Here is a 56,729-nt window from a genome sequence, read left to right as displayed (position 1 = left end):
CCAGCGCCTGTTGCTGAACCTAAAGTTGAATTTACTCCAGCACCATCTCAAACTTCAGCAAGTCATGATCCACTAGTGCAATCATTCCCTGATTTGCAACAACTGGATGAAGCACAGCTCAATTTGGAACTGGCTGAACAATATGTTGAACTGGGCGCCTACGAATCTGCCCGTGAATTGTTAAAAAACACCTCAGCATTCAATCCAGAGCAACAACAACGTTCAGAAATTTTACTGAATAAAATAGCTTCCTGAATTTGATCAGTCTAATATAAGCAGTCTCTAAGACTGCTTTTTTTATGATGAAAAAAATCGCTTTAATCTATATGGGTGGAACTTTTGGCTGTATTGGCGAACCGTTAATGCCAATGCCAGAACAGGACTTTTTACCACTACTTGGCAAGGTGATCCCACCACATTTACAGGTCGAATGCTTCGCTGCACCCAGTATTAAAGACAGCAGTGCCTGTACTGCAACCGATTGGCTCAAACTGGTCCAACAAATCCAGCAACTACAACTGAATGGCTTCCAGCATTTTGTGATTATTCACGGTACGGATACGCTCAGTTATGCTGCTGCAACACTGGCACGATTCTTAGGCCATTCTTGCCATGCGATTATTACCGGCAGCCAATATCCATTACTGAATATTGAAGGCAATGACACACGCGAGTTTACTGATGCTATCGGTAACTTATATCTGGCTCTAGAGCAGGTATTGAGTTTAGCAAGCGGTGTTTATCTGGCCTTTCATCAACAAATTTTCCATGCCCAAACCACGCTAAAAGCACATACAACTGAGCTGGATGCATTTGTCGGGATCAAGGCAGAGCAAAGTTGCAAGACCACGGCTGATCCTTTTGTCATCCACAATGAGCATATCGAAAAAGCAGCACAGCTGAGCATGCTCAATCTGATGTTACAGCCGATTGCAAAAGAGCAGCTCATTATGCAGTTAAAAAATCTTGTGGCTGCTCCACCTGACTTTCTGGTTTTACAAGGTTTCGGAACAGGCAATATTGCCGTCAATGATGAAATTCTTGCGTTATTTGACGCTTTTTATCAGAAGCAATGTCTGCCAATTATTAGTACACAGGTCACCTTCGGACAGTTGGATCAGCGTTATGCAATCAGCTCATGGATTCAATCTGCCAAAGTTTTGGTCAATGATTGCCATAGCCATGCCGATTTATATGCAAAAGCCCTGCAAATGTATTTAAAATACCCGACCCACGAACAATGGTTCGAACATTGGCATCAACACTAATATTGAGGTTAGAACATGCAACGTTATGCAATTGGTATTGAATTTTGCGGTACTCAATACCGTGGTTGGCAAACCCAACAGGCTGGCGTGATCACTGTTCAGGAAACCGTAGAAAAAGTGCTAAGTACCATTGCCAATGAACCCATCGTGTTACATGGCGCGGGTCGTACCGATGCAGGGGTGCATGCAACCAATATGGTGGCGCATTTTGATACAGAAGCGATCCGTCCAGAACTTGGCTGGATCCGTGGTGCCAACAGTCAACTTCCCAAAGATATTTCCATTCAGTGGATTAAATGCATGGATGAAAATTTCCATGCCCGTTTTAAGGCAGTAGCGCGTCGTTATCGTTATGTGGTGTATAACGCCCCTACTCGCCCTGCGTTGCTATACAAGCAAGTCACGCATCTCTATCAAACGCTTGATGTTCAGAAAATGATTGCGGCTGCATCCAAGTTTGAAGGAACGCATAATTTCGAAACCTTCCGTGCTGCGGCGTGTCAGTCGAATCAACCTGTGCGTCATGTAAAACATTGCCGCTTGTTTGAGCATGGCCGTTATTTAGTTTTAGATATTCAGGCAGATGGTTTCTTACATCACATGGTACGCAACATCATGGGTTGCCTGCTTGAAATCGGTCAAGGCATGTATGACATCGACCATATCGATACCATGTTTGCAGCAGAAGACCGTACCGCTGCCGGTATTACCGCCCCTTCCGATGGTCTCTATTTTATTCAGGCCTATTATCCAGATGAGTTTGAATTACCAAAGATGCCATTAGGGCCTCAATGGTTAAACCTACCTGAATAATGCAATGCACTAAGCACATAAAAAAGCCTGATCGATTTGATCAGGCTTTTTTCATTTTAGACAGTTTAACGCTGTTTACGCTTACGATATTCAACAGGCGTTTCATTGGTCCAGCGCTTAAAAGCACGATAAAAAGTACTTGGCTCAGAAAAACCGGTTAAATACACAATACGTTCTACACTCTCACTGGTATTCGCCAAAAGTTTTTTCGCCAGACGACAACGATAGTCTGAAAGAATTTGCTGGAAGCTGGTATTGGCTTCACTCAGTTGCGTTCTTAAACGACGCGGTGTGATATTCAATTGTGCAGCCACCGTTTCCAGTGTCGTTTCACCACTTTCTAGAGTTGAACCTATCGCACGGCGCACTTCACCGACCAAATCGTATCGCGCAAGTTCCTGTAATTTCTCAATCGCCAGTTGCTCGTGCAATTGCAGTAATTCTGGCTCAGCTTGCCACAATGGATAGTCCAGTACCGCAGCATCAAAATAAAGACGAGTTTCTTTTTGTCCTAAGCTGACCGGACAACCATAAACTCTGAAATATTCATCATCAGCAGCGCCTTCACTGAAATTAAAATCAATGTAGATCGGCTCAAACTGCCCTTCGGTAATAAATTTAAAGAAACGTAAAATGCCAGACATGGCACATTCAGAAAAATGGCGATTGACCAAATTATCCGACCAGAACTGTTCACCATTGGTCAAATAGCAACGACCATCTTCAATAATCAACTTGGCATCAAAAGCATCACTAATCAGACGCTGGTAAGCCAAAGCGCGCTTTAAGCCTTCACCAAAAGTTTCACTACTGATAAATAAGTGTTCAATGACTTGCCCACGGTATAAAGGCAAATGCTCGCCGAGATGTAATCCAATATCTGGATCTTTACTCACGTCCTGTGCCGCAATCCAGAAGGCATTTTGTGCACTCAGTGGCGTTCTCGCATTGGTATCAACCTGATTTAGCGCCACGCCGGCTTTTGTTAAAATCTCTTCGGTTGGTAATCCTGCTTTACGAATTGCCTGATAACCAAAGCGCAATACAACTGATGCATCTGTTAGCTGACCCACGCAGTGCCCTTCCCTGTAGATACGTTATTATGACAATGAACAACAATTTTAGATTAACGTTGATTGACCAAACTGACAACAATATTCTGCTTATTTTGTTAAAAAAAATCCCAAATTGTCCGACAGTTTCTTTCGGTTAATATCTGACAGCCTTACCGCGACTTGATCTTGTAAATTTTAAATAAATTGACTATAATTTGCGCCTTCCCAATTTGATCATCAGGTAGGCTATGGCCAATAAAGAGGAACTCATTGAGTTCGAAGGCGTTGTCACCGAAACGCTTCCTAATACGATGTTCCGTGTACGTTTAGAAAACGGTCACGAAGTTATTGCTCACATTTCTGGTAAAATGCGTAAACACTATATTCGTATTTTGACAGGTGACAGTGTAAAAGTTGAAATGACACCTTATGATTTAACCAAGGGTCGTATCACTTATCGTGCACGCTAAGTCAGATTAGTGAATGCAAAAAAGCCACATCTTTATGTGGCTTTTTTTATTTCAACAGGCCAGAAGCAGAACTTATTCACTTAAGCGTGTAGTTTTACACGCACCCGCTTCACACTCACGTAAGCGCTCTTGTAGCCAGTTGTTACGGTCTTGAGTCATGCTCAAACGACATTGAATATTCGCCGTGCTTTGCAGGTCTTCACTACACTCAACATCGCGATAACGGATCCACGCCAACTGGGATTTCTTTAAAATTTTTTCTTGTGTTTCATTCAGGTATTTGCGTAATAGTTGATAGTTTTTATTTAAATCAGTATCCGCACTCACATAGACTTTATTGGTACAGTAAACATCATCATAACCATTACGTGTCTTATCACAATTATCCGCATAACTTAGTGTCGCCATCACACTACACATCAATCCGAATATTAACCTGTGCATCAAACTTTCCACATCTCTTAACTCTCGGGCTCATCTAAGCATATTTTGCTTCTCTTTAGTATTACCCAAAAGTAGACAAGTTTGTACGTTTTTGTCTTTGTTTGTCTATATCGTTAGAATAGAGAGATGGGCTAAAAATTAAGGAAAATAAAATGGCAAATTATAAAATATATCTGGCTGCTTTCATTTTAGGTTTACAAGGATGCACAACCGCAGGATGGCGATCTGTACAACTGCAAGACTATTTACAGCCTTATGTGGGCCAATCCGCTGACCAGATCCAGCAAAACCTGAACTTACGAAGTTTAGGCTTCCAGACCTTAAAACAGCCTCAGAGAAGCAAAGAGAGTTTAGTTTTTACTGTCCTTCGTCCGATTAATATTCCAGTTCCGATTGCACAGGCTTATGGAGATCCGAGCTCACCAACCAGTGGCTCAGTACGATTAGGATCGATCTCAACCAGCCAGCAATCTTATGATGTGAATTTCTATTGTCATATCATCTTCGAACTGGATCAGCAGCAAATCGCCCGCGCCATACGTTATGAAGGCAAAGCTTGCTAATTCTCCAATAAAAAACGCAGCAATTGCTGCGTTTTTGCTTTCAATACAGATTAGTTCAGCGCAGAAACAACCGCCTCACCCATCGCATCTGTACCCACTTTGGTCATACCTTCAGACATAATGTCGGCAGTACGTAAACCTTGATCCAGAACCTGACCTACAGCATCTTCAATCGCTTTGGCAGCCGCTTCTTCACGGAAGGTATAACGTAGCATCATCGCAACTGACAGCACGGTCGCCAATGGATTGGCAATATTCTGTCCTGCGATATCAGGTGCAGAACCATGACATGGTTCATACATGCCTTTGCCATTTTCATCTAAAGAAGCCGAAGGCAACATGCCAATTGAACCAGTCAACATCGCTGCTTCGTCAGACAGGATATCGCCAAACAGATTACCTGTTACGATGACATCAAATTGCTTTGGTGCACGCACCAGTTGCATCGCTGCATTATCAACATACATATGTGATAACTGAATATTTGAATATTGAGCTTGCTGTAAATCAGTCACCGTTTGCTTCCACAACTCAGTCACTTCAAGTACGTTGGCTTTATCGACCGAACATACTTTTCCACCGCGTAATCCCGCCAGTTCAAAAGCAACCTTAGCAATACGTTTGATTTCGCTTTCTGAGTAAACATCGGTGTTATAACCCTGTTTCTCGCCATTTTCCAGTTCACGAATACCACGCGGCTGACCAAAATAAATCCCGCCTGTTAATTCACGAACGATGAGAATATCCAGACCCGCTACAATTTCTGGCTTCAAACTAGAAGCATCAGCCAATTGCGGATACAAAATTGCTGGACGAAGATTAGCGAATAAATTTAATTCACTACGGATTTTCAACAAACCACGTTCTGGACGAATTGAGCGCTCAATGCTATCCCATTTAGGACCACCCACAGCACCAAGTAGAATGGCGTCGGCTTTTTTTGCTTGTTCACTGGTCACAGCTGGATAAGGTTCGCCATGCGCATCAATTGCTGAACCACCGAGTAAACCATGTTCCCATGTCAAACCTAGATTAAATTTATGATTGACCTTGGTTAAAACCTGTTCCGCTGCAGCTACGATTTCAGGACCAATGCCATCACCCGCTAAAATTAAAATATGTTTAGACATCTACTTTTCCAGTTTTCATATAAGCAGTTTTGACACTGCGAGCCGATTAAACCTTTTTCTCAACAAACTCGCCTAAACCTGTACTGACATCAAAAGGACGGCAGAAACGGCGAATAGTATGTTGCTCTTGCTGTAAATCTACACATAGCGGATCAGGTACAGAAACCTTGAGTAAGCTGCCTGATGAGCGATGTGTTCTGTCTCGATACATTTTAAAGGTATAGCGCACATGCGGTTTAAACGCATGAATGACATGGAAAGTTTCTGCACGATCTGGAGAAATAGGATAGAAACGAATGACAACTTCATATTGCTTGGCAGGTACGCTTAAATAGACCTGCTGCTTTCGGCTGAATACCGAACCATGTAATCGAACAATCCCCCGTCCCATTGCCTGCTGGCTGATCCGGTGGGTCTTTGCATCGATTACCGCAATATCCCCGATTCGTTCAAACTCACAATTCTCAACGCCTGAACAATATAAAGTCGTGTTGTCCGCCTTACTTTCCAGCATGTTCTGTGCAATACGAACCTGATCAACCACGTTCGGTGCATTTTGACACGCGGTTAAAGTCGTACCAACACATAGACACAGTAAAATACTGCGAGCGAGTCTTCTTCTCATTATTCAAGCCCAGTCCTCATGCCTTGTTAACATGTAAGCAAAAAATTATTCGCTAGCATGTTAACAAGAGTTCAATGTCTGCGCTATGGCTATGTTAAAAATGTCCAAGACGAAGTGTAATTTCGTCCACTCAAATTAAGCCTGAATGTCCTGAAAGACCCAAGGACGTGCCTGTTTTGCTTTGGCTTCATAGGCACGAATATCGTCTGCAACCTGTAAAGTTAAGCCGATATCATCCAAGCCATTCAATAAACAATGTTTACGGAATGGATCAACTTCAAATTTAAATGCTTCACCTGTCGGCGTACGAACTTCCTGAGCATCCAAATCAATGGTTAACTGATAACCTTCATTTTCGGCACATTCTTTAAATAACTGATCCACAATCTGTTCAGACAAGATCACAGGCAACATGCCATTTTTAAAACAGTTATTAAAGAAAATATCGGCAAAGCTTGGTGCAATCACGGTACGGAAACCATATTCACTCAATGCCCACGGCGCATGCTCACGGCTTGAGCCACAACCAAAATTGGTACGTGCCAATAAAATACTAGAACCTTCATAACGCGGCTTATTTAAAACGAAATCAGGATTTTTTGGACGTTTGCTAATGTCCTGCCCCAAATAACCTTCATCCAAATAGCGCAACTCATCAAATAAATTGTCGCCAAAACCAGTACGTTTAATCGATTTCAAAAACTGTTTTGGAATAATCAAATCGGTATCAACATTGGCACGATCTAAAGGTGCAACAATACCTTGCTCTACAGTGTATTTTTTCATGATTCTGCTCCCTTAGAATGAACGAACATCAACAAAATGGCCTGCAATTGCTGCCGCAGCTGCCATCGCTGGACTCACCAAATGGGTACGTCCGCCATTGCCCTGACGACCTTCAAAATTACGGTTTGAAGTCGAGGCACAATGCTCACCAGGTTGTAATTTATCGGCATTCATCGCCAAGCACATTGAACAACCTGGTTCACGCCATTCAAAGCCCGCTTCCAAGAAAATCTGATCCAAACCTTCCTGTTCCGCCTGCTGTTTCACCAAACCAGAACCCGGAACGATCATGGCCTGCTTGATACTCGCAGCCACTTTACGACCTTTTACCACGTCGGCAGCTGCACGGATATCTTCAATACGTGAATTGGTACATGAACCAATAAATACGCGATCTAACTGAATATCAGCCAAGGCCTGTCCAGCTGTTAAACCCATATATTGATAAGCACGGGTCCAGTCATTGCGTTGCACGTCATCTTTAGCTTGCTCTAAAGTCGGCACGGCTTGTGTCACCGGAATCACCATTTCTGGCGAGGTGCCCCAAGACACTTGCGGTTCAATCTCGGCACCATTCAATACCACAACCGCATCAAATACCGCATCATCGTCTGAATGTAAGGTATTCCAGTATTCAACCGCCTGATCCCACTGTTCACCGGTTGGCGCATAGTTACGATCTTTGACATAGGCAATGGTCTTGTCATCAACAGCCACCATTCCCACACGGGCACCGGCTTCAATCGCCATATTACATACCGTCATACGGCCTTCGATTGACATATCACGGAACACTTGCCCACCAAACTCGATGGCATAGCCTGTACCACCCGCAGTACCAATTTTGCCGATAATCGCCAAGACCACATCTTTAGAGGTTACGCCCTTGCCCAATACACCATCGACACGTACCAACATGTTTTTCGATTTCTTCTGTACCAAACATTGCGTTGCCAATACATGTTCAACTTCTGAAGTCCCAATACCATGTGCCAAGCAACCAAAGGCACCATGCGTTGCAGTATGCGAGTCACCACACACCACAGTCATACCCGGTAAAGTTAAACCCTGCTCTGGCCCAACAACATGCGCGATGCCTTGGCGAATGTCATTAATACCAAACTCAACGATATTAAATGTTTTACAGTTATCGTCTAAAGTCTGAACCTGAATACGAGAAGTATCATCTTCAATCCCAGCAATCCCCTGTTCACGCTCTTTTTTAGAAGTCGGTACGTTATGGTCAGGGGTTGCGACATTGGCACTTAAACGCCACGGTTGACGACCAGCAAGTTGTAAGCCTTCAAATGCCTGAGGGCTGGTCACTTCATGCAATAAATGACGATCAATATAAATAAGGCTAGAACCATCATCGCGTTGTTTTACTAAATGGTCGTCCCATAATTTGTCGTACAAAGTTTTGCCTGCCATGTCGTCGCTCTCCATCGTGCTTGCCATCGGACTGGGTATTTTTTATCTTGAATTGATTATAGCAATGCTTTTACATAAATCTAATTTATCATTTTTATAAATTAACAAACTTTTTGGAATGATAAATTTTCTTCTCGGCTCATCTTTGTGCTTTCAAATGAAAAGCATGCGAAATCAATCTGATCCTGCCTGATCTTAACTTTAATGTCATTTTTTTTAATCATATTTAAGTGAATGTTCATTCTATTTATAAAAACTATCGTCATAAATTGAAATTTCTTTTTTACATTTCAAATGATAATGATTATTATTTAATTAAATAGAGATTCTGTAGGGTGAAGCCGATGTCAAATATTCAACAATTCGTAATGAATAATAGTAGGACTTTGAAAAAAACCTTGAGTTATTACATCATGCATATTAGTGTGGCGATGCTCGTTGCATATATCATTACAGGCAATTGGATCATGGCGGCAACCTTAAGTTTGATTGAGCCAACAGTACAAGCCTTTGCTTTTTTCTTTCATGAAAAAGTCTGGAATTATTTCTAATTCAAAAAATTGCACATAAAACCAATTTAAAATCTCTCCCGGATAAGCGTGTATGAACCTCGCAGCTTTTGAAGCATTTGTAAAAGTGATGGAAACTGGTTCAATTTCTATTGCAGCAGAACAATTATTTATTACCCAGCCTGCAGTGACCAAACGGATTCATAGCTTGGAAGACTACTTTGGCGTCAAGCTATTTGAATCCGCAGGTCGTGGCATTCAACCGACTCATGCAGCACATTCTCTATTGCCCAAAGTCCAAACCTGGCTGAATAAACTGGGTGAGATTCATCATACCCTGAGTCATGAACAGGCACAGGTACAAGGTCGTCTCAAGATTGGTACCAGTCACCATATCGGTTTACATCATCTGGCTGAGCCACTTAAAAATTTTGTTCAGCATTTTCCTCAAGTCACCTTAGATGTCCATTTTGTCGATTCTGAACAGGCGCATGAACAGGTATTGGCAGGCGAACTAGAACTGGCCTTTTTAACCTTACCTCCAGTCGGAGATGATCGGCTCAACTATGTCACCATCTGGAATGATCCGTTGGTATTTGTTACCGCGCCCTTCCATCCCTTGGCACAGCAAACTCAGCTTAAGCTCGAAGACCTGATAGCTTATCCAAGCTTATTACCAGCAGCACAAACCTATACCAGTCAGATTACTTTGGCAGAATTTGAAAAGAATAATCTCAAGCCAAAAATCACCATGAGTAACAATCCGTTAGAATCCATCCGCATGTTGGTATCGATTGGTTTAGGCTGGTCTGTTTTACCCAAAACACTGGTCAATCAGGATTTAAAACAGCTAGATCTACAGCTGGATATGCAACGTCAACTTGGTATGGTCTGGCATCCAGCTCGCATCCAGTCTAAAGCGGCTGAGGAGCTGATTCGGATGATGCAGGTAGGATAAATAATCCATCCTTTGCTGTATAAACATTGGTACGATAAAAAACCTCCACTTATGGGAGGTTTTTTATATTCTTCAAAATAGACAGGGATATAGAGACTTTAGATTGACCAGTCCTGAATTTCCCAAGCTTGCTCTTGCGCCAGTTTTTCTAAACGGTCATCTGGATTGACTGCAATCGCATGGGTCGCATATTCCAGCAAGAAACGGTCATTGATCGAATCTGAATAAGCCCAAGATTCATCTACGGTTCGTCCAGCCAGCCATTGATCCAGACGTGCCAGCTTACCTTTTTGATAACATGGAATTCCTGTGACCTTGCCCGTGTATTTACCATCAACAACTTCAGCACTGGTGGCAATAATTTCTGTAATACCAAACTCACGGAAAATCGGCGCGGTAATAAAATCACTGGTCGCGGTAATCCCCACAATGGCATGCCCGAGATCCTGATGCTTTTTAATCGCATCAAATCCTTTCGGGCGCATTTGTGAACGAATGACTTTTTGCATAAACAACTGATGTAATTCAGTTAAATAGTGATTATCGTGCTTGGTGAGAAATTCAAAAACAAATTCATTATAGGCAATCGGATCCAGTTGCCCTGCTTTATAGTCTTCGTAAAATTTGTCGTTCATTTGACGATGATGAACAGGATCAACCAAAGCTTCACTGACCAAAAACTCGCCCCATGAATGGTCAGAATCGGTATTTAACAGGGTATGATCTAAATCAAACAAAGCCAATTTCATATAAATGCTCATTTAAATGCAAATTAAAGAAAAAAAACGTAAATCTATTTCCGTAAGTCACTAAAAATTCGTTAAGATCATAGCAATTTAAACATTTTACTTTGACCTTTTTCGAGTTGGACATGGAAGATAGTCTGTCCCCGAGATCAAAGTCAACGATATAGATAAAATTTAGGTAGCCAAATGATCGACTCAGAAGGTTTCCGACCCAACGTCGGGATCATTTTGGCAAACGATGACGGACAGGTTTTATGGGCAAAACGCATTGGTCACAATGCATGGCAATTTCCACAAGGAGGGATCCAATTTGGTGAAACCCCTGAACAGGCACTTTTTCGTGAACTGAGAGAAGAAGTCGGTTTATTGCCCGAACACGTCCAGATTATAGCGCAAACAAAAGGTTGGCTGCGTTATCGTTTGCCACATCGGTACATTCGGTCAGATTCAGATCCGGTATGTATTGGACAAAAGCAAAAATGGTTTTTACTGAAGTTAACGGCCTCGCCTCATCATATTCAGTTAAACCTGTCAGACCCACCCGAGTTCGATGAATGGCAATGGGTGAGTTACTGGTACCCATTGGGTCAAGTGGTCAACTTCAAGCGTGATGTTTACCGTAAAGCCATGATGGAATTATGTTTACAACTACCTCAGCGTTAATTGTCATAGAATCATCATTTTAAGCAATGATTTTTGGCAAGAGAGCTGTTATAACTAGGCCTATAACGATTCAATAAACTGGAGTAAACATCCATGTCAAACATGCAACTCGACACCCTTAGACGCATTGTGCAAGAAATTAATGCGTCCGTCAGTTTGCATGATTCTTTGGACATTATGGTCAATCATGTGGCTGAAGCCATGCATGTGGATGTCTGCTCGATTTATTTACTGGACGAACGTAATCGCCGTTATGTGCTGATGGCATCGAAAGGTCTTAAACCTGAAGCCGTCGGCAATGTCTCGTTAAATATCGGTGAAGGTCTGGTTGGTTTAGTCGGGCAACGCGAGGAGATCGTGAACCTCGACAATGCGCCGAAGCATGACCGCTTTGCTTATTTACCTGAAACAGGCGAAGAGCTATTTAACTCGTTCCTTGGCGTGCCTGTGATGTATCGTCGTAAAGTAATGGGCGTACTTGTGGTTCAAAATAAAGAATCGCAAGACTTTAGCGAAGCCGCAGAATCCTTTTTAGTGACGCTATGTGCACAACTTTCAGGTGTCATCGCACATGCACATGCGGTCGGCAATATTGATGTGTTCCGCAAGCCAACCACTGGCTCAACTTACAAAACATTCCAAGGTGTTTCAGGTGCAGGCGGTATCGCACTGGGTCGTGCCATCGTGCTCTACCCGCCTGCCGATCTTGCTGCCATTCCAGATCGTGAAGCAGAAGATATCAGCGAAGAACTGGATTTACTGGATCAAGCCATTGCTTCGGTTCGTCAGGAAATTCAGTCCTTAGATGAAAAAATGCAAGATTCCCTCATGTCGGAAGAACGGGCGTTATTTAGCGTGTTCTTACGAATGCTGGATGAAAATGCCTTACCTAGTGAAATTAAAGACCATATTCGTGTAGGAAGCTGGGCCCAAGGTGCAGTGCGTAAAGTGATCGACAAACATGTTGCGCTGTTTGCGCAAATGGAAGATGACTACCTGCGTGAACGCGTTTCTGATCTCAAAGATCTGGGCCGTCGAATTCTAGCCTGCCTGCAAGAAGCGGATTCAAGCCATCGTGAGCTCAGCCCTGACAGCATTCTGATTGGTGAAGAAATCAGTACCGCTGCTCTAGTGGAATTGCCTGTTGATAATATTGCCGCAATCGTCACCTCGGAAGGTGCTGCCAACTCACATATGGTGATTGTGGCGCGTGCATTAGGTATTCCAACAGTGGTCGGTGTTACAGAGTTGCCAATCACTACTCTAGATGACATTGAAATGATTGTCGACGCTTATCAAGGTCGTGTCTTTGTCAATCCACCACGTCGCTTACGCCAACGTTATAAAGAAGTTCAGAAAGAAGAAGAACAGATCGCTAAAGATTTAAAGCAATACGAAACCAAAGATGCGATTACACCTGATGGCATTTCTATTCCGTTATTCGTCAATACAGGTTTAATGATTGATGTGGTGCGTGGTGTTCAGCGCGGTGCCAAAGGTGTAGGTTTATACCGTAGCGAGATTCCCTTCATGCTACGTGAGCGCTTCCCTGGCGAAGAAGAACAACGCGCCATCTATCGCCAACAGCTTAGCCATTTTGCCAATAAACCAGTGATTATGCGTACCCTTGATATTGGTGCGGATAAAGACTTGCCCTACTTCAGTATTGAAGAAGAAAACTCAGCGCTAGGCTGGCGTGGACTGCGTTTTACGCTGGATCATCCTGAAATTTTCTCTGCACAAATCCGTGCCATGCTCAAAGCCAGCATTGGCCTGAATAATCTGCATATCCTGCTGCCGATGGTAACCAGTGTCAGCGAAGTAGAAGAAGTGCTGTACCTGCTTGAGCGTGACTGGGTTGCAGTACAGGAAGAAGAACAGGTCAAGATTACCAAGCCTAAAATCGGGATTATGGTCGAGGTGCCGAGTGTGCTACTGCAAATTGATGAGTTTGCCGAACTAGTCGATTTCTTCTCGGTAGGTTCCAACGATTTAACCCAGTACTTGTTGGCAGTTGACCGTAATAATCCACATGTTGCCAACGTGTATTCACATTTCCACCCATCGATTTTACGGGCCTTGAAACGTCTGGCAGAAGATTGCCATAAACACCAAAAACCTGTCAGTGTGTGTGGTGAAATGGCGGGCGATCCATTGTCTGCGATTCTGTTAATGGCCATGGGCTTCAATACGCTATCAATGAGTTCTAGTAATATTTTGCGTGTACGCAAAGCAATCTGCCATGTGCCAATGAGCGACGCCAAAAAACTGCTTGAAGATGTGCTGCAAATGAACAATCCGCTGGTGATTAAAAGCTGGCTTGAACATTATTTCAGAACCCACGGTCTTGCCGACATGGTGAAATCGAACCGTCTGGTCAGTGTATAAAATACCATTCACACAATCATAAAAAGAGCGCCCCTTTAAAAGTGGCGCTTTTTTTATAGCTAGATTTTTTATTTTAAATAAACCTGTTGCTTTCCTTGACCAAGATTCACCTTCGGAAATTGGCGGTCGTAATCAATCACAATGGCATCTTTAGCCCTTAGATTGTTGCTATCAGATTGCCAAGTCACATAATAACTAATCTCAGCATCATCACGGACTTGCGTTTGAATCAACTGACGATGCCCTGCGGGCACATTAAACTCAACACTAAACGGCACTTGTGATACCTGCACTTTCTTTTGCTGAATTAAAGTCGCTGGCACATCAGCTATGCGACTTTCTACTGCATATAAACTGACTGTACCTTGCTGTGGCTGAACGGCATGGTTGCCTGTCCCCACAAACTCAACCGTCAAAGCGGTGGCTTGGTTGGCCTTATGTTCAGAAGTCTGCGACATGGAGGTACAACCTGTTAGTAAAGTTAAAGATAAACCAAGGCTCGTTACTATTTTTTTCATTGTTTTTATCTCATCATGAAAGAGCTCAAACATAGCATGCCTTGAATTAAAATCATGATGACTTACATATTTTCAACCTAATCTCTTATCTCAGACCTCTTAATGAGATATTGCTCTTAAGGATGAATGCTCAAATATTGATGAATAATTAAACTATTTGTGCAATTGAATGCTGCTTTACACAACTGCAACAGGCCAATCCCCCTATTTCCGCACCAGCCATCATCATCTTTCATTTCTTCGTTCAGCGATTTTCATGTAGTTGAATGGTTGAGCAAAATTACAATAAAACTTTTATTTTTCATGAGTTTTTTGATTTTTTTAACAATTTTTATATCCAAAAATGCTCAGCTCAAGTTTAAGATTTAGACAGCTTCAATCGAATAAAGCATTTATGACATCAACTTTAATCCATTGGAAAAAAAGCTTTCATCAACCTAGAGTAAAAATACAAAGGATGTAATCTGATTCATTACAAATCTCAATTAGGCATCTGAAATTTTGATACCCAATTTGTATATGTTCCAGTAAGCATTCATATCTTTGAACGGTCAAATGATTGAGATGACCAAGCTCACAGGTCATCTTGATGGAGATAGAACATGAGCCAAGACGAAAAAAAATGTCCTTATAGCCACCTCACCACTGATTTTGGTGCACCCGTTGTCGATAACCAGAACAGTATGACCGCAGGCGCCAGAGGACCATTATTAGCCCAAGACTTATGGCTAAATGAAAAACTTGCTAACTTTGTCCGTGAAGTGATTCCTGAGCGCCGTATGCACGCCAAAGGTTCAGGTGCATTTGGTACGTTCACGGTTACACATGATATTACCCAATATACCCGCGCTAAAATCTTTAGCGAAATCGGCAAAAAAACCGAAATGTTTGCCCGCTTTACCACAGTTGCAGGTGAACGTGGTGCAGCAGATGCGGAACGCGACATTCGCGGCTTCGCCCTAAAATTCTATACCGAAGAAGGTAACTGGGATATGGTGGGCAATAACACCCCTGTATTCTTCTTGCGTGATCCACGTAAATTCCCAGATTTAAACAAAGCAGTAAAACGTGACCCGAAAACCAACATGCGTAGTGCAACCAATAACTGGGATTTCTGGACTTTATTGCCAGAAGCATTACATCAGGTCACCATCGTCATGTCAGACCGTGGTATTCCTTCAAGCTACCGTCATATGCATGGTTTCAGTAGTCATACCTATAGTTTCATTAACGCAGCCAATGAGCGTTTCTGGGTGAAATTTCACTTCAGAACTCAGCAAGGTATTCAAAATCTGACTGATGCTGAAGCGGGTGAATTGGTTGGTCAGGATCGTGAAAGCCATCAACGTGATTTATTCGATGCAATTGAACGTAAAGACTATCCAAAATGGACACTCTTCGTTCAAGTGATGCCTGAACAAGATGCGGAAAAAGTTCCCTATCATCCGTTTGATTTAACCAAAGTATGGCCACACGGCGATTATCCGTTAATTGAAGTGGGTGAGTTTGAACTGAACCGTAATCCTGAAAACTTCTTCCTTGATGTAGAACAATCTGCTTTTGCACCAAGCAACTTAGTGCCAGGGATCAGTGCTTCACCCGACCGTATGTTGCAGGCGCGTTTATTCAACTATGCCGATGCACAACGCTACCGTTTAGGTGTGAACTACCAGCAAATTCCAGTCAATGCGGCACGCTGCCCTGTACATAGTAATCACCGTGACGGTCAAGGCCGTATCGATGCCAACTATGGTGGTTTACCACACTACGAGCCAAACAGCTTCGGTCAGTGGCAAGAGCAAACTCAGTATAAAGAGCCACCATTGAAAATTAATGGTGATGCCGATTTCTGGGATTACCGTGAAGATGACAATGATTACTTCAGTCAACCACGTGCCTTGTTCGAACTCATGACACCAGAGCAACAAGATGCATTATTTGGCAATACAGCGCGTGCCATGGGCGATGCACTCGACTTCATCAAGTATCGCCATATCCGCAATTGCTATGCTTGCCACCCAGCGTACGGTGAAGGTGTTGCGAAAGCATTGGGGATGACCGTTGCTGATGCACAAGCTGCACGCGAAACTGATCCAGCGCGTCATTTACCAAGCTTTCTGTAAGCCTTGAAATACTAAATAAAAAAGCCATCTTCGGATAGCTTTTTTATTTGTGTGCATAACGATTTATGCAAGATTTGACTAGAATAACAACCATGACCATGGATGTATCAACTTACACCAGCTTTTAAGCCCGAATAAAATGCCCTTCTCGAATGCAATAGAAAGGATTAACCAGTTTCGAAGAAGATTTCATGGCATGCTGCAATTCATGTTCAGGAGAATCACGATCTTCATCTGTCAACTGAAAGGTACGATAATGAATCGCCAGTGAACGGTGCGCATGCAAATCTAAATGCGCATGAAATGCATCTTGTGGATTCATGTGCACATAACGCATCAACATTCGTGGTTCATAAGCACCTATCGGCAATAATGCAATTCGGGCATCGCCATAGCGCTCATGGATTTGTTTAAAATGCCCTGAATAACCAGTATCCCCCGCAAAAAAACAATGCCCTGTCTTGGCAAGCAAAGAAAAACCACCCCATAAAGCACGGTTCTGATCGCGCACGCCACGTCCAGATGCATGTTGTGCAGGTGTATAGGCAATCTTTAACTCATCATGAAACGGGATTTCCTGCCACCAATCCATTTCAATCACATGCAAATGCTTCGGCAGGTAATAGGCATTACCTAAACCAGTATAAATCGGCATTTCAAATTTTTGATGTAACCATTCTAGAGTCGCTAGATCCATGTGGTCATAATGATTATGACTCAATAACACCCCATGAATAGTCGGGAGATGTTCTAGTGCAATTCCTGCGGGACATACACGGCGTGGGCCATTGCCCTGCTTCGGGCTGGCATATTCACACCAGACGGGATCAGTCAGAAAGTTATAAGGGCCGATTTGAATTAAAATCGTAGCGTGTCCCACGAACCAGATTTGCCAGTCATTTAAGTCCGCATGCGGACGGTTTTGAGGCAGTTCCAGCATTTGATTGCGTAAATTGGACTCATGAACACGATCAACATTCCATGTATAGGACTGACGTGTCGCCAACCACTTTAGCAGCCCTTTTCGATCAAACGGCGTTAACGGTTTCTGCAAATTATAGAAACGGTCTATCCCGCAATGATCAGAAGCCTCATGTGGAAACGGAGGTTTCACCCAAGTATGACTCAAGCAAGATTGTGTCGGCAATTGATAGGTTAATGTCGGCTTATCTTTCATGTACTTCTTCTTTGGTGGAATCTAATCGCATGAGGTCCATTATGTTATATCCCTATGATTACGGCGTGTTTTCAATGTTATCGCGTTTTAAATCATCATGATTTTTTGACTACAAAGATGACATTTCATCACAACACAATCGGTCTTTGATCCTAACATAAGGTTTTTAGTTATGCTGATTTTCTAGAGCTGAGTCAACACAATTTTACTGAACTAATAACGCTCAGTGACATTTCCATCTAAACGTTAAACAAAGAGTTTTTCATTTATATTTTTTATTTTGATTTGATCGTTTATAGGCACTGCAAAAATTAAAAAAGCCGAACGAGTCGGCTTTTTAGGAGGATGAGAATCTAAGCATTGCTAAAAAAGGCAGCAAATTTTTGATAGCTTGGACGCTGCTTAATATTGTCCAGATAGCGTTCAATTGCAGGATGAGATTCAACCTCTCCCATCTTAAGCTGCCAGAACAACATCGCGGCAACAGTTACATCCGCAGCGGTGAACTGCTTTCCACATAAATACGGATCAACTTCACTCAAGCCTTGTACAAAGGCATTATAGGCATCGTGGTAGTCTCCATATCCGACAGATCCTTTCTGATCGGGTTTCACCTCAACGCCCAGCATTTTATTGGTTGAAGCAGCCTCCCAAGGCCCAGAAATAAAGAACAACCAGCGATAATAAAGGCCGCGTTTTGGATCATTGAGTGCAGGTGCCAAACCTTTGTCAGCAAACTTATCGGCTAAATACGCACAAATCGCATCAAGCTCATACACCACGATATCATCGTCCACCAATACCGGGACTTTGCCAAATGGATTGATTTTTAAGTACTCAGGCGCTTTCATTTCTGTTTCAAAGGCCACTTCGATGCGCTCACACTGCACACCCAATTCGATGAGTAACCAGTCGACAACAACGCCACGTGAGAAATTATTGGTATAAAGTTTAAGTGCCATGTTGATATTTCCTTAGTGAGTTATTCTTATTTCAATGTAATTGTTTAGATTGTCAGTTTCTGTCAGTAGTCGAACACACCTCTTGAATCCACCATTGTTGAAAGAGCTGCTGTTTAAATTGCGGATAAAGCTCCTGACTCAGGCTTAACTGTCGAATACGGTCAATCCGAAAGTGCCGAAAACTCTGTCGCAACTCACACCATGCCGCCAGCACAATCCGATCATTAAAATAACCTAAAGCAAAAGGCCACACGGTACGAGAACTGATACGTTGTTGTTCATCTGCATAATCGACGACAATTTTGACTTGCTGACGGATGGCCAAACGTACTTGCTCTACCAGATTTTCATCCACGGGTAACCAGGCGTTAATTGAGCGTAAGGTGGTTTGTTCAAGTAAATGTCGACAATGTTCAGGCAATACCGCATTGAGTTTCGCCAATACCGACGTTGAAGCCGATTTTAAAGCCAGATCTGGAATTTCACTCAACCAGTTTAAGGCTAGGAAGATGGCCTCAATTTCGGTTTCGTTCAAGGTCATTGGCGGTAACAGGAAATCTTCTTTGAGTTGAAAACCCAAGCCTGCCGCAGCATCAATATTCACACCTTCGGCGCGTAATGTTTCAATGTCACGATAGACACTGCGCTGACTAATCTGCAATCGCTCTGCCAATACCTGCGCAGTGACTGGATAGCGATATTCTCTGAGTAGTTGTAATAAATTGAGCAAACGGATCGATCGGCTCATACAGTCCCTATTTTTATTATGGATGACGGGAAAGCGAACTCTCCCCTCATGATCATTTTATCTTAAGCGGCTTAACTTTCAGTTAAATCAGCAACCTTGAGGAGGCTTTGTAAATAACCATGCAAGTCCTGCACGTTATGCGCGATGGTTAATGGCTGGTATTGCTGCAAAGTTTCAATACTGTGCACCCCATAACTGACCCCGATACGCGGCATACTCAGGTTTTGTGCCATTTCCAGATCGTAACTGGTATCCCCAACCATAATAGCGCGTTCAACCGCTACATCCATCTCGGCAAGAATCTCCTGCAACATCAATGGGTCTGGCTTGGACTTGGTTTCACTCGCGGCACGGGTAATATCGAACAGTGCATGGCTATTGGTTTGTGCCAATACACGGTCCAGACCTTTACGGCTTTTGCCTGTCGCTACGGCAAGCTTGAGACCTTGCTGCTTTAAATCCATCAATAGCTCAGCGACACCATTGAACCAGACATCACCTTTCGAGTTTGCCACATAATGATCGGCATAGCATTGCAAAAGCTCTTGATGCAAATTAGGTACTTGCGGAAACAGGATCTGCATCACTTCGGGTAAACCTAAACCAATAATGCTTTTCGCGGCTTCATCAGTCAGTGGCTGCTCAAATTGTTGTGCTGCATATTGCAAACTAGCCACAATCTGGCCTACCGAGTCGAATAAGGTGCCATCCCAATCAAAAATGATGAGTTCGATATTCTGCTTCATTTCTGCTTTCTCAACTCGTCAATCACCTGCTGCATATCTTCGGGCATCGGTGCATCAATCACTGGATAATTCGGAATTTCCAAACGCATGGCATGCAGGCACAAACGGCGTGCTGCTGGGCCGTTATACACTGTATTGTGTCCATATTTATCGTCCCCCACCAAAGGATGACCAATACTTAAACCATGTACACGAATTTGATGGGTACGACCTGATAATGGTGATGCATGAACCAGAGTTGCTGTTTTAAAGCGCTCAACCACTTTCCAGTCTGTCTTACTTGGCTTACCTTCAGAAGTAACACGGACACGACGCTCGCCATTGGCTAGTTCATAACGCAATAAAGGCGCATCAATCATTTGGCGATCCAGACTGACTTGCCCTTTGACAATAGCCGCATACGTTTTCTGGATCTTATGTTCGCGCAGGAGATCCTGTAGCAATTTTAGAGTACTGCGCTTTTTACTGACCATCACCAGACCTGAGGTATCACGGTCAATACGATGAATCAGTTCTAAATATTTTTTACCTGTGGCAGCCCGTAACGCTTCGATCAAGCCATAGGCCACACCACTACCGCCATGCACGGCGATACCCGAAGGCTTATTAATGACCAACAGACCTTCATCTTCATAAACCACACGGCTCAATAAGCTTTGCGCAACGCTATCGCTTACAGGTGCAGCCGTTTCATCCTTTTGTTCATAACGAATTGGTGCGACACGAATCTGGTCGCCAATGCTCAAACGTGTTTCTGCTTTTATTCTTTTTTTGTTTACGCGTACTTGCCCTTCACGAATCAAACGGTAGATTCGACTTTTTGGAACACCTTTTAATCGGGTAAATAAAAAATTATCTATTCGCTGCCCGTCTTGATGCTCATCCACGTCAAACCAAGTGACACTTTGCCATTGTTGTGTAGAATTCATACGCTCGATTAATCCAAGATTTGCTAAATATGATTAAAAAATGATCATTTAGCTAAGTTATTTCACAAGAAACCTAAACTTAGCCCATAGGCAGATGCTGCAAGGTTTGGTATATTCAGCGCACGGATACCACCGTAAGTGAGCATCAAATCAGAAATTTTATTTAGATAAAATTTTAAATCGATGAGATATTCACCAATAACTCGGATAGGTCCTAAAGAATTATGCCGACGCCGAAGGCTTATTATATCGGCAAAATGGCAAACTGTTGCGTTTAATTGTGCATCAGCACATACAGTTTGTTCAGAAAAAATATGTCGCCAGCAATTTGCTGGTTATTAAACGTAAACTGATCCACATCAGACAATTTGCTCCCTGATGTCGCATTCAGGCTAAAGCGTTGATGCATTGGAACTGCCAAGCAGAGATACGATGATCATTCCGTATCAAGACTTCCAGATGGATCGACTTCAATGCTTAATGACAGTGAAAGTCACCATCCAATGCACCGCTCACCCGCCAGTGAAGCGTACAGGAAACTTTGATTATGTCGGATCTAGTGATATTTCACAGATGTAAGACATGCCATGAAATATCAACGGATTCAAGATTGAAGCAGTATTGCTAACATCGGAATAACCGAATCAAAGCCCCCAGCTGGATACTTACAGCCAGTGGTTTCAGAGCTTCCTACACAAAGTTGCTTCTGAGTCTTGATCGCGCCAATTTGATGTTTGCTCAAAAATATTGGGCTTATTGTTTGTGTGTATCACTATTAGGTGTCACACCCATGAAACGTATGTTGATTAATGCAACCCACGCCGAAGAAGTTCGCGTTGCACTTATCACCGGTAATCGCCTTTACGATTTCGATTTAGAGAATCGTACTCGCGAACAAAAAAAATCAAATATTTATAAAGGTCATGTTACTCGCGTTGAGCCATCTTTAGAGGCGGTTTTCGTTGAGTACGGCGCACAGCGTCAAGGCTTTTTATCAATGCGAGAAATTGCAAACTCGTACTTCAAAGCTGACCCTCGTCAAACTTCAAACATCCGTGAACTCATCACTGAAGGCACTGAATTACTGGTTCAAGTTGAAAAAGAAGAGCGTGGCAACAAAGGTGCTGCCCTATCGACTTTCATTTCCCTTGCAGGCCGTTATTTAGTTTTAATGCCGAACAATCCGAAAGGTGGCGGTATCAGCCGTCAGATTTCAGGTTCGGTACGTGAAGAACTCAAAGAAATTTTAGCGTCTTTAAATGTACCGCGTGGCATGAGCGTGATCGTTCGTACCGCAGGTATTGGCCGCACTCAGGAAGAACTGCAACTCGACTTGCAACACTTACTTGACCTTTGGGCACAAATCCAAGGTTCAGCAAGTTCAGGTCCATCACCAATGCTGGTACATCAAGAAGCAGGCGTGGTGACACGTGCCATTCGTGATTATTTACGTGATGATGTGGCTGAAATCCTGATTGATAGTGAGCAAGCCTATAACGAAGCCTATAACTTCGTAAAAGCAGTGATGCCACGTCAGCTTGATAAATTAAAAACCTATACTTTAAATGAGCCTTTATTTGCTCACTTCGGTATCGAAAGCCAAATCCAGACTGCCTATGAGCGTGAAGTAAAACTGCCTTCTGGCGGTTCAATCGTGATTGACCAGACTGAAGCTTTGGTATCAATTGATATTAACTCGGCGAAATCAACTCGCGGTCACGATGTTGAAGAAACAGCACTCAATACCAACCTTGAAGCAGCTGAAGAAATTGCACGTCAACTTCGTTTACGTGATATCGGCGGTTTAGTGGTCATCGATTTCATCGACATGACCAAAGACCGTAACCAGCGTATGGTTGAAGCCAAATTACGTGAAGCAACGCAAAGCGACCGCGCACGTATCCAGTTCGGTCAACTATCACGTTTTGGCCTGATGGAAATGAGCCGTCAACGTTTACGCCCTTCTCTTGAAGAAGCGACAGGTTACGTGTGCCCACGCTGTCATGGTACAGGCATGGTGCGTGACTTACGTTCATTGTCACTTTCGATCATGCGTAAGGTTGAAGAAATTGCATTACGCGAACGTCAAGGTGAAGTTCAAGTTGAAGTCCCTGTTGAAATCGCAGCATTCTTATTGAATGAAAAGCGTCACAGCCTTGTTTACTTAGAACAAACGTCAAATGTTCGTGTAACAGTATTACCGCATCCGCACTTGGAAACGCCGCACTACCAGATCCAGTTCAATCCAGATGGTTTTGCGCCGTCGAGTTATGAACGTACTGAAGCAACTCGTTCGAGTGAAAAAGAACTCGGTTATGAGTCTTCTGACTGGCATTTGGAAGATGCAGAGCATCACCATGCACCTGCACAAAATCAAGCAGCTGCACCACAGAAGAAAGCAGCACAAAATGCGGCAGCACCAGCAAAACAAGCTCAACAGGCTGTTGCACAAAAGTCAGCAAGTCCTTGTGCATGGTTAGAAAACCTGTTTGTTCAAAAACAAGCGCAAACCACAGACCAATCTCGTTCGGCACAAAATGCTGCAGCTGCGATTGAGCAAATGGTAAATAATGGCGCAGTGAGCCGTGGCCAGTTTGGTCAGGTGAATGCACCTGTTGCCACTGAAACTGCTGCACCAGCGGCAAACAATGCCTATATCTCACAAAATCCTGTGAAACAGGAAACGCGTGAGCAGTTTGAGAAAGACGAAAAACCACATCGTCCGAATCAAAACCAGAAGAAACGTAAGCACAAAGAGCAACGTGAACAACACGCCCATGCACATGAACAACAAAATCAAGTGCACGAAGAAGTGGTTCAGTTGTCACGTCAGGAACAGCGCCAAGAGCAACGCGAACTGAAACGTCAACAAAAACGTCAGCAATCGCAAGAGCCTCAAAACCAGCAACAGCATCATGATGCTGCTCAAGGCAATGAGAATGCGCCATTACCACGTCGTGACCGCAACCAACAGCGTCCGAACCGTCCAAACCGTCATCGTGACCAAAGCGTGTTGAATGAAGCACCTGCGGCTACAACTGCAGCGCCTGCGAATCCACAACAGGTTAAAGTTGATGTTGTTGATGCACCACGTTCAGAACCAATGAACACGGCATTGATCGTGAACATTGACCAAGGTCAAAGTGAGATTGTTGCACTGAATCCACAACAAGCACCTGCACCTAAAGCAAAAGCTGAGGTTGCTCCTGCTGTTGTTGAAAAAGCTGAAACAAAACCTGCGGTTCAAGCAGAACCAGTCGTTGCGAAAGAAGCACCTGCTGCAACTGCAGAAGAAGCGGTTCAAGCACCTGTAAAACGTGCCAGCAATGATCCGCGTTCTCGCCGTCGTCAACGTGGTGCTCAAGCACCTCAGAAAGCCGCTGCACCAAAAGTTGCACCATCGCAAATTCCTGCGTTGGGTCAATACACGCTAGGTAGCTTGATTCGTCATGTGTATGGCGAAGACTGCACCATCTTGATTGAGCAGTTTGGTTTAATCACGACATTTAACCGCGCCCTACAAAAGTTTGCTGAGCAATATGCAAGCACTCTCGTTGTAGAAACAGTGGTTGAAGAAGAAAAGCGTCCTGTAACACGTGATGCTGAACTTCCAAGCAAGCAAGTCACTGAAGAAGCTGAACCAGCACCAGTGTTAGCATTAACACCACCTGAAGCATCCACAGTGCGTGTTGCAAACGATCCTCGTGAACGTCGTCGTTTAGCAAAACTTGCTGCTGAGCAAGCTAAAGAAGCGCATATTGCTTCGAACGCGACTCCAGCTCCTGTCGAAAACACTGAATCGAAAGAAGAAGTGAAAACAGAAGAAGCGGTTACTCCAGCAGAAGAAACTGTGGTTGCAGCGCCAGAGCAACAACCATTAGAGCTTGCGACTGAGACAACTGCAGCGCCAGCAGAAGTAGCACCAATTGAAGCTGTCGAAGCACCAGTGGCTAAAGCTGAAGCGAAGTCTGAAGTAACAACTAAAGTTGCTGAGAAAGCCCAAGCTGCTGAAAAAGCAGAACAGGCAGCACCTGCAACTGAAGCAGAGTCTGAAGACGAAGCTGCAAAAGCAGAAAAAGAGAAATCGAGCCGCCCGCGCCGTCCACGTGGACGTCCACCCAAAAAAGCTGCAGCTAGCAATGAGTAATTTGCTAAATTGCACTCAATAAGGCTAAGCCTAGTCATTTCGGTGACTAGGCTTTTTTGTTATTTTGTCAAATTAGGTTGATTGCTCTAGGGACTTACCATTACAAAACAGCATCAACGACAATGGTGTGAATGGTTGTGTTCTTACGGATAGCCATTTTTGGATTGATCGAAAAATAAACAGGATTGATATGAGCCAAACTACGCAGACCGATATTATTACTCTTGGTGATGTCGCTACTCGACTTCCAAACTTCATTACTAAAGTACCTCATATCCTTAATGGTCTTAAACAGGCATATTTACGTACGCCATCTTCTCCCGCTGGTTTAGGTATTGCCTTTGAAAAAGCAGTCAAGCGTAACCCTCAAGGCATCGCACTGTTATTTGAAGATCAAAGCTATAGTTATCAGGCCTTAAATGAATGGGCAAACCAGATTGCACATTACTATTTATCTCTGGGTGCAAAAAAAGGTGATGTGATTGCTGTGATGGTTGAGAACCGTCCAGAATTGATTGCCAGCATTGTTGCTTTAGCAAAAATCGGGGTCACCATTGCGCTTGTAAATACCTCTCAAGTCGGTAAAGTACTCGCGCATAGTATTAATCTGGTCAATCCAATTGCAGTAATTGCGGGTGAAGAAGTCCGTGCTGCAATCGATGAAGCACGTCAGGATTTAAAAGTTGCTCAAGACCGTTTCCACTGGTTTGCTGATCAGGAAACCCGTAAAAATGCAGATGTAGCACCAGAAGGCTACGTCAATCTAGCGCTACAAATTGACCAGTTCCCGAAATTCAACCCATCCACCACACGTACCGTAACGGGTAAAGATGGCTTGTTCTATATTTACACTTCAGGCACCACTGGTTTGCCAAAAGCCGTGATTTTTACGCATAGCCGCTGGACACTTGCTTACGGTACCTATGGTCATATTCTCAATCTTGGCAAAGATGATGTGATGTATGTCACCCTACCGCTTTACCATGCAACAGGTGTGGTGGTGTGCTGGTGTGGCGTAATTGCAGGCAGTGCAACGCTTGCAGTACGTCGTAAATATTCAACCAGTGCCTTCTGGAAAGATGTACAGAAATTCAATGCTTCTGCGATTGGTTACGTCGGTGAACTTTGCCGCTACCTGATTGATGCACCTGCAACAGAACTGGATCGTGCCCATCGTGTCACCAAAATGATTGGTAATGGCATGCGTCCAAATATCTGGGGCAAATTCAAAGAGCGTTTTGGTGTTGAAGAAGTCCTTGAACTTTATGCTTCAAGCGAAGGTAATGTCGGTTTCAGCAATATCTTTAACTTTGACAATACCGTCGGCTTCTCTCCTACGCCTTATGCCATCGTTGAATTTGACAAAGAAAAGAACGAACTGGTACGCGACAAAAAAGGCTATTGCAAAAAAGTCAAAACTGGTGAAGTGGGCTTACTGATTGGTAAGATCACCAGTCGCTCGCCTTTCGATGGTTATACCGACCCTGAAAAGAACAAATCTGTGATTATGAAAGATGTATTCACTCAAGGTGACTCATACTTCAATACAGGCGACTTGGTCCGTGATATCGGCTTCCGTCATGCACAGTTTGTGGATCGTCTAGGCGACACATTCCGCTGGAAAGGGGAAAATGTTTCGACCACTGAAGTTGAAAACATGGTGTGCGAGTATGAAAAAATCGCAGAAGCAGTGGTATATGGCGTAGAAATTCCAAATACCAACGGTCGTGCTGGCATGGCAGCCATTACCTTGGTCGATGGTGTCGAGCTAAATGATGCAGATTTAAGCGAAATGGTGAACGTATTTAAAAAATGTTTACCTTCATATGCCATTCCTGTGTTTTTACGCGTACAGGAAAAGGTCGAAACCACAGGTACATTTAAATACCAGAAGAATAAATTGAAAGAAGACGCGTTCAATCCGAGCAAAACTTCTGAACGTTTATTGGTTTTATTACCTGGTGAAAGCAGCTATTGTGATGTAAATACTGAGATCTTTGACAATATTCAAAGCTATCAATACCGTTTCTAGTTTATTTTTTAGCTAAATAAGAGGAAATCGTGCTTTTTATAAACAATCATGCACATGTTTTTAAATTTCCTCTTGTGTTAGCTGAATAACTTGCTAGAATACGCAACATCAAAACGAAGACGCATTTAGAACAAATTAGTTTTTCTTGCGAAGCTTGTTGAAATACTTGCTTAGGGTCGTTAGCTCAGTTGGTAGAGCAGCGGACTTTTAATCCGTTGGTCCCGCGTTCGAGTCGCGGACGACCCACCATCTAATGTTTTGAGAGTTTGTAAAATGTATTTTACAAACGCCTGTAAGAGGTTAAGCTACAGAAAATCATAGATTTTCTCTTGCGCTCAGGTAAAACGTTGTTTTACTTATCCTCGCTCAGGGTCGTTAGCTCAGTTGGTAGAGCAGCGGACTTTTAATCCGTTGGTCCCGCGTTCGAGTCGCGGACGACCCACCAGATTCTAAAAAGCCTCATCATTTGATGAGGCTTTTTTATTTTGTCTTCGATATCTTTCCAAATGATGACAAAACCAAAATCTATGCTTTAAGCTTCCCTGCTCAAAGCACACATAATTTTTAAACTATAAAAATTTTTCTAGCACCGAATTTAAAAAGATATGCCCCTGCTCGGTACAGGCAATTCGCCCCTCATCAGCAACAAGGAGTTTTTTCTCACGCAACTGATGCAATGTCTCATTCAAATCTTCCAACGCAAGCCCTGTACGCTGCGTATAAAACTCGGTCGCCACACCTTCATTTAAACGCAATGCGTTCATCATAAATTCGAAAGGTAATTCCTCTGCTTCAATGCGTTTCATTTGCACATGTTCAGCAGGGACTTTAGCCAAATAATCTTTAGGTAAGCGGGTTTTCTGGAAACGATAGATTCCATCAGGACGCGTGACCTTGCCATGCGCACCAGCTCCAATCGCCAGATAATCACCAAATTGCCAATAATTCAGATTATGTGCCGATGGCTTTTCCTTACGCCAAGCCGAAACTTCATAATTCACATAACCATTGGCCTTCAAATATGCCTCACCTTGCTCCTGAATATGCTCTAGAACCTCGTCTTGGGGCAATACAGGCTGGGTTCGGAAGAAAACCGTGTTTGGCTCAATGGTCAGCTGATACCAGCTAATATGCGTCGCTCCGTGCTCTACAGCCAATCTAAGATCCGTTAAGGCCTGTTCTTCTGTTTGCTGAGGTAAGCCGTGCATCAAGTCTACATTTACGCGCTCAAAGCCTGCTTGTCGTGCCTGCTGAATCGCATCAAGTGCATTATTGGCCGTATGAATCCGTCCTAAACGCTGTAAATGTTCAGGATCAAAACTTTGTACACCCAAGGATAAACGGTTAATCCCCGTAGCAAGATAATCCGCAAACGGGTCATGCTCAACGGTTCCCGGATTGGCTTCCAGCGTAATTTCACAATCTGGCTCAAACGCTAAACACGCTTTCAACTGTTCAAATAACCATTGATACCCTTGTGCAGAGATCAGCGAAGGTGTTCCGCCACCAATAAAAACACTGTGAATCGATCGGCCTTGCGCCATTTCAACCTGAGTTTCAAAATCTGCCACCAGTGCAGCCAGATATTGCTGTTCCAGTTCTAACGACAATTGTCCATCAGGTACAGCATGCGAGTTAAAGTCACAATAAGGACATTTACGGACACACCACGGCATATGGATATACAAGGAAAGCGGAATATTTGCGGGGTTTAAATGGCTCAAGATAGCAGCTCAATGACAGAACCCTGCTATTTTAACATGACTCGCGCATTCGGCTTATCATCATCTACGTATTCAGTTAGACTGAGGATAACCAAGAACAATTAGACCGATAATATGATGAAAATTTCTAGCCAATTACTTTTTATTCTTCCCCTGACTTTAGGGATTGGCATTGCCATGGCCTTTCAGACTGCAATCAATACACAACTGCGAGAGTATCTAAACTCTCCCCTGCAAGCCGCTCTACTTTCTTTTTTTATTGGCACGATTGTGCTGGCACTACTGGTCTGTTTTCAGAGTGCCAATAAGCCGAGTTTAAGTGAAATTTCACAAATTCCCTGGTTTCTATGGCTAGGTGGCTTTCTTGGGGTTTATGCGATTAGTTTGAGCATTTATACTGCACCCAAGCTCGGATTGTTAACGTTTTCAGGTTTGGTCATTTTCGGGCAACTGGTGATTTCGATGTTTATTGATCACTTTGGCTGGTTAGGTACAGAAAAAACACCGATTAACTGGCAACGCCTGCTCGGTAGTATTGTGATTTTTATTGGGGTGCTCCTCACCCTGCAACGCTGATTCCTCCTCATTTTAATAAGAGTATTTTTTGTGTCCCATGTCACAACCAAGCGGTTTGAACTCAAACAGCTATTCCATTTGATGTTTCCCATCCTGATCACCCAGTTTGCTCAAGCGGGTTTGGGTCTGATCGATACCATTATGGCAGGTCATCTTTCTGCGACAGATCTGGCAGCCATCGCAGTCGGTGTCGGGCTATGGATTCCAATTATGCTGTTATTTGCAGGCATCATGCTGGCAACGACCCCCTTGGTCGCTGAAGCACGCGGCGCAAAAACACCAGAGAAAATACCGACCATTGCCCGTCAGTCTTTATGGGTCGCCGTGATTCTGGGTACTGTGGCAATGTTGATCCTGCAATGTATGCCTAGATTTTTGCCGTTGTTTGGCGTACCTGAAAGCTTATTACCCAAAGCCAGCCTGTTTCTTCATGCAATTGGCTTCGGTATGCCTGCGGTGATGATGTATGCTGCGTTACGGAGCTACTCCGAAGCCTTGGGACATCCACGTCCGGTCACCGCAATCAGCTTAATCGCCTTGCTGGTATTGATTCCGCTAAACTTTATGTTTATGTACGGCTTCGGGCCGATTCCAGCACTTGGTAGCGCAGGCTGTGGTTTTGCAACAGCCATCTTGCAATGGTTAATGTTCATTACACTGGCTGTGTATGTGTCAAAAGCCAAAGCCTATAAGCAGGCGCCTATTTTTACCAAATGGGAAAAACTTGATCCAGTTTGGATTAAACGAATTCTGAAACTCGGCTTACCGATTGGTCTGGCCGTTTTCTTTGAAGTCAGTATTTTTAGCACAGGCGCGATTGTGCTTAGCCCACTCGGTGAAAATGCGATTGCAGCACATCAAATTGCAATTTCAGTCACCTCTCAACTGTTTATGATTCCGCTTTCATTAGCAATTGCCTTAACGATTCGTGTCGGCATGTATTATGGCGAGCAGAACTGGCACGCAATGCGTCAGGTACAAACCGTGGGATTAATTAGCGCTACGATTTTTGCGGCTTTCACAATGACGCTGATTGTTCTGGCACGTCCTTATATCGTGGCAATCTACACCACAGATGTGGATGTGATTCCTGTAGCAATGTATCTGCTCTGGTTTGCAATGGCGTATCAATTGATGGATGCATGGCAAGTGAGTGCGGCAGGTTGTTTACGAGGGATGCAGGACACGCAAGCACCGATGTGGATTACCTTAATGGCGTATTGGGTGATTGCCTTCCCGATTGGTTTATATCTCGCCCGTTATACCTCTTGGGGTGTGGCAGGTGTCTGGTTGGGTCTGATTATTGGCTTAAGCATTGCCTGTGTATTGCTGATCAGCCGTTTGTATTTAAACAATAAACGTTTGGCAAAAATGACGCTCACGACCTAATGACAATCCATTTTTAACAAGAAAAGACATCAAGGGGGCATGGACGCTGCCTGCGATTGATCCTCCCGTCATTACTTTCAAAAACATGATTTTTAGATCATGCACCATATAGCCAGTACAGTTTGCATGCCTACAGTTGCTGATAGTAGCACTCTTATACCTGCTTACATCACTTAACATTTTGTTATAGGCAATTTAAGTTTTGTCACCTATGATCAAGGTATCACTTTGAAACTGGATCGTATGAGGTCAAGTCCTTATGGCAAAACATGCAAGCTCTCCCAGTAAGCGTTTTCTAAAACTGGCTGGTATGACCGCAAGTATTGCCAGCAAAAGCGTGGCGAACTCTATCCGCAATCTCACCGCAGATGAAGAACAGAAAAATGCAGCGCGTAGCCAGCTGTTTCAGGACATCGGTCTACAGATTGCCGATACCCTCGGAGAAATGAAAGGCGCAATGATGAAAGTCGGGCAAATCGCCTCACAATATAAGGATATTTTCCCGCCAGAAGTCGCCAAAGCCATTGCCAAACTGCAACGTCAGGCCCCAGCAATGCCTTTTTCCGCGATTCAACAACAAGTTGAAAAAGAACTGGGTAAACCGTTAAACCAGATTTTTAGCTCTTTTGAAACAGAACCTTTTGCTGCCGCATCAATCGGACAAGTCCATCGTGCAGTGCTGCCAAATGGGCAAGCCGTTGTGGTAAAAGTGCAGTATCCGGGTGTGGATCAGGCCTGTGAAAGTGACTTAAAACAAGTACGTCTTGCCTTACGATTGATGGGCGTATTAAAAATTGACAAGAAGCTGCAAGATCAACTGTTTCAGGAAATTCAGGACAGCCTCTCAGCCGAATTAAACTATGAAATCGAGGCCCAAAATCTGGAAGTATTTAAAACCTTCCATGAAAAGCTCGATCCTCAAGTGATCATCCCAACCGTTTATAAAGACTATTCATCTCGTCGCGTACTGACCCTAAGTCTGGAACAAGGTGAATCTATCGAAACGGCAAGTACATGGTCAGTTGATACACGTAATCAGATTGGACGTCGCCTGATTCGTGCCTTGGGACAGGAAATGTTTTTCTTAAAACGCTTTCACTGCGACCCGCACCCAGGCAATTTTGCTTTCCGTGAAGATGGCAGTGTGATTATTTACGATTACGGTAGCGTCAAAACCTTATCGCCTGAAATCGTTCAGCACTTTAAGGCGCTGGTCAATGCCGCTCGTCAGGAAAATATTACCCAAGTTGAAGACTTACTGGCGGAACTGCATTCGATTGCCGAAAAACAGAAATTCCCAAGTGAGTTATATACGCAATGGATTGAAATTCTATTGCGCCCATTAACGACCAATTATGATTTTGCAGAAAACTCATCACATCATGATGGTATGTTGCTGGTGAAAAAATCGCTTAAATACTGGGATGTCTTTAAACCATCACCAGATACGCTCATGGTTAACCGAACTATTTCTGGACATTACTGGAATCTGATTCATCTCAAAGTGCATGACAATCTCAATGATTTATTTGAAGAATTAGTTCCAAATTAGCCTATCTAATACCCTCTTGTGTTGTTGCAACAAGTTAGAGGGTTATCTACTTAGATCAATTTCTATATACAGCTGACTTGAAAAGACATGAATTGACTTCATATATTGTTATGTTATAACATTTCTATCAACAATAGGAGTCATTCAAAATGCGTAAAGATATCCATCCTGCTTATCAACAAGTCTTGTTCCACGATACCAATGCCGATGCTTACTTCTTAATTGGTAGCACCCTGCAAACTAAACAGACCAAGGAATATCAAGGCAAAGTTTATCCCTACGTGACGCTTGATATTTCAAGTGCATCACATCCGTTTTATACCGGTGAGCAACGTCAGGCCAGCAATGAAGGTCGTGTTGCAAGCTTTAACAAACGCTTTGCACGTTTTAACCGCAAAGGTTAATTTTAATTTAAGTTTCACCCATTAAGCTGAAAGCATTAGAAGTCTAAGGTTAACTCTCCTCCACTTAGACTTCTTTTTTTTATGTCTTGATTCCAGCCTTAGGAATCTGTCTTTTGCTGTCCTACCACACCAAACTCAATCGGTGTTTTCACATAGAATAGTGAAATCTCTTTAGCATTGAGATAGCTCAATAATTCAGTCGCTTGTTGCTCTGTTACCGCAAATTGAATCTGTACAGGTCGATCCGCCAATTCAAAGAAACTGGCAGAATGAAATAGGCCTTGATGGTCAACACCTTCCAGCCCAGCCAATACCGTCGCCCCACGTAAATTCATCTGTTTGGCAACGGCCAATAGCCATTCACTGATCGGCTGTCCCTGATAGGAACGATTTTGTGCGGTATAAAAGGTAATTAAAAATCCATTCATTACGATGACTCCCAATTATGCAGCACTGAGCCATTGATGCAGGCTCATTCCCAGAATAGTAAACAATAGCGATCCAACCACATGAATCACGATTGCTGCACAGGCATAGCCCAATTTACCACTTTGTAATAAGGCAATAATCTCGGCAGAAAATGTCGAAAATGTTGTGAGCGCGCCACAAAAGCCTGTAATCACAAACAGTTTATAATTGGGACTGAGTGAACTTTGAGAAAAATATGAAATGGCAAAACCAATAATAAAGCCGCCAACAAAGTTGACCGTGACCGTACCCAAAGGAATATTCGGGAAAATAGGATTGAGTTTTAGACCCAGAAACCAGCGCAACCATGCACCTAATACCGAGCCTAAAGCAATTGAAAGTAATGGATAGTACATGATTTACCCCAAGAACAAAGTTGGAGCGAAAGAATGATGAGACATAGATGTATAGCAATTATTCTGAAGATTTTTCATGGGCGAACTCCAAAAATGGGAACAGAGCACGCACGAACCTACGTCCCCTGTTCAGGGTAACGTAGGCATCATTAGCCATTCTGGCGGTTTGTAATAGGAGGAATGCCATCTCCTTTGCTCTAAAATAACATATTTTTTAAGCAACTCAATCGCTCTTTTTAAGCAGAATTGCACTGTGTATAAACATAGAGTTATCCACAATTCAGCTAGATGTTGCTAAAACTTTTCCCCAGCCCCATCAAAATTTCAGGCAGATGCGACAAAAGCAAAGGCGGGGATCTATACATGATTCGTCAATATATAAATGACCACTTTGAACATAAACGGCGAATACACCAACGACTTCTCTTCTGCATTTTCAATGTTATGATGCTGCTATTGATTCAATCAACATGGAATTTTAGACATGACTCAAAGCTTATTGGCACAACTTAAAGATGGCTCGGCAAAGTTTGCAGATGTATTGGCATTTATCGAAGCTCGTTATCAACATACCCCAACTGCATTCCAGAACGGCGCGCAATCTAATGCTGCGACTGAAAATCAAGGCAGTGCCAAAGTACTCAGCTTTGCTAAAATTGAAGGCTTAAATCAAGCGGACACACTCAGTTTATTTGCAGAACATTATGCCTCTGTGTTGGCAACGCCTGAAGCAACAGACCATCAAAATATCCGTCAGTTTATGCAAAATGGCTGGGATGGGGTTAAGTTCGAAGGTGAAGCTTTAACTGCCAAATAATAGAAAAAGGAGGTAGTTAACCTCCTTTTTTATGCTCATCTGTTGTGGATGACACGATTGGTCGGGCAAGTTTTCGTAGATCGGTGGTTAAACTATAAAAATCGCCACCCATTTTGCCAACACTATCCAGTTGTTGCTGGTCGATCATTTGACCATCCCAGAGCCGATCATCGACATAGATTGATTTCACATCCAGCAAAGCCACCGTACCACCCGATGGAAGCGTACTCAGTTGCAGAACCTCTCTTAACTGACATTCATAACGAATCGGTGCATGTTTGACAGATAAAGCGGCCACCGAATGGCTTGGCTCAGACTCAATCTCGGCAAACTCAAATTCGCTTTGCGCTGGAGGCAATAAAGCACAGGATAAATTCATCTTTTCCAGCAATTGTGAATTCACGATATGCACCACGCACTCTCGTGTATCCATCAGATTGCGAATGGTATCTTTATCTTGCCCATTTCTGGGGTTGACCTGTGAATACCATAAAATAGGTGGATTACAGCTGGCGACATTAAAAAATGAATAAGGTGCAATATTGGCGATACCCTCTTTGGAGAGAGTACTAATCCAAGCAATCGGTCGAGGCGAAATTCCACCCACCAATAAGCGATAGATATCATTTGCTTCTAACGCTGAGGTCTCAAAAATCATCGTAAAAATACATCCGATTTAAGGACGTTCAGCATATTGAGGTAAATCATCCGCAATACAATCCCACTCTGCTTTAGAAGCAGCGAAGATATGCATGCTTGGCTTTTGCTGTAATGGTGTATCCAGAGTTCCGATTCTTAAACGATAAAGCTCAGGCTGCGCATCCCGTGAACTGACCAGTGGAGAACCACATTCACCACAGAACCAGCGATACACCCCAGATGCAGCAAACTTTTTAACTAGCGCTTCACCTTGTACAATTTTAAACGCTGTACTGCTTATGGGTGCATTGGTGGCATAGGCCGTACCATTGGCTTTGCGGCAACGCTGGCAATGGCATTGTACGATCTCGCCGATTTCACCATGAATCTCATAATGAATTCCATTACATAAACAACTGCCACGATACACGGGTGAAGCTTGAGACATTGGTCATTCCTTGGATGATTTTTCCACTAAAAATATAGGCTAGATCTTGTCACCATGCAAATTACAAATCCTATTTATTCAGACTTTTTGGTCTAATACTTTTTGAGCGCGGGCATGATCGATATCCTTTTCCCAATGCGCAATTGCAACTGTCGCCACACAATTGCCGATCAAGTTTGTGCAAGCACGTACAATTCCAATGAACCAATCTACTGACAACAATAAAACCAAACCAATGGTCGGAAGACTAGGAATGACGGATAAGGTCGCCGCCAAAATAACTAAAGCTGAACCAGGAATACCGTGCGCACCTTTTGAAGTCACTAAAGAAACCAGTAAAATTGCGAGTAGATCATGCATGGATAAATCGATATTGCAGGCTTGTGCAATAAAGATGACCCCGAGGGTTAAGTAAATAGAGAATCCATCTAGATTAAAAGAATAACCCGTAGGAATTACCAAGCCGACCGTCGAATCCTGAATGCCTAAATTTTTCAACTTTTTCATGATCTGTGGTAATACAGAATCAGAAGATGCTGTTCCCAATACGATGGAAAGCTCGGCTTTAAAATAATTGAGAAATTTGAATATATTTAAACCTGCAACTTTCAGGATTCCACCCAAAACAATCAGCACGAATAGAGTACAAGTCACATAAAATAACAAGACTAAATAACCAAGCTGGATCAGCGAATCCACTCCAAATTTTGCAGTGGTGTACGCAACCGAACCGAACACCCCGATTGGAGCCAGACGGATAATCAAAGCCATCATTTTAAAAAACACTTCAGAAAATGCTTCAATTGCCTTGCAAACCAGTTCTGCTAAATGTTTTGGGATCAGTAGTAAGGCGACACCAAATAAAATCGCAATCAACAGAACCTGTAAAATATCACCACGGGCAAACGCATCTACAAATGTTTTAGGAATAATATGGAGTAAAAAATCTGATCCCGAACTGATGCTATGTGCACGTTCGGTATAAACATTTAAATCATTGCCATCTAGCTTGGTGACATCAATATTCATCCCGACACCTGGTTTGAATACATAGGCAACCACAATCCCCAAAATCAGTGCAATACTGGTGACCACTTCAAAATATAAAATTGTTTTTGCACCAACTTTCCCCATTTTTTTAATGTCATTTGCGCCATAGATTCCCAGAACGACCACACAGAAAACAATAGGTGCAATCAACATCTTGATCAGCGCAATAAAGCCATCCCCGAATGGTTTTAAAGCTAAAGAAAAATCGTGAAAGCTAACCCCAATAACAATACCGAGAATTAATGCAAAAACAACTTGAGCAAATAGGCTGGACTTGAACTTTTGCAACATTGAACATTCATCAATAAAAAGATAAATATCAACACTGCAAAAAACTCGCCAATAGCTAAGAATAAGGTGATTTAGAACATGAAAAATACAGAAATTTTAAATAACGCTTTTAAAAACATTATCTTGTCGGGGCACACTCTAATCGGCGATGTACACCCTCTCCAGCGACTCGCCCAGTTGCGAAGCAAGCTGTCAGTAAATAGCCACCCGTTGGTGCATCCCAATCCAGCATTTCACCACAGCAAAATACATAAGGATTCGAGTGTAATTGCAGTTGTGAAGATAACACCTCTTGCTTCACCCCACCCGCACAACTAATAGCTTCTTCAATCGGGCGAAAGCCTGCCAAAGGAATACGAAGCTGTTTGATCTGCTGTGCCATTTGCTTGGCATCTGACCATAAGCTTTTTTCGACGATTTCCCGAAGCAGATTAATTTTGACATTGTCCAATCCTGCTTTACGCCAAAGATTGGTCAAAGACTGTTTTTTATTCGCCTGTAATTTCTTTTCTAATTGCTCAACGCTGACATCTGGCAGTAGGTCTAGCTGTAATTGTAGAGATTGCTGTTGGGCAAGCTGCGCTCTGAGATCACGACCCAATTTATAAATCACGCCACTCTCAAAACCATAATGGGTAATGATGATATCGCCATGGGTTTGCTGTTCAGGCCATACCCATGCATTGACGCGCTTAAGCGGTTGTCCGAAACATTCTTGCATAAATGGCGACCATGTTTTCAAAACACCAGCATTGCTGGCCTGAAAAGGCGCGATTTCATTCTTTGAGAGCCATTGTTGCCACGCACCATCACTGCCCAATTGCGACCATGACACCGCGCCACAGGCCAGTACAATCGCATCATAACTGGCACTAAAACGTTGCGTCTGAGTTTCCAGAGTGAGTTGATTATTGGATAAATCCACACAACGATGGCGATAATGAAATTTTACGCCAGCACTCATCAACCGCTTTAACCATGCACGGAGTAACGGCGCTGCTTTCATTTCTACAGGAAAGACGCGTCCCGAACTGCCAACATAGGATTCAATCCCCAGACCTTGCATCCAGTTCTGAATCCATTGTGCATCCCATTGCTTGACCCAAGGTCCCAGCCATTGTGTCTGGTCATAACGCTGGATAAAAGCCTCAACAGGCTCAGCATGGGAAATGTTTAAACCTGTTTTACCTGCCATTAAAAACTTGCGTGCAGCCGACGGTTTCTGTTCGAACACGTCAATTTCATAATCATATTGACTCAACACCTCAGCAGCCATCAAACCTGCTGGGCCTGCCCCAATAATGGCAACACGCTTAGGCATCGCGGTTCTCTTGGGCATTTTGACCTTGCAACGGTGCGAAATCATCAAAACGGGTTGCGTAACCTTTTGGCTTACTAATGATCAATTGCTGGCAAAGTTCGCCGCGTTCCAGATATTTGATTTCAAAATGCGTTCGAGCTGAATCCGCTGCAATTTTTTGTTTTTCATAAGGTAATTTCCATACTTCAATCAGTTGTTGCTCTGCTTCATCAATATATTCGGGAATATTACTGGCTAAGGTAATGGTTCCATCTGGCTGAAGGCGAGAAAGCAGGAATTCGAAAAATGGCATATTGAGCCAGCGCTGCGCTGGATTATGTGGTTCTGGATTCGGATAAAGAATAAAAAATTGTTGTACTTGTGCCGGGAACAAGGCATGCACCACCCAAGGCAAGGCATCGGCATGAACAGGATTTAAATATTCCCGAGCTTCCAGCTGATGCTGTTTTTGCATCGCCAAAAATTTTTCTTTGGTTCGCTCAATTGCATACAACGTGGTTTGCGGGTTTTGTCCCGTAAATAACAAGGCATGTTTACCTTTTCCAGCACCAATTTCCACACAAATCGGTGTATTAGAAATGGCCTTAAAATCACGAGGGGCTTGCATACGTTGTGCTTGAAATTGACGAATCGACATAATCTCATCAAACTATCTAGAAATCGGCATAAGTCTAACAAGTCACCTTACTTTTGCCTAATCTATTTAGGGTTTATTAACATTTCACCTTGCGAGCTAAAGCTCTCATTGCGACAGAGAGCATTTTTTAGCTGATACAAGGCATGACTTATGAAGTTTAGCTATTCTAAATGAATAAGGCATAACACAGTAGCAGCAAAAAATGCTCCTGTCCCATAGGGTTATGGCTAAAACCTCCCTAAACTTCGTTATGGAACTTGACAAGGGGATCGCCATTGTCTACGTTTCATGCCTTGTTTATGTCGTTTTAGCTAATAACGCAATGCATGGCTGAAATGTCAACAAACCCTCTTTGTTTTAGGAATTTTCTATGCCACGTACATTCCCCTGCCCGCGTTGTGGTGAAACCAGCACTTGGGAAGGTAATGCATTTCGTCCATTCTGCTCAGAACGTTGCAAGATGATTGATCTCGGTGCCTGGGCCAGTGATGAGTACAAATTGCCAACCCAAGATACACCACAAGCAGAGATGAAACGCCACGAAGATGATTATGAAGACTAATCATCTTCTATTCATCTGCTAAGTCCAGATTCGGTTCAGCACATTGAGCCAGTTGCCCCAGCAGATTTTCTCAATCAATTCTTTTGAATAGTGGCGCTGTTGCATCGCAGCAATCAGTTGCGCTAAGCCCGTAACGTCTTGCAGCTCTGTACTGATCAGCGCGCCATCAAAATCTGAACCGAAGCCAATATGGTCTTCGCCAAGGCGATCCATCATATATTCCAGATGATCCAGAATCAGTTCAAGTGGCGTGTCCGCATTCCGCTGCCCATCAGCGCGTAAAAAGGCCACATCAAAATTGACCCCGACCATGCCCCCACTCTCAGCAATTGCCTTGAGTTGTGGATCAGTAAGATTACGTACTTGGGGACATAAAGCGTGTGCATTGGAATGGGTAGCGACAATCGGTTGCTGCAAAATATCGACCGTGTCCCAAAATGCACGTTCATTCATATGCGATACATCCACCACCATTTTCTTTTCAGCACAGCGTCTTAATAAGGCTTTACCCGCTATGGTCAGGCCTGCACCTGTGTCGGGTGAATGAGGAAAACGGGCATTTAAACCATGTCCAAACTGGCTCACCCTGTTCCATAAGGGGCCGATACTCCGTAACCCTGCCTGATAAAAAACATCGAGCAAGTCTGGGTTGTCCTGTAAAGCTTCCGCCCCTTCCATGTGTAGCACTACAGCCAGTTGACTTTGAGTACGGCAATCCTGAATCTGTTGCACCGAGGTACACAGTTGAATCTGCTCGGAAGCCTGCACCAGCTGCTGCGCCAGCTCGAGTTGTGCCAGACAGATCTGCTCAACCTGCCGTTGAGTGAAATCTTCGGCATTTTTATCCATAAGCTTATCGGGATGATGTTGTTTCACATAAGCAAATGGCGGTAGAAAAATTGCAAACATGCCGCCTACAAATCCCGCCTGCTGGCAGCGCTTTAAATCCAGTTGTCCTGGCAAATGTTCATGTATAAAAGCCTGTACGGGGTCCGCTTGATCGCTGAGCCATAACCGTGTCAGCAGATCATTATGACCATCGAAAACTACAACTTTGTCGTGATTTAGACCATGCGTCATGAGGAAGATTCGCCGGTAATGCTTTGCACAGGAATTTTTTGCTGAAGTGCCAATTGTTTTGAATTCTTGCTATTTCGAAATACCAATTGCGCAAGAGATGAGGCCTGTTCACTGTCACGGCGTGCTTGTTCAATCAGATAATGATCGCTAGATTTACCACACACAGGATCAGCATTGGCAGCATCACCTGTGAGCATATAGGCCTGACAACGGCAGCCGCCAAAGTCGCGCTGTTTGTCTGGGCAACTACGGCAACTTTCTGGCATCCATGCATCGCCACGGAAATGGTTAAAACCAGTGGATGTGTACCAGATCTCCGATAAAGATTGTTCACGAACATTCGGAAACGCAATCGGTAGCTGACGTGCTGCATGACATGGCAATGCCGTGCCATCAGGCGTCACCGTAAAGAAAATTTTACCCCAACCATTCATACAGGCTTTTGGTCGCTCCTCATAATAATCAGGCACCACAAAGATCAACTTACACGGATGATTCTGCTGGCGAAGTTTTTCTCGATAGGCATTGGTTACCTGTTCGGCACGCGTCAACTGTTCTTGAGTAGGCAATAGGCCCTGACGGTTTAAAAAAGCCCAACCATAAAACTGACAGATTGCCAGTTCAACCGTATCAGCATTCAGCTCCAGACACAGCTCAATAATCTGTTCAATCTGGTCGATATTATGTCGATGAATCACGAAATTCAGCACCATCGGATAGTCATATTGCTTGACCAGACGGCACATTTCATATTTCTGTTCAAAGGCATGTTTTGAACCAGCCAAAGCATCATTCACCACAGGATCACTGGCCTGAAAACTGATCTGGATATGATCCAGTCCAGCCTGTTTGAGTTGAGCAATACGCTGCTCATTCAGGCCCATTCCCGAGGTGATTAAGTTGGTATAAAAACCTTGCTGATGCGCATGCGCAACCAGTTGTTCCAGATCTTGCCGAACCAGCGGTTCCCCACCAGAAAAGCCCAGTTGCACCGCACCCATCTGCCGTGCCTGATCAAACACATCACACCATTCTTGCGTGCTCAGTTCATTTTTATGCTGGGCATAATCCAGAGGATTCGAACAATAAGGACATTGTAAAGGACAACGATAGGTCAACTCCGCCAAAAGCCAGAGCGGTAAACCAACGCCTTCTGTCATCGCAAATCAATCCAGTATTGTTGCTGCGCAACGCGCATATAATCGACCACATCCTGCTCGATTTCTGCAATGTCACCAAACTGCTGTTTCAACAAGGCCACAATAGCCGCAACATTCTGCTGTCCATTAATATGCTGTCCAATCGCTCCAGCACTGTCATTCAGCTTGATCATGCCTTCTGGATATAAGATCACAAAAGCATTTTGTGCAGGCTCAAACTGAAAGCGGTAACCTTGTCGCCAAGTCGGAATCAGGTTTAAATCAAATTCTGCATTACTCACGAAATAACCCCTTATGCCAGACAGGTTGTGTGGTCACGGTATGATACGGCGCTTGCTCATGCACATAGGCCAAGGTCAGCGCATCCAGAATACTCCAAAGAATATCCAGCTTGAATTGCAGGATTTCCAGCATACGCTGCTGCTGTTCATAGGTGGTAAATGAGTCCAGTGTAATATTCAAACCATGCTCCACATCGCGACGAGCCTGACTTAAACGCGAACGGAAATAGTCATAACCCTGATCATTAATCCACGGATAATGCTGCGGCCATGAATCAAGACGGGACTGATGGATTTGTGGCGCAAATAATTCGGTCAGGGAACTGCTGGCTGCTTCACGCCATGTGGCACGGCGAGCAAAATTGACATAAGCATCCACCGCGAAACGCACGCCGGGTAACACCAATTCTTCTGAAATCACCTGCTCACGGGTCAGGCCAACGGCTTCAGCCAAACGTAACCATGCTTCGCGCCCACCACCATCAGGATATTCGCCATCCTGATCAATCATCCGCTGAATCCATTCCTGACGCATACGCTGATCTGGACAATTGGCCATGATCGCGGCATCTTTCAGTGGAATATTGATTTGATAATAATAACGATTGGCAACCCACGCCTGTATTTGCTGCTGGGTGGCTTTACCCTCGTACATCATCACATGAAAAGGATGATAAATATGGTAATACTGCCCTTTATCCAGAATGGCCTGCTTAAACTGTTCGACACTTAATACATCAGCGCTTGGCATCATCATTTACCTCAAAGTTTAATCTGCATGCCATCAAAGGCGACTTCAACACCGTGAGCTTTAAGTTCAACACATTGAGCCGAGTTTTCATCTAAAATCGGATTGGTATTATTGATATGAATCAACACTTTTTTAGGGCGGCTAAGCTGATTCAGATAAGACAATGAACCACCTTCGCCACTAATATACAAATGCCCCATCTCACGTCCGGTTTTGCTGCCAACACCGGTGTGTTGCATTTCATCATCCGTCCAGAGCGTACCATCAATCATGACACAATCTGAATCGCGCATAATCTGCATGATCTGTTCATCAATCTTTCCAAGACCCGGTGCATAGAACAACTGTTTTTGTGTTTTATGATCCCGAATAATCAATGCAATATTATCGCCCTCATGCGGATCATGACGATGTGGTGAATACGGCGGTGCAGCACTTTGAATAATCAGTGGCATAAATTCCATATCTTCAAAACCCGCAATCTTGAATGCCTGTTTAGGATCGATTTGCTGATACTGCAGACCGCCATTCCAGTGCTTCAACATATTAAATACAGGGAAACCTGTGGTCAGATCCTGATAGACCATATCGGTACACCAGACCTTGATTGGACAGCCTTCACGTAAAGTCAGCAGTCCAGTGGTATGATCCAGCTGGCTATCCATCAGAATCACATCACGAATACCAGTATCACGCAACTTACGGTCAGGCTGAGCTGCCTTAAAATCAAATAATTGCTGACGGATATCTGGCGAAGCATTAAGCAGCACCCAATCGATGCCATTTTCAGAAATCGCGATTGAGGATTGTGTGCGTGCCTTGGCCTGAATCGTACCCGTACGCACGCCATGACAATTTGGGCAATTACAATTCCACTGCGGAAAGCCCCCACCAGCAGCCGAACCTAGAACATGAATATACATAGATTTAATTTCTTGTTAGAAAAAGATAAGCCCTAGGCATAACTAGGGCTTATCTTGAATTTGAATCGGAATGATTAACGTACTTCGAAGTACATGGTCACTTCAAAACCAATACGTACATCAGTAAAAGCAGGTTTAGTCCATTGCATGAAATCGTCTCCAATTGGTTTTCATCAGGTGAAATTAAGCAATTAGTTCAACATGAATAAAGCGTTTCACACCTGATTCTAAATAAAAATAATCGCTTTGTAGACCTACCCTGCCTAAGATATTGTTCGATAATTGTGAGTTTTGGCTAAATTTCGGTAAGTCATACTCAAATTCAGTCTCTCTGCTTAAAAATTGTCTACCGACAACGCTATTCTTAATAAAAATTTACACATTTTAAATATGTGATTTACATCACAGTAATTTACTTTTTCATGACCTTATGCAAATCTAGTGACAACTGTAGGATTGAATAACAAGACCAAACTACACATGACAACTTATACATTGTTCTGATCCAGTTTCGCACCGATTTATGTGGCATCAGCTTGTTCAATAAAAAGATTTAAATTTACCAGGATGTAAAAATGAATAACGATATTCCTTATCAGCTCAAGCTTTTGGCAACACAAATTGATCCCAATCTGGATGCTGATTGGCAAACGGCACTGATCACACTTTTTTCAGAACATACACCTGAACATTGCGAAAAAATTTCCCAGCAGGTGCTGCAACTCAAAAAAATTCACTGGAACCGAAAGGACAACAGCTTTTCCTATTTGGCCAAACATGACTTTGATATTCTGATTGAGAAAATTTATATCGCTCCAATCAAAGTGTTAGTGAAAAAAATTGCAGCGTCCCTAGAAAAGTTAAAAAGCTATCAGCATGCTTATGAAATTTCAGACTATCTGGAAAATATCCTGAGCCAGATTCATACCATTGAAACCGAAGACGACTTTGATCTACAAGAGCAAAAGAAACTGATTCTAAAAGAATTTATCTATGCAGCGGCGCAAATTATTCTGGCAAAAGAAAAGATCATCCTGCCTGAAAATCAGCGACATATTAATACCGACATCATTAAAACCTTTATGACCGAGGTGTTTCTCAAACAACAGTTATTAAAATATTCTTTTAACCTTTTGCGTTCGCATCAACTCAGAGCAGAAAAACCTCATATCCTGAAATATTTTCTCTATAAACAACAAAAATCCCGACAACTAGATATCGTGAAAACCTCCAAATATATTTTTGCTTTGGCACCGAGCAAGGAAGGAATGGTCAATACCTTTTCAATTCGACGTTTCTTACAAGAAGAAAAATTTGAAGGCTGCGACAATATTTATGTGAATTCAGCGATTCTGCATTTAGATAAAATCGACGACATCCGCCATCACGAACAATTCGAGTGGCAAATCAGCCGAATCATTACGATTGATAAGCCTGTTAACCAGTATGTTTCAGATATTGTGCGCAATATTGAACTGTATACCAGCAAAACCCTAGTGCCTTTCCTACGAGAGCCTCTGCAACCCAATGGGGTATTTATGGAAAAACTGGTAGAACAACGGCTGATTGATTTTGAGCAGAAACTCAATAGCAATATTCTTGAACCTGTTGCCGAAGCGCTGAAGCATTCAGTTCATCATCGAGATGAATGTAATTATCTCTATTTAAGTGTCAAACAAACGCTGGATGATCTGATTAGCCATTTTATTGAGTTCCAGTCACAGCCTTCTTTGATCTTTAATAAGCAGGTTAATCTGTTTATTGCCCGACTCAAATCTTATGCCACCTTGCTACAGAAACGGCATTCGGATGTGTTCACGGTGTTTTCTTATGAGGAATGGAAAAAACATCATGCTGAAGCACTAGAGCCAACCAATATCCTCAAAGACATTAGCTTGGCCTCACTACAGGAATACAAAGATGCTTTTTCGGAATTAAAAGAAAATCAACGCCAGCTCAAACAAAGTGCTTCGTTTCTGAGTAAGCTTATGAATAAACCTCAAAAAATAAAAGACAATATTCTCAAGCTAAAACTTAAAACAGCACAAATTAAAAAAGATGCACATCAGGAAATTATGCGGATTCAGCGACGTTTTCCATCTCTGATCGTTTATTTAGAATTTGAATCACTGATTTCAATTAACCACAAAGAACGCCATTACGCTTTTCCGACAGGAGAAAATGGCATTACCCGTTTGCCTATTCTGATTCAGATTCCAGAAGATAAAGCTTCTTTCGACTTACAAAGCATTTGTAATAGTTTGAACTTTGATTTGAATCTGGCCAATCAAAAATGGCTAGAAACCATTTAACCAGCAAGGAGCTGGCTTGTGTATAACACGCTGCTATACACAAGCTAAAAGGTGCAGTTAGCCTGCTTTGCTTGCCACAAAAGGATTAAATTGCTTTTCATAACCAATGGTACTCATCGGGCCATGACCTGAAATAAACTGGGTATCATCAGGCAAGCTAAAGCATTCGCGCTGAATCGAATCGAGCAACTGCTGGTGATTACCTTTTGGAAAATCTGTACGACCAATCGAGCCTTTAAACAACACGTCACCTGTCCACAACAAACCATGTTTGGCGTTATAGAACATCACATGACCTGGGGTATGGCCTGGGGCAAAACGCACTTCAAACTCATCGTCACCCAGCTTTAAAACTTCACCACCTTCTAACCATTGGTCCACTTTGACAGGCTGGGGAATTGGAAAGCCATAACGCGCCGAGACTTCCTGAATCATGTCCAGCCAGAACTGATCTTCTTTATGCGGGCCAATCACGGGGATCTGCCATGTTTCAGCAAGTTCACCGACTGCACCTGCATGATCAAGATGTCCGTGCGTCAACCACAGTGCTTTCACTTTTAGACCCAAAGCTTCCACTTCTTTTTTCAGCACCGCAGCATCACCACCTGCATCAATCAAAATCGCTTCTTTGCTTTCACTGTCCCATAAGATCGAGCAGTTTTGGGCAAATGCAGTAACAGGAACAATTTTGACTTGGAGCATAAAAACCTCTGGCGAAATAAAGCGTCGATTTAACGATGGGCTAAGGTATGAGTGAGTGCATCAAGATTAGCCTGAACCAGACCAGCAAGCAAATCTATATGGGCCTGATCCGCATTCAAGGCTGGAATATAGACATAGTCTCCGCCACCTGCATGCTGGAAAATCTCTTTATTCTGCATCGCCAACTCTTCCAGCGTTTCCAGACAATCTGCTGAAAAGGCTGGACTAATCACCTGTACCGATTGAACCTTTTGTTCACCCCATTGCTGTAACAACTGATCCGTATAAGGCTTTACCCATTCCTGCTTACCAAAACGTGACTGAAAGCTGATCGCCCATTCATCTTCTTTGAGATGTAAAGCTTCTGCCACCAGACGTGCTGTGGTTCGGCAACGGTCTGCATAGGGGTCGCCTTTATCGGCATAAGGTTGAGGAATACCATGAAATGACATCAACAGTTTTTCAGCTTTGCCATGCTGTCCCTGATAATACAGTACGCTATCTGCCAACGCCTGAATAAATAAAGGGTGCTGATGATAGTCCTTAATAATGGTCAGACCAGGTAAATGACGTTGCTGTGGAATCCATTTGGCAAACGCATCATATAATGGCGCTGTCGAGGTCGCTGAATATTGCGGGAACAACGGCAGTAAAATTACATGTTCTTGTGGATCTTTTGCCAGTTGCGCCAGTACATCATGGATACTCGGTTGGCCATAAGTCATGGCGGGCACAACCGTCAGATCAAACTGATGATTTTCTTCTTGTAGGCGTTGCTTAATCAGCAGTGTTTGTTCCAGCACAATTTCACGCATCGGTGAGTCATTCGACCAGACCGAAGCATAGGCTTCAGCCACCCGTTTCGGACGGAAGGTCAAAACAAATAAGTGCAGGATGATCCACCATAATAATTTGGGAATCTCAATCACACGGGTATCAGATAAAAACTGTTTCAGGAAACGTCGTACTGCTGGCACAGTTGCTTCATCTGGCGTACCTAAATTGGCCAGAATCACAGTCACTTTTGGTTTTTGTGTCGCTAACATAGACCGCATCCGCTTTTCATTGGGTTCATACAATTACTTTAGCAGTTTTAGCCCTGTTTGCTAAATTGGATTAATGCATGGTCTTAAATTGAAAAACCCGATTGCTATCCAGCATATTACTTTCCAGTAGTTTCTGTCCTTTTGCGGTGAGCTGCCACAACATACGTTGACGGTCATCACGCCCTGTTGGCACAATCCATTCATTTTGACGCATTTGTAATTTGATCTCATGCAAAGCACGAATATTCACTTGGGCACGAGATACAGCATGCGCCCTTGGCATTTCCTTACGGGCATCGTCCAAACCTGTCTCATTGAGATATTCATTGATCCGCTTGGAAAAATATTCTTCTGGTGTCGGGATCACAAAAGCTGAACCGAGAACATTCAGTAATTGCGCCCATGTCATCTTGCGATGTGGCTTAACTTCCTTGAAATTGCCATCCTGATAGGCATGCATCCGATATTCAAATGAATAGAGTTCATGCATCGAAACTTTAGGTACATTGGTCAGCGGATCAGCTTCACGATTGCCCAGTTCCGTTTCCAACTGTTTCACCTTGGCACGTAATGCGTCAATTTCATCACGCAATACCTGCGTATTTTGTGGACGCACCCACCCCACCACAGGATAACGCTCTAGCATTTGCGGCATACTTGAACGTACAGCCAGCTCCAGATCTCTTAAGGTACGATAACAAAAGACCTGATCCACTTCGTGTTGTAACTGTTTTCTAAATTCTTTGAATTTTTCTTTAAGTTCTGGCTTGTGATCATGCAATTTGGCATCACGAGACTCTGGGTCTTCATGCATAAATACAATCACAGGCTTTTGTTTGGTCATGGCATAAATATATTCCAGATGCATATAGCCGACACCTGAAACGGATTGTTCGCCATATTGGCTACCCAGCAAAATCACCACATAATCACAATCATCAATTTGACGGCGAGCAATCGAAGTACTGAGCGGGGTGCGCTGTTCCAGCCCCCATGACAGAAATCCCATGCCAACTAATGTTTGTGCGAGAACCGCTCGCTCTGGTTGCATTTCATTGCCAGAGGTAGAAATAAAGACTTGATAACGAGTATCTTGCATAGGCTAGGCCCCAATTCATTGATCAATAATATCAAGTATTTATCTTGATTTTTTATTAACAACTAACCCCAATAAATATATAAATATGGCTCGATTTAGTGATTTCCTATCTCAATCTCGGCCAGATTTTGAATCTTCCATGTTAATTGTTCTGGTATAAGGTGCTGAAGAACGGGTTCTAGTTCGACCGCATTGTTACCACTGACATAACATTGAATACGGGTAATGTTATGACGCAATTTGTCACATAATAACCCATTTTTAATTAAAAGATAGGCAGTTTGTCGCGCAACTGCTTGTCCAGAATCAATTAATTTTAATTTTTCAGAAAAAATCTGACGAATCGCATCTTTCAGGAAAGGATAATGGGTACACCCCAAGACCAGAAAGTCAGCACCCTGCTCGACCACAGGTTGTAAAATCTGTTGTAGTACCTCGAGACACGCTGGGCTCATCTGCTGCCCAGCCTCAACAAATGGCACCAGTTCCAGACTCGTCACCGTCAACACTTTGACACCAGCAGGCTGTGCGAAGTTTGCCATCACATCTTTAATCAGCTGTCCACGGAAGGTGGCAGGCGTCGCCAGCACAGCCACGACTTTGGATTGAGTTTGAATGACGGCGGGCTTTAATGCAGGCACAAGACCAACGATTGGAAAACGTTCTCCATAATGATCGCGTAAGTAATCCAGACTAAAAGCAGAAGCCGTATTACACGCCACCACCGCAATTTTACAACCCTGACGGTAAAGCCATTCGATTGCCTGCGCAGTCAGCTGACGGATTTCCTGATCTGAACGCGCACCATATGGCACATGAGCCGTATCTGCATAGTAGAGAATGCGTTCATTTGGTAAATGTCGTGCAATTTCTTGTGCAACCGATAAGCCGCCAATGCCTGAGTCAAAAACCCCAATGGGTGCATCAGCAGATGCGTGTGGCATTGGATCAAGTAAAAGAGGCATGGATTGAACGGCTGTCATATTACACATGGACACTGGTTTATTTACTCTTTTAAGCTTAAACCTCAGGTGCTCAAATGCAAGACCAAATCACCACTTTTTAGCGTTAAAACCGTGTCACCTTGCGCATTTTCAGACAAAGTTCCGTAGTTCACGAGATGATAAAAACTCTGACGCTGGATCAGGGCATTCATACCAAAACGGACATGCACATAAGGACGTAACTCCCCTTCATATTCACGCATAAAAACAGGATGTGCTTCATCTACAATAATCACATCCTGATTGATGGTGGTGAGTTGCAGATAGGTTTTGCCTTCGATTTGCACCTGATCCGCCTGATTGATCAACAATGGTTCATCTTCAACTTCGATTTCAATCTGTTCCACCGGGGTTTTGAGGTAGAATTTGCCGTCCTCTTTCCACAACACCTTACTGAACAGATCCAGAAGAGCCTGACGTTTGATCAATTGACCTTCGTGCCACCATTCTCCATTGGCTTTTATGCGTAGATCCATTTTGCCACAATGCTTTGGATGCCACTGGTCTAAAGGCGGAATTGACCTTTTGTGACTTTGCTGTACATCATTTAAGTATTGTGCAATGTTCATTAAGTTTTTATCATCAGAAAACATGATTTTTCCCTGATTTTCTAAAGAGTTTTGTGGAGAATCATTTTCATTTATCATAGTTTATGCCTTGCTGACGAGAAAATATGACCGCTCAGCCAATTGGCGAGATCAAGGTTTAAAACTATACTATCCCAAACGTTTGCAAGCACATATTATCATTTGTGTTTGGCAATTAAGAACACTCATGGCAGCGCCGAATCGCAATATTACGGTTGCCACCCTTAAAAATATGAGGAGTCCTACATGGAACACATCGAACGTGAAGCGATGGAGTTTGACGTAGTGATCGTAGGCGCAGGACCTGCGGGTTTATCTGCTGCGATTAAAATTCGTCAATTAGCGATTGAAAACAACCTACCTGACCTTTCTGTATGTGTTGTTGAAAAAGGCTCCGAAGTAGGTGCGCATATCCTTTCAGGTGCTGTACTTGAACCACGTGCCATGAATGAATTATTTCCAAACTGGAAAGAAGAAGGCGCACCACTGAATGTCCCTGTCACAGGTGACGAAACTTATTTCTTATTGTCTGATACCAAAGCGCAAAAAATGCCGTATTGGATGGTACCAAAATCAATGCACAACGAAGGGAACTATGTCATTTCTCTTGGTAATGTCGTGCGCTGGTTAGGCCAGAAAGCAGAAGAGCTGGAAGTTTCAATTTTCCCGGGTTTTGCTGCATCTGAAGTGCTTTACCATGAAGATGGTACGGTAAAAGGTATTCAAACAGGTGATATGGGCATTGGCAAAAATGGTGAGCCAACGCATAACTTCACGCCTGGTTATGAACTTCATGCCAAATATACATTGTTCGCTGAAGGCTGCCGTGGTCACCTCGGTAAACGCCTGATTGCAAAATACAATCTTGATAAAGATGCTGATCCACAGCACTACGGTATCGGGATTAAAGAGCTTTGGGAAATCGATCCTGCTAAACATAAGCCAGGCTTAGTCATGCATGGTGCTGGCTGGCCGTTGTCTGAAACAGGTTCATCTGGTGGCTGGTGGTTATACCACGCTGAAAACAATCAGGTGACTTTGGGTATGATCGTGGATTTATCGTATGAAAATCCGCACATGTATCCATTCATGGAAATGCAACGCTGGAAAACGCACCCAACCATCAAGCAATTCCTTGAAGGCGGTAAACGTATTTCTTACGGCGCACGTGCTGTTGTGAAAGGTGGCTTTAATGCTTTACCTAAACTCACTTTCCCAGGCGGTTGCCTGATTGGTGATGATGCTGGTTTCTTGAACTTCTCAAAAATCAAAGGCTCACACACTGCAATGAAATCAGGTATGTTGTGTGGTGAGGCAGTATTCGAAGCGATTGCTGCGGGTGTTGCAAAAGGTGGTGATCTTGCGATTGCACGTGTGCTTGAAGGCGACGATCATTTCGACAAAGAATTGACTGCGTATACAGACAAATATAACAATTCTTGGTTAAAAGAAGAGTTATATAACTCACGCAACTTTGGCCCTGCAATGCACAAGTTTGGTCAGTGGATTGGTGGCGCGTTTAACTTTATCGATCAAAACATCCTTAAAGTGCCATTCACGTTGCATGATCTTAAACAAGACTTTGCTGCACTTAAAACTGTAGATGCGTCAACGTTTAAACCAAACTATCCAAAACCAGATGGCAAGTTGACCTTTGACCGTTTATCTTCTGTATTCGTATCAAATACCGTACATGAAGAAAATCAGCCAGCGCACTTAAAGTTGACTGATCCATCTATTCCAGTTGATGTAAACCTACCAAAATGGGATGAGCCTGCTCAACGCTACTGCCCTGCGGGTGTTTATGAAATCATGGAAAATGATGATGGTTCAAAACGCTTCCAGATCAACGCAGCAAACTGTGTACACTGTAAGACCTGTGATATTAAAGATCCATCACAGAACATCACTTGGGTAACGCCTGAAGGTGGCGGTGGTCCGAACTATCCAAATATGTAATTCAAAATAAAAAATCCGAGTTTAGACTCGGATTTTTTATGCGCCATGCACTTTAAAAGTTAACCTTTCTGCACAAGATAGCGGTATTCAGTATTACTATTTTCATCCTGATTTTCTTCTTTGAGCAACAGCTCATGACCAAGATGCATACAAAATTTTGGAATATCCCATGATGTTGAAGGGTCTGTTGCCAATACTTCAACAATCTCACCTGACTTGGCTTTGCGAATGGCTTGGTGCAACATCATCACAGGTTCAGGGCAACGTAAACCTCGCGTATTGATTTGAACAGCGGGAAGTTTTGGTTGTTCAGACATCATAAAACTCAAATATTCGAATTTTCACATTTTAGCATAAACTGCTCATATAAAAATCATCTGGCCTGTTTTGGAAAACTGTACGTTTTTTACATAGTATTGTTGATGCATATCCGCTTTATCTTCGGTATGATGAAAATCATCTAATTGATATAGAGAGTCTTTAGGAAAGATCATGGTCGAGGAATCCAGTCCGTCGTGGGGTATGCGTGGCTTAAGAAAATGGTTAGGTACCGCACCTGAAACCCGCGATGAATTACTCAAGTTAGTTCAAGACTCACGTCGCTTTTTAGAGCCAGATACTGTTGCTATGCTTGAGGGTGTTCTTGACCTGCCAGCAACAAAGATTCGAGAAGTCATGACACCGCGTACAGCGATCATCAGTTTGCAGGAAGACGATCAATTACTTGATATTCTGCATGTCCTGATCGACTCTGCACATTCGCGCTTCCCTGTATTCTCAGCGGATCAAAGCGATAATGTGGTGGGCATCTTATTAGCGAAAGACCTATTACCTTTTTTAACTGAGCGTAATGTCAAAGTTGATATTCGTTCGTTGATGCGCCAGCCTGTGTTTGTGCCTGAAAGTGCACGTTCAGATCAGGTGTTGCGTATGCTGAAAAATACGCAAACTCATATTGCCATCGTGATTGATGAATATGGTTCAACCTCTGGTCTCGTCACCCTTGAAGATATTCTTGAAGAGATTGTCGGCGAAATTGAAGATGAACATGATATTGCGGATGAAGAAGCCTTATATATCGTTCCAGATAATGACCCGACCACAGCAAATACGTGGATTGTGCAGGCACTTACACCAATCGAACATTTCAACACTATTTTAAATGCAGATTTTTCTGACGATGAAGTTGAAACTATGGGCGGTTTACTGCTGCAAGAGATTGGTTTAGTGAGCGATTTACAAGGTCAAACCATTGAGCTTGGCGATTGGCAATTTACCATTATTGAAGCAGATGCACGCACTATTCATCTGATTCGAGCTGTCCGTCAATGAGAACCTATTTTGAGAAGCTGTTAAATTCGTCTCAACCACAAAAACAGCTCCCTTTTATTTTTCCACTTTTGATTGCACTCATTTCGGGTGCAATCTTTAGTTTGGCGCTCGCCCCGTACTATTTCTGGTGGCTTGCGATTTTGTCGCCTGCATTACTCTATGCCGTATTGCGCCAGCGTAGCCCACGTCAGGCCTTTGCGCTCGGCTGGGCCTATGGCTTTGGTTTATGGTTTGTCGGGGCATTCTGGCTCTATACATCCATCCATACCTATGGTGATACCAATGCTTTTTTAAGCGTGTTGATGATTGCCTTTATGGCGGCTGCAATGGGCTTGTTTACGGCATTTCAGACTTGGCTATATCGTCGCTTTTTTCCAGAGACGCCGCTTACTTTTGCACCACTATGGGTGCTGTTTGAGTGGGCAAAAACCTGGGTATTCACTGGTTTTCCGTGGTTATTCGCAGGTTATGCCTTCACTGAACGCCTATTAGATGGCTATGCACCTCTATTTGGTGTTTATGCTGTTTCTTTCGTTGTCATCGTACTGGCCTGTGCGCTGGTCGAGATTTTAAATCGTCGCTGGTTTTGGGCGGTGCCTTCCGCAGTTCTAGTTTTAGGTGCATGGGGCGCTGGATTTATTCAGTTTGTACAACCGAAAGCAGCCAAACCACTGAGTGTATCTTTGGTTCAAGGAAATATTCCTCAAGACCTGAAATGGTTAACTGAATACCAGATTAAGACCTTAGAAATTTATGCCACGCTGACTCGTGCTGAATGGGGACGTGATCTGATTGTCTGGCCAGAATCTTCGATTCCAATGTTCCAGACCGATATTCCAGAATTTCTGGAGGCGATGGATGCGCAAGCCAAGAAAACAGACAGTGCATGGGTGACCGGTATCCCGTATTGGGATATGGCGAAGTCGCAGCAAGTCGGTGAACCATTGTATTACAACAGTATTATGGCTTCAGGCAGCGACTCACATGGCTTGTATAAAAAGCAACGTCTGGTGCCGTTTGGTGAATATATTCCATTATCAGGCATGCTGAAATGGGTACTCCCAGCAATGCAGAATGATGTCAGTATGAGTGGTTTTTCTCGTGGTGAATCGAACCAGAAGCCATTAATGGTTAAAGGTCATGCGCTGGCAGCTGCAATTTGCTATGAAGTGGCTTATCCAAACCTGACCCGCCGTAATGCATCGAATAGTGACTTTTTGATCACTGTTTCAAATGATGCATGGTTTACAGGGACTGCTGGGCCTTGGCAACATTTGCAAATGGTACAAATGCGTGCCAAAGAAAATGGCCGCTGGTTTATTCGTGCGACCAATACCGGTGTGACAGCATTTATCGATCAGAACGGTCATATTGTGAAACAGGCGCCAATTGATCAGGAAGCCGTGCTTCGTGGTGAACTGCCTGCCATGCAAGGGCAAACCTTGTATAACCGCTTAAGCGATTATCCGATCCTGATTTTCTCACTTCTATTATTGATCGTTGGCTGGATTTACCGTCCACGTAAAGTCGATATTTCATTTAAATCACGTCGATAAATCACAACAACTTTGTGCCCAGAGGAACATCAAACTCTGGGACGCAAAGTGCCACCTCTCCTTCCGCATTATGAAATCCTGTGACCAGACATTCTGATTGAATTGGGCCAATCTGTTTCTTCGGGAAGTTCACTACGGCAACCACCAGTTTTCCAATCAAGTTTTCAGGCTGATAAAGTTTGGTAATTTGCGCACTGGATTTTCGGATTCCTAATTCTTCACCAAAATCAACTTGCAAGATATAAGCTGGTTTTCGCGCTTCTTTAAATACTTCAGCCTGTACAATCCGACCGACACGTAACTCCACTTTGGTAAAATCATTCCATTCAATTTGTTGCATCTAATTGTTCTCTTCGATTTTTAAAGTCATATGGAATATAGAGGATCTCTATTTTTAAATAAAGATGCTCATTTTTTATTCCTTATTCTGATCCTTCATGTTAAATTCATTTTGCTCTTTATAAAGCCGTAAACGTTTACGTCAATCAACGTGCCAACATATCTCCAACAACGTTTGGAGCTATTTGATCAAGATATTCCATATTTGATCAGGCACTGGCGTTTGTTGGTTTACGGAGAAAAAAATGCAAAATTTAAAAGGGTCTTCTTTTCGTTTTCAAAAGATTCCAAATCGTTACGCCACCGTAGTTTTACCTTTATTCCTATCTATCATCATGACTTTTATCGTGTCGTGCATTAGTACTTTACGTAGCATGGGATTAGAACAGTTTTCTACTCACATCTGGCTATCCGCATGGGGAATTTCGTGGTTAATTGCCTTCCCTGTTTTACTTTTGGTCTTGCCAATCGTACGCAAAATTACCTTTCTGTTTGTTCACGCTGGCTAAATTCAGGCAATAAAAAACGTAGATTTTAAATCTACGTTTTCAACGCCCAATATTTTAATCATTTAAAAGCTTATCGATAATTGCACGCTTAAATAGGCAACCAGACTGGATAAAAATAACATCGGAATATAACGATAAGCCTTAAATAAAAACTGCTCATATTTAGAAATCAGGTCAACATGATTCCAGACCGTGGTTTTCAAGGCACTTAAAAAGCACAAGACAAACCATGCACTTAACATGCTTAATGCAAAGAAACCAATCATAATCTGGCTACTTCCCTCAGTGGCTTGCCATAATGTTAAAGCACCTTCACTAATGGGTAATAAAGTTAAAATGAGCAATACAGATTTAAGCATTGCCCAATGAAACTGATTCAGTTCATCTAACATAAAAAATGCTTTCATCTGATTTCTCACAATTGGTTTCAATGGTCTGAATTTATTATGCAAAGCTTTGATCTAAAGAAAAAGTCTATTTTTCTGCATAATTTCTTTTTCTTGTAACTATTAAATATGGGAATAATTCTTATTATAACTCTCACATATTCTATATTTTATTCTATCTTTATTTTTCAATGATTTATTAATTAATTTCGAATTAAGAAACATTATCACTTCACTC

General features: G+C 43.1%; 59 protein-coding genes, 2 tRNA genes and 1 riboswitch (1 of these 62 running past the window's edge). Of the genes, 26 read left to right on the top strand and 35 right to left on the bottom strand.

Annotated elements, in window-relative coordinates:
- The 3 genes in view from A9Z07_RS14175 to truA are tightly spaced (at most 44 nt apart) and all read left to right on the top strand, a layout consistent with a single transcriptional unit that may run on beyond the window.
- Positions 1 to 255 carry the end of a FimV domain-containing protein gene (locus A9Z07_RS14175; RefSeq protein ID WP_069579489.1) on the top strand. It extends 990 nt beyond the left edge of the window, so only the last 255 of its 1,245 coding nucleotides appear in the window; its start codon lies off the left edge, out of view; the stop codon is at positions 253 to 255.
- 44 nt (positions 256 to 299) lie between these two features.
- Positions 300 to 1,268 carry an asparaginase domain-containing protein gene (locus A9Z07_RS14170; RefSeq protein WP_171258982.1) on the top strand — a complete coding sequence of 323 codons (969 nt, stop codon included), beginning with the start codon at positions 300 to 302 and terminating at the stop codon, positions 1,266 to 1,268.
- Between the two features lie 15 nt (positions 1,269 to 1,283).
- Complete coding sequence (truA, locus tag A9Z07_RS14165) at positions 1,284 to 2,081, top strand: tRNA pseudouridine(38-40) synthase TruA (RefSeq protein WP_004774249.1); 798 nt, start codon at positions 1,284 to 1,286, stop codon at positions 2,079 to 2,081.
- Between the two features lie 65 nt (positions 2,082 to 2,146).
- Here truA and A9Z07_RS14160 read toward each other — a convergent pair whose 3' ends face one another.
- Entirely contained in the window at positions 2,147 to 3,154 is a 1,008-nt protein-coding gene (locus A9Z07_RS14160; protein ID WP_004774248.1) for an AraC family transcriptional regulator, read from the bottom strand.
- 230 nt (positions 3,155 to 3,384) lie between these two features.
- On the opposite strand from A9Z07_RS14160, the gene infA reads away from it, so the two are divergent.
- Positions 3,385 to 3,606, top strand: coding sequence for a translation initiation factor IF-1 (infA, locus tag A9Z07_RS14155; RefSeq protein WP_001284370.1), 222 nt, complete (start codon positions 3,385 to 3,387; stop codon positions 3,604 to 3,606).
- A gap of 72 nt (positions 3,607 to 3,678) precedes the next feature.
- Here the strand turns inward: infA and A9Z07_RS14150 are convergent, their stop codons facing one another.
- Entirely contained in the window at positions 3,679 to 4,050 is a 372-nt protein-coding gene (locus A9Z07_RS14150; RefSeq protein WP_069579487.1) for a lysozyme inhibitor LprI family protein, read from the bottom strand.
- Between the two features lie 152 nt (positions 4,051 to 4,202).
- Between A9Z07_RS14150 and A9Z07_RS14145 the strand changes: the two genes are divergently transcribed.
- The gene (locus A9Z07_RS14145; protein ID WP_004774243.1) at positions 4,203 to 4,613 is read left to right on the top strand and encodes a hypothetical protein; all 411 of its coding nucleotides are present in this window, start codon (positions 4,203 to 4,205) and stop codon (positions 4,611 to 4,613) included.
- Between the two features lie 50 nt (positions 4,614 to 4,663).
- Here A9Z07_RS14145 and leuB read toward each other — a convergent pair whose 3' ends face one another.
- From leuB to leuC, 4 genes are all read right to left on the bottom strand, one after another.
- Positions 4,664 to 5,743, bottom strand: coding sequence for a 3-isopropylmalate dehydrogenase (leuB, locus tag A9Z07_RS14140; protein ID WP_004774241.1), 1,080 nt, complete (start codon positions 5,741 to 5,743; stop codon positions 4,664 to 4,666).
- A 46-nt stretch (positions 5,744 to 5,789) separates the two neighbouring features.
- Positions 5,790 to 6,368 carry a hypothetical protein gene (locus A9Z07_RS14135; protein WP_004774240.1) on the bottom strand — a complete coding sequence of 193 codons (579 nt, stop codon included), beginning with the start codon at positions 6,366 to 6,368 and terminating at the stop codon, positions 5,790 to 5,792.
- Between the two features lie 135 nt (positions 6,369 to 6,503).
- A complete protein-coding gene (gene leuD / locus A9Z07_RS14130) occupies positions 6,504 to 7,154 on the bottom strand; it encodes a 3-isopropylmalate dehydratase small subunit (protein ID WP_069579485.1) in 651 nt (216 codons plus the stop codon).
- 12 nt (positions 7,155 to 7,166) lie between these two features.
- The gene (gene leuC, locus A9Z07_RS14125; RefSeq protein WP_069579483.1) at positions 7,167 to 8,585 is read right to left on the bottom strand and encodes a 3-isopropylmalate dehydratase large subunit; all 1,419 of its coding nucleotides are present in this window, start codon (positions 8,583 to 8,585) and stop codon (positions 7,167 to 7,169) included.
- 344 nt (positions 8,586 to 8,929) lie between these two features.
- Here leuC and A9Z07_RS14120 point away from each other — a divergent pair, with 344 nt between their 5' ends.
- On the top strand, positions 8,930 to 9,136 hold the full coding sequence (locus tag A9Z07_RS14120) for a DUF2061 domain-containing protein (protein WP_004774234.1): 207 nt from the start codon (positions 8,930 to 8,932) through the stop codon (positions 9,134 to 9,136).
- 52 nt (positions 9,137 to 9,188) lie between these two features.
- Entirely contained in the window at positions 9,189 to 10,052 is an 864-nt protein-coding gene (locus A9Z07_RS14115; RefSeq protein WP_004774233.1) for a LysR family transcriptional regulator, read from the top strand.
- 98 nt (positions 10,053 to 10,150) lie between these two features.
- On the opposite strand, the gene A9Z07_RS14110 is transcribed toward A9Z07_RS14115, so the two are convergent.
- The gene (locus tag A9Z07_RS14110; protein ID WP_069579481.1) at positions 10,151 to 10,801 is read right to left on the bottom strand and encodes an HAD family hydrolase; all 651 of its coding nucleotides are present in this window, start codon (positions 10,799 to 10,801) and stop codon (positions 10,151 to 10,153) included.
- 183 nt (positions 10,802 to 10,984) lie between these two features.
- Between A9Z07_RS14110 and A9Z07_RS14105 the strand changes: the two genes are divergently transcribed.
- The gene (locus A9Z07_RS14105) at positions 10,985 to 11,461 is read left to right on the top strand and encodes an RNA pyrophosphohydrolase (RefSeq protein WP_004656060.1); all 477 of its coding nucleotides are present in this window, start codon (positions 10,985 to 10,987) and stop codon (positions 11,459 to 11,461) included.
- Between the two features lie 93 nt (positions 11,462 to 11,554).
- Positions 11,555 to 13,849, top strand: a complete 2,295-nt coding sequence (ptsP, locus tag A9Z07_RS14100) for a phosphoenolpyruvate--protein phosphotransferase (RefSeq protein ID WP_069579479.1) — start codon at positions 11,555 to 11,557, stop codon at positions 13,847 to 13,849.
- A 68-nt stretch (positions 13,850 to 13,917) separates the two neighbouring features.
- Here ptsP and A9Z07_RS14095 read toward each other — a convergent pair whose 3' ends face one another.
- The gene (locus A9Z07_RS14095; RefSeq protein ID WP_069579498.1) at positions 13,918 to 14,367 is read right to left on the bottom strand and encodes a hypothetical protein; all 450 of its coding nucleotides are present in this window, start codon (positions 14,365 to 14,367) and stop codon (positions 13,918 to 13,920) included.
- Positions 14,368 to 14,969: 602 nt separating this feature from the next.
- Here A9Z07_RS14095 and A9Z07_RS14090 point away from each other — a divergent pair.
- A complete protein-coding gene (locus A9Z07_RS14090; RefSeq protein WP_069579477.1) occupies positions 14,970 to 16,490 on the top strand; it encodes a catalase in 1,521 nt (506 codons plus the stop codon).
- A 124-nt stretch (positions 16,491 to 16,614) separates the two neighbouring features.
- On the opposite strand, the gene A9Z07_RS14085 is transcribed toward A9Z07_RS14090, so the two are convergent.
- The 5 genes from A9Z07_RS14085 to A9Z07_RS14065 form a co-directional block, all read right to left on the bottom strand.
- Positions 16,615 to 17,667, bottom strand: a complete 1,053-nt coding sequence (locus A9Z07_RS14085; protein ID WP_004774224.1) for an MBL fold metallo-hydrolase — start codon at positions 17,665 to 17,667, stop codon at positions 16,615 to 16,617.
- 353 nt (positions 17,668 to 18,020) lie between these two features.
- Complete coding sequence (locus A9Z07_RS14080) at positions 18,021 to 18,629, bottom strand: glutathione S-transferase family protein (RefSeq protein WP_047431290.1); 609 nt, start codon at positions 18,627 to 18,629, stop codon at positions 18,021 to 18,023.
- Between the two features lie 52 nt (positions 18,630 to 18,681).
- Positions 18,682 to 19,377, bottom strand: a complete 696-nt coding sequence (locus tag A9Z07_RS14075; protein WP_047431292.1) for a helix-turn-helix transcriptional regulator — start codon at positions 19,375 to 19,377, stop codon at positions 18,682 to 18,684.
- Positions 19,378 to 19,448: 71 nt separating this feature from the next.
- Positions 19,449 to 20,123 carry an HAD-IA family hydrolase gene (locus A9Z07_RS14070; protein ID WP_069579475.1) on the bottom strand — a complete coding sequence of 225 codons (675 nt, stop codon included), beginning with the start codon at positions 20,121 to 20,123 and terminating at the stop codon, positions 19,449 to 19,451.
- Entirely contained in the window at positions 20,120 to 21,052 is a 933-nt protein-coding gene (locus A9Z07_RS14065) for an RluA family pseudouridine synthase (protein WP_069579473.1), read from the bottom strand. The genes A9Z07_RS14070 and A9Z07_RS14065 overlap by 4 nt, the downstream gene beginning before the upstream one ends.
- Before the next feature lie 432 nt (positions 21,053 to 21,484).
- On the opposite strand from A9Z07_RS14065, the gene A9Z07_RS17920 reads away from it, so the two are divergent.
- The 5 genes from A9Z07_RS17920 (at position 21,485) to A9Z07_RS14045 (ending at position 27,676) form a co-directional block, all read left to right on the top strand.
- A complete protein-coding gene (locus tag A9Z07_RS17920; protein WP_004637771.1) occupies positions 21,485 to 21,631 on the top strand; it encodes a hypothetical protein in 147 nt (48 codons plus the stop codon).
- A 211-nt stretch (positions 21,632 to 21,842) separates the two neighbouring features.
- Positions 21,843 to 25,199, top strand: a complete 3,357-nt coding sequence (locus tag A9Z07_RS14060) for an Rne/Rng family ribonuclease (protein ID WP_069579471.1) — start codon at positions 21,843 to 21,845, stop codon at positions 25,197 to 25,199.
- A gap of 190 nt (positions 25,200 to 25,389) precedes the next feature.
- Entirely contained in the window at positions 25,390 to 27,231 is a 1,842-nt protein-coding gene (locus A9Z07_RS14055) for a long-chain-acyl-CoA synthetase (RefSeq protein ID WP_069579470.1), read from the top strand.
- A 173-nt stretch (positions 27,232 to 27,404) separates the two neighbouring features.
- Positions 27,405 to 27,480, top strand: a tRNA-Lys gene (locus A9Z07_RS14050).
- 120 nt (positions 27,481 to 27,600) lie between these two features.
- Positions 27,601 to 27,676: transfer RNA gene (locus A9Z07_RS14045), tRNA-Lys, on the top strand.
- Between the two features lie 124 nt (positions 27,677 to 27,800).
- On the opposite strand, the gene hemW is transcribed toward A9Z07_RS14045, so the two are convergent.
- Positions 27,801 to 28,955: a radical SAM family heme chaperone HemW gene (hemW, locus tag A9Z07_RS14040; protein ID WP_069579467.1), complete on the bottom strand. Its 1,155-nt coding sequence runs from the start codon at positions 28,953 to 28,955 to the stop codon at positions 27,801 to 27,803.
- Positions 28,956 to 29,069: 114 nt separating this feature from the next.
- Here hemW and A9Z07_RS14035 point away from each other — a divergent pair, with 114 nt between their 5' ends.
- The 4 genes from A9Z07_RS14035 to A9Z07_RS14020 all read left to right on the top strand — a co-directional run bounded on the left by A9Z07_RS14035 (position 29,070) and on the right by A9Z07_RS14020 (position 32,876).
- On the top strand, positions 29,070 to 29,531 hold the full coding sequence (locus A9Z07_RS14035) for a DMT family transporter (RefSeq protein ID WP_004774211.1): 462 nt from the start codon (positions 29,070 to 29,072) through the stop codon (positions 29,529 to 29,531).
- A 30-nt stretch (positions 29,532 to 29,561) separates the two neighbouring features.
- Complete coding sequence (locus tag A9Z07_RS14030; RefSeq protein ID WP_004774209.1) at positions 29,562 to 30,920, top strand: MATE family efflux transporter; 1,359 nt, start codon at positions 29,562 to 29,564, stop codon at positions 30,918 to 30,920.
- 259 nt (positions 30,921 to 31,179) lie between these two features.
- Positions 31,180 to 32,472 carry an ABC1 kinase family protein gene (locus A9Z07_RS14025; RefSeq protein ID WP_069579465.1) on the top strand — a complete coding sequence of 431 codons (1,293 nt, stop codon included), beginning with the start codon at positions 31,180 to 31,182 and terminating at the stop codon, positions 32,470 to 32,472.
- Positions 32,473 to 32,621: 149 nt separating this feature from the next.
- Complete coding sequence (locus tag A9Z07_RS14020) at positions 32,622 to 32,876, top strand: type B 50S ribosomal protein L31 (protein ID WP_004774205.1); 255 nt, start codon at positions 32,622 to 32,624, stop codon at positions 32,874 to 32,876.
- 98 nt (positions 32,877 to 32,974) lie between these two features.
- Here A9Z07_RS14020 and A9Z07_RS14015 read toward each other — a convergent pair whose 3' ends face one another.
- Together A9Z07_RS14015 and crcB are read right to left on the bottom strand one after the other, a co-directional pair.
- A complete protein-coding gene (locus A9Z07_RS14015; protein WP_047431318.1) occupies positions 32,975 to 33,304 on the bottom strand; it encodes a DUF190 domain-containing protein in 330 nt (109 codons plus the stop codon).
- A 15-nt stretch (positions 33,305 to 33,319) separates the two neighbouring features.
- On the bottom strand, positions 33,320 to 33,700 hold the full coding sequence (gene crcB / locus A9Z07_RS14010; RefSeq protein ID WP_004774202.1) for a fluoride efflux transporter CrcB: 381 nt from the start codon (positions 33,698 to 33,700) through the stop codon (positions 33,320 to 33,322).
- A 133-nt stretch (positions 33,701 to 33,833) separates the two neighbouring features.
- A riboswitch (Fluoride riboswitch) is annotated at positions 33,834 to 33,900 on the bottom strand.
- 284 nt (positions 33,901 to 34,184) lie between these two features.
- On the opposite strand from crcB, the gene A9Z07_RS14005 reads away from it, so the two are divergent.
- The gene (locus tag A9Z07_RS14005; RefSeq protein WP_009514235.1) at positions 34,185 to 34,517 is read left to right on the top strand and encodes a HopJ type III effector protein; all 333 of its coding nucleotides are present in this window, start codon (positions 34,185 to 34,187) and stop codon (positions 34,515 to 34,517) included.
- Between the two features lie 16 nt (positions 34,518 to 34,533).
- Here A9Z07_RS14005 and A9Z07_RS14000 read toward each other — a convergent pair whose 3' ends face one another.
- The 5 genes from A9Z07_RS14000 to A9Z07_RS13980 form a co-directional block, all read right to left on the bottom strand.
- Positions 34,534 to 35,175: a flavin reductase family protein gene (locus tag A9Z07_RS14000; protein ID WP_069579463.1), complete on the bottom strand. Its 642-nt coding sequence runs from the start codon at positions 35,173 to 35,175 to the stop codon at positions 34,534 to 34,536.
- An 18-nt stretch (positions 35,176 to 35,193) separates the two neighbouring features.
- A complete protein-coding gene (locus A9Z07_RS13995) occupies positions 35,194 to 35,604 on the bottom strand; it encodes a GFA family protein (RefSeq protein WP_069579461.1) in 411 nt (136 codons plus the stop codon).
- A 78-nt stretch (positions 35,605 to 35,682) separates the two neighbouring features.
- Positions 35,683 to 36,945 (bottom strand): C4-dicarboxylate transporter DctA, encoded by a 1,263-nt coding sequence (dctA, locus tag A9Z07_RS13990; protein ID WP_069579459.1) that lies wholly within the window; start codon positions 36,943 to 36,945, stop codon positions 35,683 to 35,685.
- Between the two features lie 118 nt (positions 36,946 to 37,063).
- The gene (locus A9Z07_RS13985) at positions 37,064 to 38,266 is read right to left on the bottom strand and encodes a TIGR03862 family flavoprotein (protein WP_069579457.1); all 1,203 of its coding nucleotides are present in this window, start codon (positions 38,264 to 38,266) and stop codon (positions 37,064 to 37,066) included.
- Positions 38,259 to 38,903, bottom strand: a complete 645-nt coding sequence (locus tag A9Z07_RS13980; RefSeq protein ID WP_069579456.1) for an SAM-dependent methyltransferase — start codon at positions 38,901 to 38,903, stop codon at positions 38,259 to 38,261. The genes A9Z07_RS13985 and A9Z07_RS13980 overlap by 8 nt, the downstream gene beginning before the upstream one ends.
- A gap of 370 nt (positions 38,904 to 39,273) precedes the next feature.
- Between A9Z07_RS13980 and A9Z07_RS13975 the strand changes: the two genes are divergently transcribed.
- Positions 39,274 to 39,465: a DNA gyrase inhibitor YacG gene (locus A9Z07_RS13975; RefSeq protein WP_004774191.1), complete on the top strand. Its 192-nt coding sequence runs from the start codon at positions 39,274 to 39,276 to the stop codon at positions 39,463 to 39,465.
- An 18-nt stretch (positions 39,466 to 39,483) separates the two neighbouring features.
- Here the strand turns inward: A9Z07_RS13975 and A9Z07_RS13970 are convergent, their stop codons facing one another.
- The 6 genes from A9Z07_RS13970 to pqqA all read right to left on the bottom strand — a co-directional run bounded on the left by A9Z07_RS13970 (position 39,484) and on the right by pqqA (position 43,809).
- Positions 39,484 to 40,545, bottom strand: coding sequence for a dipeptidase (locus A9Z07_RS13970; RefSeq protein ID WP_069579454.1), 1,062 nt, complete (start codon positions 40,543 to 40,545; stop codon positions 39,484 to 39,486).
- Positions 40,542 to 41,705, bottom strand: coding sequence for a pyrroloquinoline quinone biosynthesis protein PqqE (gene pqqE, locus A9Z07_RS13965; protein ID WP_069579452.1), 1,164 nt, complete (start codon positions 41,703 to 41,705; stop codon positions 40,542 to 40,544). The genes A9Z07_RS13970 and pqqE overlap by 4 nt, the downstream gene beginning before the upstream one ends.
- Complete coding sequence (gene pqqD / locus A9Z07_RS13960; RefSeq protein ID WP_069579450.1) at positions 41,702 to 41,986, bottom strand: pyrroloquinoline quinone biosynthesis peptide chaperone PqqD; 285 nt, start codon at positions 41,984 to 41,986, stop codon at positions 41,702 to 41,704. The genes pqqE and pqqD overlap by 4 nt, the downstream gene beginning before the upstream one ends.
- Positions 41,979 to 42,737: a pyrroloquinoline-quinone synthase PqqC gene (gene pqqC / locus A9Z07_RS13955; protein ID WP_139126647.1), complete on the bottom strand. Its 759-nt coding sequence runs from the start codon at positions 42,735 to 42,737 to the stop codon at positions 41,979 to 41,981. The genes pqqD and pqqC overlap by 8 nt, the downstream gene beginning before the upstream one ends.
- Before the next feature lie 11 nt (positions 42,738 to 42,748).
- On the bottom strand, positions 42,749 to 43,660 hold the full coding sequence (pqqB, locus tag A9Z07_RS13950; RefSeq protein ID WP_069579446.1) for a pyrroloquinoline quinone biosynthesis protein PqqB: 912 nt from the start codon (positions 43,658 to 43,660) through the stop codon (positions 42,749 to 42,751).
- Between the two features lie 74 nt (positions 43,661 to 43,734).
- The gene (gene pqqA / locus A9Z07_RS17700; protein WP_009514286.1) at positions 43,735 to 43,809 is read right to left on the bottom strand and encodes a pyrroloquinoline quinone precursor peptide PqqA; all 75 of its coding nucleotides are present in this window, start codon (positions 43,807 to 43,809) and stop codon (positions 43,735 to 43,737) included.
- Between the two features lie 426 nt (positions 43,810 to 44,235).
- On the opposite strand from pqqA, the gene A9Z07_RS13945 reads away from it, so the two are divergent.
- Entirely contained in the window at positions 44,236 to 45,972 is a 1,737-nt protein-coding gene (locus A9Z07_RS13945) for a hypothetical protein (RefSeq protein WP_069579444.1), read from the top strand.
- A 57-nt stretch (positions 45,973 to 46,029) separates the two neighbouring features.
- Here A9Z07_RS13945 and A9Z07_RS13940 read toward each other — a convergent pair whose 3' ends face one another.
- The 5 genes from A9Z07_RS13940 to A9Z07_RS13920 form a co-directional block, all read right to left on the bottom strand.
- Entirely contained in the window at positions 46,030 to 46,674 is a 645-nt protein-coding gene (locus A9Z07_RS13940) for an MBL fold metallo-hydrolase (protein ID WP_005255381.1), read from the bottom strand.
- A 29-nt stretch (positions 46,675 to 46,703) separates the two neighbouring features.
- Positions 46,704 to 47,720: a ferrochelatase gene (gene hemH / locus A9Z07_RS13935; RefSeq protein WP_069579442.1), complete on the bottom strand. Its 1,017-nt coding sequence runs from the start codon at positions 47,718 to 47,720 to the stop codon at positions 46,704 to 46,706.
- Between the two features lie 70 nt (positions 47,721 to 47,790).
- Positions 47,791 to 48,819, bottom strand: a complete 1,029-nt coding sequence (locus A9Z07_RS13930) for a DUF4062 domain-containing protein (protein WP_004774177.1) — start codon at positions 48,817 to 48,819, stop codon at positions 47,791 to 47,793.
- A gap of 95 nt (positions 48,820 to 48,914) precedes the next feature.
- Positions 48,915 to 49,802 (bottom strand): glutamate racemase, encoded by an 888-nt coding sequence (murI, locus tag A9Z07_RS13925; protein WP_062848166.1) that lies wholly within the window; start codon positions 49,800 to 49,802, stop codon positions 48,915 to 48,917.
- 44 nt (positions 49,803 to 49,846) lie between these two features.
- Positions 49,847 to 50,470: a DUF1285 domain-containing protein gene (locus A9Z07_RS13920; RefSeq protein WP_069579440.1), complete on the bottom strand. Its 624-nt coding sequence runs from the start codon at positions 50,468 to 50,470 to the stop codon at positions 49,847 to 49,849.
- Positions 50,471 to 50,656: 186 nt separating this feature from the next.
- Between A9Z07_RS13920 and A9Z07_RS13915 the strand changes: the two genes are divergently transcribed.
- Positions 50,657 to 52,369 (top strand): electron transfer flavoprotein-ubiquinone oxidoreductase, encoded by a 1,713-nt coding sequence (locus tag A9Z07_RS13915; RefSeq protein WP_004774172.1) that lies wholly within the window; start codon positions 50,657 to 50,659, stop codon positions 52,367 to 52,369.
- Positions 52,370 to 52,428: 59 nt separating this feature from the next.
- Here the strand turns inward: A9Z07_RS13915 and tusA are convergent, their stop codons facing one another.
- Positions 52,429 to 52,686: a sulfurtransferase TusA gene (gene tusA, locus A9Z07_RS13910; protein ID WP_004774171.1), complete on the bottom strand. Its 258-nt coding sequence runs from the start codon at positions 52,684 to 52,686 to the stop codon at positions 52,429 to 52,431.
- Positions 52,687 to 52,861: 175 nt separating this feature from the next.
- On the opposite strand from tusA, the gene A9Z07_RS13905 reads away from it, so the two are divergent.
- Together A9Z07_RS13905 and lnt are read left to right on the top strand one after the other, a co-directional pair.
- Positions 52,862 to 53,701, top strand: coding sequence for an HlyC/CorC family transporter (locus tag A9Z07_RS13905; protein WP_004774169.1), 840 nt, complete (start codon positions 52,862 to 52,864; stop codon positions 53,699 to 53,701).
- Positions 53,698 to 55,257 carry an apolipoprotein N-acyltransferase gene (lnt, locus tag A9Z07_RS13900; RefSeq protein ID WP_005255385.1) on the top strand — a complete coding sequence of 520 codons (1,560 nt, stop codon included), beginning with the start codon at positions 53,698 to 53,700 and terminating at the stop codon, positions 55,255 to 55,257. Before A9Z07_RS13905 ends, lnt begins: the two co-directional genes overlap by 4 nt.
- A gap of 1 nt (position 55,258) precedes the next feature.
- Here the strand turns inward: lnt and A9Z07_RS13895 are convergent, their stop codons facing one another.
- Entirely contained in the window at positions 55,259 to 55,597 is a 339-nt protein-coding gene (locus A9Z07_RS13895) for a tRNA-binding protein (protein WP_004774166.1), read from the bottom strand.
- A gap of 244 nt (positions 55,598 to 55,841) precedes the next feature.
- Between A9Z07_RS13895 and A9Z07_RS17695 the strand changes: the two genes are divergently transcribed.
- On the top strand, positions 55,842 to 56,105 hold the full coding sequence (locus A9Z07_RS17695) for a DUF2798 domain-containing protein (protein WP_081406437.1): 264 nt from the start codon (positions 55,842 to 55,844) through the stop codon (positions 56,103 to 56,105).
- A gap of 62 nt (positions 56,106 to 56,167) precedes the next feature.
- On the opposite strand, the gene A9Z07_RS13890 is transcribed toward A9Z07_RS17695, so the two are convergent.
- Positions 56,168 to 56,512, bottom strand: coding sequence for a hypothetical protein (locus A9Z07_RS13890; protein ID WP_069579438.1), 345 nt, complete (start codon positions 56,510 to 56,512; stop codon positions 56,168 to 56,170).
- Positions 56,513 to 56,729 lie beyond the last annotated feature (217 nt).

Origin of the sequence: Acinetobacter sp. YK3, from assembly GCF_001729365.1 — a bacterium.
Taxonomy (GTDB): Bacteria; Pseudomonadota; Gammaproteobacteria; order Pseudomonadales; family Moraxellaceae; genus Acinetobacter; species Acinetobacter vivianii.
Note: the sequence above shows the minus strand (reverse complement) of the source record. Positions and strands in the feature narration are given on the sequence as shown.

What these genes read in the sequence shown, in the direction of transcription:
- A9Z07_RS14170 (WP_171258982.1), top strand. Translation starts at nt 300, where the DNA reads ATGATGAAAAAAATCGCTTTAATCTATATGGGTGGAACTTTTGGCTGT.
- truA (WP_004774249.1), top strand. Translation starts at nt 1,284, where the DNA reads ATGCAACGTTATGCAATTGGTATTGAATTTTGCGGTACTCAATACCGT.
- infA (WP_001284370.1), top strand. Translation starts at nt 3,385, where the DNA reads ATGGCCAATAAAGAGGAACTCATTGAGTTCGAAGGCGTTGTCACCGAA.
- A9Z07_RS14150 (WP_069579487.1), bottom strand. Translation starts at nt 4,050, where the DNA reads ATGCACAGGTTAATATTCGGATTGATGTGTAGTGTGATGGCGACACTA.
- A9Z07_RS14145 (WP_004774243.1), top strand. Translation starts at nt 4,203, where the DNA reads ATGGCAAATTATAAAATATATCTGGCTGCTTTCATTTTAGGTTTACAA.
- leuB (WP_004774241.1), bottom strand. Translation starts at nt 5,743, where the DNA reads ATGTCTAAACATATTTTAATTTTAGCGGGTGATGGCATTGGTCCTGAA.
- A9Z07_RS14135 (WP_004774240.1), bottom strand. Translation starts at nt 6,368, where the DNA reads ATGAGAAGAAGACTCGCTCGCAGTATTTTACTGTGTCTATGTGTTGGT.
- leuD (WP_069579485.1), bottom strand. Translation starts at nt 7,154, where the DNA reads ATGAAAAAATACACTGTAGAGCAAGGTATTGTTGCACCTTTAGATCGT.
- leuC (WP_069579483.1), bottom strand. Translation starts at nt 8,585, where the DNA reads ATGGCAGGCAAAACTTTGTACGACAAATTATGGGACGACCATTTAGTA.
- A9Z07_RS14120 (WP_004774234.1), top strand. Translation starts at nt 8,930, where the DNA reads ATGTCAAATATTCAACAATTCGTAATGAATAATAGTAGGACTTTGAAA.
- A9Z07_RS14115 (WP_004774233.1), top strand. Translation starts at nt 9,189, where the DNA reads ATGAACCTCGCAGCTTTTGAAGCATTTGTAAAAGTGATGGAAACTGGT.
- A9Z07_RS14110 (WP_069579481.1), bottom strand. Translation starts at nt 10,801, where the DNA reads ATGAAATTGGCTTTGTTTGATTTAGATCATACCCTGTTAAATACCGAT.
- A9Z07_RS14105 (WP_004656060.1), top strand. Translation starts at nt 10,985, where the DNA reads ATGATCGACTCAGAAGGTTTCCGACCCAACGTCGGGATCATTTTGGCA.
- ptsP (WP_069579479.1), top strand. Translation starts at nt 11,555, where the DNA reads ATGTCAAACATGCAACTCGACACCCTTAGACGCATTGTGCAAGAAATT.
- A9Z07_RS14095 (WP_069579498.1), bottom strand. Translation starts at nt 14,367, where the DNA reads ATGAAAAAAATAGTAACGAGCCTTGGTTTATCTTTAACTTTACTAACA.
- A9Z07_RS14090 (WP_069579477.1), top strand. Translation starts at nt 14,970, where the DNA reads ATGAGCCAAGACGAAAAAAAATGTCCTTATAGCCACCTCACCACTGAT.
- A9Z07_RS14085 (WP_004774224.1), bottom strand. Translation starts at nt 17,667, where the DNA reads ATGAAAGATAAGCCGACATTAACCTATCAATTGCCGACACAATCTTGC.
- A9Z07_RS14080 (WP_047431290.1), bottom strand. Translation starts at nt 18,629, where the DNA reads ATGGCACTTAAACTTTATACCAATAATTTCTCACGTGGCGTTGTTGTC.
- A9Z07_RS14075 (WP_047431292.1), bottom strand. Translation starts at nt 19,377, where the DNA reads ATGAGCCGATCGATCCGTTTGCTCAATTTATTACAACTACTCAGAGAA.
- A9Z07_RS14070 (WP_069579475.1), bottom strand. Translation starts at nt 20,123, where the DNA reads ATGAAGCAGAATATCGAACTCATCATTTTTGATTGGGATGGCACCTTA.
- A9Z07_RS14065 (WP_069579473.1), bottom strand. Translation starts at nt 21,052, where the DNA reads ATGAATTCTACACAACAATGGCAAAGTGTCACTTGGTTTGACGTGGAT.
- A9Z07_RS17920 (WP_004637771.1), top strand. Translation starts at nt 21,485, where the DNA reads ATGATCATTCCGTATCAAGACTTCCAGATGGATCGACTTCAATGCTTA.
- A9Z07_RS14060 (WP_069579471.1), top strand. Translation starts at nt 21,843, where the DNA reads ATGAAACGTATGTTGATTAATGCAACCCACGCCGAAGAAGTTCGCGTT.
- A9Z07_RS14055 (WP_069579470.1), top strand. Translation starts at nt 25,390, where the DNA reads ATGAGCCAAACTACGCAGACCGATATTATTACTCTTGGTGATGTCGCT.
- A9Z07_RS14035 (WP_004774211.1), top strand. Translation starts at nt 29,070, where the DNA reads ATGATGAAAATTTCTAGCCAATTACTTTTTATTCTTCCCCTGACTTTA.
- A9Z07_RS14025 (WP_069579465.1), top strand. Translation starts at nt 31,180, where the DNA reads ATGGCAAAACATGCAAGCTCTCCCAGTAAGCGTTTTCTAAAACTGGCT.
- A9Z07_RS14020 (WP_004774205.1), top strand. Translation starts at nt 32,622, where the DNA reads ATGCGTAAAGATATCCATCCTGCTTATCAACAAGTCTTGTTCCACGAT.
- A9Z07_RS14015 (WP_047431318.1), bottom strand. Translation starts at nt 33,304, where the DNA reads ATGAATGGATTTTTAATTACCTTTTATACCGCACAAAATCGTTCCTAT.
- crcB (WP_004774202.1), bottom strand. Translation starts at nt 33,700, where the DNA reads ATGTACTATCCATTACTTTCAATTGCTTTAGGCTCGGTATTAGGTGCA.
- A9Z07_RS14005 (WP_009514235.1), top strand. Translation starts at nt 34,185, where the DNA reads ATGACTCAAAGCTTATTGGCACAACTTAAAGATGGCTCGGCAAAGTTT.
- A9Z07_RS14000 (WP_069579463.1), bottom strand. Translation starts at nt 35,175, where the DNA reads ATGATTTTTGAGACCTCAGCGTTAGAAGCAAATGATATCTATCGCTTA.
- A9Z07_RS13995 (WP_069579461.1), bottom strand. Translation starts at nt 35,604, where the DNA reads ATGTCTCAAGCTTCACCCGTGTATCGTGGCAGTTGTTTATGTAATGGA.
- dctA (WP_069579459.1), bottom strand. Translation starts at nt 36,945, where the DNA reads ATGTTGCAAAAGTTCAAGTCCAGCCTATTTGCTCAAGTTGTTTTTGCA.
- A9Z07_RS13985 (WP_069579457.1), bottom strand. Translation starts at nt 38,266, where the DNA reads ATGCCTAAGCGTGTTGCCATTATTGGGGCAGGCCCAGCAGGTTTGATG.
- A9Z07_RS13980 (WP_069579456.1), bottom strand. Translation starts at nt 38,903, where the DNA reads ATGTCGATTCGTCAATTTCAAGCACAACGTATGCAAGCCCCTCGTGAT.
- A9Z07_RS13975 (WP_004774191.1), top strand. Translation starts at nt 39,274, where the DNA reads ATGCCACGTACATTCCCCTGCCCGCGTTGTGGTGAAACCAGCACTTGG.
- A9Z07_RS13970 (WP_069579454.1), bottom strand. Translation starts at nt 40,545, where the DNA reads ATGACGCATGGTCTAAATCACGACAAAGTTGTAGTTTTCGATGGTCAT.
- pqqE (WP_069579452.1), bottom strand. Translation starts at nt 41,705, where the DNA reads ATGACAGAAGGCGTTGGTTTACCGCTCTGGCTTTTGGCGGAGTTGACC.
- pqqC (WP_139126647.1), bottom strand. Translation starts at nt 42,737, where the DNA reads ATGCCAAGCGCTGATGTATTAAGTGTCGAACAGTTTAAGCAGGCCATT.
- pqqB (WP_069579446.1), bottom strand. Translation starts at nt 43,660, where the DNA reads ATGTATATTCATGTTCTAGGTTCGGCTGCTGGTGGGGGCTTTCCGCAG.
- A9Z07_RS13945 (WP_069579444.1), top strand. Translation starts at nt 44,236, where the DNA reads ATGAATAACGATATTCCTTATCAGCTCAAGCTTTTGGCAACACAAATT.
- A9Z07_RS13940 (WP_005255381.1), bottom strand. Translation starts at nt 46,674, where the DNA reads ATGCTCCAAGTCAAAATTGTTCCTGTTACTGCATTTGCCCAAAACTGC.
- hemH (WP_069579442.1), bottom strand. Translation starts at nt 47,720, where the DNA reads ATGTTAGCGACACAAAAACCAAAAGTGACTGTGATTCTGGCCAATTTA.
- A9Z07_RS13930 (WP_004774177.1), bottom strand. Translation starts at nt 48,819, where the DNA reads ATGCAAGATACTCGTTATCAAGTCTTTATTTCTACCTCTGGCAATGAA.
- murI (WP_062848166.1), bottom strand. Translation starts at nt 49,802, where the DNA reads ATGACAGCCGTTCAATCCATGCCTCTTTTACTTGATCCAATGCCACAC.
- A9Z07_RS13920 (WP_069579440.1), bottom strand. Translation starts at nt 50,470, where the DNA reads ATGATAAATGAAAATGATTCTCCACAAAACTCTTTAGAAAATCAGGGA.
- A9Z07_RS13915 (WP_004774172.1), top strand. Translation starts at nt 50,657, where the DNA reads ATGGAACACATCGAACGTGAAGCGATGGAGTTTGACGTAGTGATCGTA.
- tusA (WP_004774171.1), bottom strand. Translation starts at nt 52,686, where the DNA reads ATGTCTGAACAACCAAAACTTCCCGCTGTTCAAATCAATACGCGAGGT.
- A9Z07_RS13905 (WP_004774169.1), top strand. Translation starts at nt 52,862, where the DNA reads ATGGTCGAGGAATCCAGTCCGTCGTGGGGTATGCGTGGCTTAAGAAAA.
- lnt (WP_005255385.1), top strand. Translation starts at nt 53,698, where the DNA reads ATGAGAACCTATTTTGAGAAGCTGTTAAATTCGTCTCAACCACAAAAA.
- A9Z07_RS13895 (WP_004774166.1), bottom strand. Translation starts at nt 55,597, where the DNA reads ATGCAACAAATTGAATGGAATGATTTTACCAAAGTGGAGTTACGTGTC.
- A9Z07_RS17695 (WP_081406437.1), top strand. Translation starts at nt 55,842, where the DNA reads ATGCAAAATTTAAAAGGGTCTTCTTTTCGTTTTCAAAAGATTCCAAAT.
- A9Z07_RS13890 (WP_069579438.1), bottom strand. Translation starts at nt 56,512, where the DNA reads ATGAAAGCATTTTTTATGTTAGATGAACTGAATCAGTTTCATTGGGCA.